This is a genomic window from Hydrogenophaga palleronii NBRC 102513 (genome assembly GCF_001571225.1).
Lineage (GTDB): Bacteria > Pseudomonadota > Gammaproteobacteria > Burkholderiales > Burkholderiaceae_C > Hydrogenophaga > Hydrogenophaga palleronii.
In genome coordinates this window covers 1-54,780 of sequence record NZ_BCTJ01000009.1, presented here as the reverse complement: position 1 = coordinate 54,780, position 54,780 = coordinate 1, and the positions used below count along the sequence as shown (strand labels likewise).

Here is a 54,780-nt window from a genome sequence, read left to right as displayed (position 1 = left end):
CGTAGGCGTCTTCCTCCATCGGGCAGCCCGGGTACCAGGTGTAGAAGGTCAGCGTCTTGTCGACCTTGTTCACCACCGGCAGGCCGATGCGGCGGTGCCGCTGCTGGCCCTGAGCGTCTTCCTCCAGCCCGGCCTCCTGCCAGCGGAACAGCGCCGGCAGCGGATCGAACTCGCCCTTGATCGGCCAGTAGGCGCCGATGATGGTGTCGGGCCGTTCGATCAGCCAGACGCGCATGACACGCTGCAGCAGGTCGTTGCGCCAGGCCCGGTCGGCCAGTCCCTGGCGCTTTTCGATCAGCGCCTTGCGCCATTCGGCCTTCAGCGCTGCCGCCGGTCCTTCCGCAGGCGCGGCGTGGGGTTTGTGGGGGCTCTGACCATCTTTGTTGTCCATAATCGAGACATGAATCTGGTTGTTGAGAAACAGGGGGCCGCAGCCCGTGTGCAACGGCATCTGCACAAGCGCGGTCTGCGGCTCATTATGGCGGTGCTCCTGTTGCCCTCGGCGGTGCTGGCCCAAAGCGTGGCCGGCGACGCCGCGCTGCTGGAGATGCGCTCGGCCTACTCACGCGGCAACAGCTTTGCGCTGGCCAACCTGCTGCCCAGCGTGCGCGGCCACACGCTGGAGCCGCTGGCGATCTACTGGGACATGCGCGCGCGGCTGGACCGCGCCACGCCGGCCGAGATCCGCGGCGCACTCGACAGCATGCCCGGCACCTACTGGGAAGACCGCCTGCGCAACGACTGGCTGCTGCAACTGGCCAAGGCCGGCGACTGGGACAACTTCGACACCGAGCTGCCGCGCTTTCGCATGAACGACGACCGCCAGGTGCGTTGTTACGCCCTGATGCGCGACGTCGCCACCGGCCGCACGCCGGGCGACGCCGCCGCCCCGCTGGTGCAGGCCAACTGGCTGGCGCAGCGCGACGCCGACGACGGCTGCGCCAGCGCCGCCCGCGCCTTGTTCGCCAGCGGCCACCTCAAGCCGGCCGCCGTGTGGCAGCGCGCGCGCCTGGCCATGGACAGCAACCGCCCGCGCGTGGCGATGCAGGCCGTGTCCCTGGTCGATCCCGACATCGTGCCCACGGTGGACAGCATCGCCGCCAACCCGGCCAAGTACCTCGACGACAAGATCACCGCCATCCGCCCGCGCACCAAGGAGCTGGTGACGCTGGCCATCATCCGCCTCGCCGCCAGCGACCCGGCGGTGGCCGCGCAGGAGCTTGAACGCACGCGCTGGCAGGCCCAGCTCACCAAGGAAGAACGCAGCTGGACCTGGGGCGTGATCGGCCGGCGCGCCGCACAACGCCTGCAGCCCGACGCCCTCGGTTACTTTGCCAAGGGCGAGGCGCGCGACATGCACGACGAGCAACTGGCCTGGATGGCCCGCGCCGGTCTGCGCGCCGGCGCCTGGGCCGCAGTGCACACGGCCATCGGCGCCATGGGCGAAGCGCAGCAAAGCGAAGCGGTCTGGGTCTACTGGGACGCGCGCGCCCTGCAGGCACTGCAACTGCCTGACGCGGCCAGCGCCCAGGCACGCGCCCGCGCGCTGTTCGAGAGCATCGCCTCCACGCGCGACTTCTACGAACAGCTGGCGCTGGAAGAACTCGGCCGGCCCATCACCGTGCCACCCGCCCCGGCCCCGCTCACCGCCGACGAACTGTCCGCAGCGCAGAACGACCCCGGCCTGCGCCGTGCGCTGGCGGCGATCCGCCTGGGCCTGCGCAGCGAAGGCGTGCGCGAGTGGAACTACACCGCCAACCTGCACAGCCCCGGCGGCCTGCCCGAGCGCGAGCTGCTAGCCGCCGCCGCCGTGGCCTGCCAGAACGCGCTGTGGGACCGCTGCATCAACACCAGCCTGCGCACGCCCGAGCTGATCGACCACACGCAACGTTTCCCCACGCCGCACCGGGCACAGGTGGTGAGCCGCGCAACCGAGATCGGCCTCGACCCGGCCTATGTCTATGGCCTGATCCGGCAGGAAAGCCGCTTCGTCACCGACGCGCGCTCCGGCGTCGGCGCCTCCGGCCTGATGCAGGTGATGCCGGCCACCGCGAGCTGGACAGCGCGCAAGATCGGCATGACCGACTTCAAGCCCGCCCAGATCACCGACCGCGACACCAACATCCGCATCGGCACCGCTTACCTGAAGCTTGCGCTCGACGACTTCCAGGGTTCGCTGCCGCTGGCCGCCGCCGCCTACAACGCCGGCCCTGGGCGCCCGCGCCAGTGGCGCAACGGCCCGGTGCTGCCGGGTGAGGTCTGGACCGAGAACATCCCGTTCGAGGAAACGCGCGATTACGTCAAGCGCGTGCTCGCCAACACCACCAACTACGCTGCCCTCATCACCGGCCAGCCGCAGTCGCTGCGCGCACGCCTGGGCTCGGTGGGTCCGGCCCCGACCAACCTGCCGCCCGCCAACCCCGACCTGCCCTGAGCCCCCATGAAAAACGTCCTCGTCCTCGGCGGCACCGGCTTCATCGGACGCCACGTCTGCGAAAAACTGCACCGCCAAGGTTGGGGCATCACGGTGCCCACGCGCCGCGCCATCAACGCCGCGCGCGTGCAGCACCTGCCACGCGTGACGGTGCTGGAAGCCGACGTCCACGACCCGGGCCAGCTGCTGTCGCTGCTGGACGGCCACGACGCGGTGGTCAACCTGGTGGCCATCCTGCACGGCAGTGAAGACGATTTCGAACGCGTGCACGTGGAGCTGCCGCTGTCGCTGGCCGAAGCCTGCGCCGCCGACGGCGTGCGCCGCGTGGTGCACGTGAGCGCACTCGGCGTGGGCCTGGACGGTGCTTCCCGTTACCAGCGCAGCAAGGCGCGCGGTGAAGAAGTGCTGCGTGGTGCAGGCCTGGACCTGACCATCCTGCGCCCGGGCGTGGTGTTCGGCAGCGGCGACCGTTTCCTCAACCTGTTCGCGCGCCTGCAGGCCGTCCTGCCGCTGCTGCCGCTGGCCGGCGCACACACGCGCCTGCAACCGGTGTGGGTGGAAGACGTGGCCAACGCGGTGGTGGCCAGCCTGCGCGACCGCGGTCTGCCGGCCAGCAGCGTGGGCCAGACCTTCGAATGCACCGGCCCCGACGTGCTGACCCTGGCCGAACTGGCGCGCATCGCCGGGCGCTACGGCAGCCAGCAGCGCCCGGTGTGGGCCCTGCCCGCGGCCCTGGCCCGCCTGCAGGCCGGTGTGATGGAGTGGCTGCCCGGCGAACCGCTGATGAGCCGCGACAACCTGGACTCCCTGGCCAGCGACAACCTGGCCACGCAACAGTGGCCCGGCCTGACCGCACTCGGCATCCAGCCGACCAGCGTGCACAGCGTGGCCCCCACCTACCTGGGCCAGCGCGGCGGGCGCAGCCAGTTGTTGGATTACCGGCACGGCGCCGGGCGCTAATCCCCCGCTAGTCCCCTTTTCTTCCGGCGGTATCCCCTGTAGGGGTATTTTTTTGGCACACTCGCCCGGTTGCCAGAATTGAATACCTTTCAACTACAAGCCACCCATGCCAGCCTCAGCCCGCAAGTCCCCGAACCGCAAGCCCGTCTCGAACACATCGGGCTCTGCCTACCACTCGGAACACCAGCGCGATGTGGTCAATCGGCTCAAGCGCATCGAGGGCCAGGTGCGTGGCCTGATCGACATGGTGGAGAGTGGCAGAGGCTGTGAAGACGTGGCCCAGCAGATGGCCGCAGCACGCAAGGCCATGGACCGCGCCTTCTACCGCATGATGGCCTGCGAGATGATGGAAGCGGTGTCGGTGTCGGACGCCGAACTGAGCATTTTTCGCGAGGTCGAGCGCTCGACCCGCATTCTCGAAAAATACGCCTAAATAGCTAGCACCCCGGGGCCACGGCGCGGGCCCGGCACGGCGAATGAATCGCGCGGTGTTTTGGCATCAATCAGCGGCCGACAACGCCCTACCATGGCGGCTTCTTCAGCGGAGGTTTTCCATGGCATTGCAGCTCTACATCGGCAACAAGAACTACTCATCCTGGTCCATGCGGCCCTGGGTGCTGCTGAAGCAGGCCGGCATCCCGTTTGAGGAAGTGATGGTGCGCTTCGACTCCTTCGACACCAACTCGGTCTTCAAGAAAAAGCTGCGCACCGTGAACCCGTTGGGCAAGGTGCCGGTGCTGGTGGACGACGGCCTGGCGGTCTGGGACACCCTGGCCATTGCCGAGTACCTCGCCGAACGTTTCCCTGAGCACCGGTTGTGGCCGCAGGACGTGAAGGCACGCGCCCGCGCCCGCAGCGTCTGCGCCGAGATACACAGCGGTTTCTCCGCCCTGCGCAACCACTGCCCGATGAACATCGAAGCCTCGCTGCCCGAGATCGGCCGCCTGGTCTGGCGCGACAAGGCCGAGGTGCGCGCCGACGTGGCGCGCCTGTGCGGCCTGTGGAGCGAGCTGCTGGCCGCACAACCCGCCGGCGCCCTGCTGTTCGGTGAGTTCAGCATCGCCGACGCCTACTTCGCGCCGGTCTGCTCGCGCCTGGTCACCTACGAACTGCCGGTGCCGGCCGACCTCGCCGCCTACGTGGCGCGGGTGCTGGCCCTGCCGGGCGTGAAGGCCTGGATCGACGAGGCCCGGGCAGAACACGACTTCATCGACTTCGACGAACCCTACCGCCTGGGCCGCTGAAGCCCCGCCGGCCTGGCGCCGGCGCAAGGCCTAAACTGGCGCCATGAAAATCTATCTCGTGGGCGGCGCCGTGCGCGACGCGCTGATGGCGCGTGCCGCCGCCACACCGCCCGCCGCACACACGGACCGCGACTGGGTGGTGGTGGGCGCCACGCCCGAGGCCATGGCCGATGCGGGTTTCCTGCCAGTCGGACGCGACTTCCCGGTCTTCCTGCACCCGCAGACGCGCGAGGAATACGCGCTTGCGCGCACCGAACGCAAGACCGCGCCGGGGTACCACGGCTTTGCCTTCCACACCGCGCCCGGCGTCACGCTGGAAGACGACCTCTCGCGGCGCGACCTCACCATCAACGCCATGGCGGTGGCCACTGAACACGCGGACGACCCTGCCCAGGCACCCGTGATCGACCCGCACCACGGCCAGCAGGACCTGCAGGCGCGCGTGCTGCGCCACGTCACCGGCGCCTTTGCCGAAGACCCGGTGCGCATCCTGCGGCTGGCGCGTTTTGCCGCGCGCTTCCCCGATTTTTCGGTGGCGCCCGACACCCTGGCGCTGATGCGGCGCATGGTGGACGACGGTGAGGTGGACCACCTGGTGGCCGAGCGTGTCTGGCAGGAACTCGCACGTGGCCTGATGGAGCAGCGCCCGAGCCGCATGCTGGAGGTGCTGCGCGATTGCGGTGCGCTCGAACGCCTGTTGCCCGAGGTGGACCGCCTCTGGGGCGTGCCGCAGCGCGCCGACTACCACCCCGAGATCGACACCGGCATTCACCTGATGATGGTGCTGGACATGAGCGCGCGCCTGGATGCACCACTCACCGTGCGCTTCGCCTGCCTGTGCCACGACCTCGGCAAGGGCACGACGCCCGCCGACGTGTTGCCGCGCCACATCGGCCACGAGGAGCGCAGCGCGCGCCTGCTCAAGGGCGTGTGCGAACGCCTGCGGGTGCCGACCGACTGCCGCGAGCTGGCCGACGTGGTGGCGCGCGAGCACGGCAACATCCACCGCAGCGGCGACCTGTCGGCCGCCGCGCTGGTGCGCCTGCTGGAACGCTGCGACGCGCTGCGCAAGCCACACCGCTTTCAAGAGGTGCTGCTGGCCTGCGAGTGCGACGCGCGCGGCCGCCTCGGCCTGCACGAGCAGCCCTACCCGCAGCGCGCGCGGCTGGCGCAGGCACTGCAGTGGGCGCAGGCCGTCGACACCGCCGCGGTGGCCGCGCTGGCGCAGGCCGAGGGCCTGGCCGGTGCGGCCGTGGGTGGGCGCATCCACCAGGCGCGCGTGGCCGCGGTGCACGATGGCCTGAGCGCCGCCACAGGCCGCGCCGACGCTGGCGATTGAGCATGTGCCCTGGCCGTCAAGTGGCGCCGCAGTCTCTCACCCGCAGGGTCGGTTAAACGATTTATCACCCCATGCGGGTCCGAGGGCTGTTACGGTAGGGGCTGATGAGCACCCTCCTTCCTAGACTGTTGAGCGACCGGTCCGCGCTGTTTCTGGACTTCGATGGCACGCTCGCCGATCTGGCCCCACGGCCCGACGCCGTGGCGATAGACCCCCAACTGGTGCCCCTGCTGCACCGGCTGCACGAGCACCTGGGCGGCGCGCTGGCGCTGATCACCGGGCGCGCGCTGGACGACCTCGAGTCGATGCTGGTCTCGCCCTGGCCCTGGCCCGGCGCCTTCGAGCACGGCGCCGTGCGCCTGTCCCTGCAGGGCGGCGCGGCCGCCATGCGCCCCAACGGGCTGGCGCGCGCCATCGCCGCCGCCGAGCACCTGGTGTCGCGCCATGGTGGCCTGCTGCTGGAACGCAAACAGACCTCCATCGCCCTGCACTACCGGCTGGCGCCCACGCTGGAAACGTTGTGCGTGGACACGCTGTCGCGCGCCATCGCCAACCAGCCCGGCCTGCAGCTGCTGCGTGGCAAGGCGGTGGTGGAGGTGAAGTCCATCGGCATCAGCAAAGGCACCGCCATCGAAGCCTTCATGCGCGAAGCCCCGTTCGCCGGACGCGTGCCGGTGTTTGCCGGCGACGACGTGACCGACGAGGCCGGCTTCGACGTGGTGCAGCGCCTGGGTGGCCAGGGCATCAAGGTTGGCGAGGGCGCCAGCCGCGCGCGCCACCGCTGTCCCAACCCCGCCGCCTTGCGCCACTGGTTGGGCGACGCTTTTGCCATCCCCAGCACCACACCATGAGCAACCCCGGTTTCGCCCCGCCCGCCCCGGCCTCCCTGTCGCTCGGCATGGTCGGCAACTGTTCCTTCAGTGCCTTGATCGATCCGCACGGCCGCGTGGTCTGGAGCTGCCTGCCACGCTTCGACGGCGACCCGGTGTTCCACGCCCTGCTCGGCGGTGACGACGCCGAACAGGGCGCCTTCGCCATCGAGATCGAAGGCCTGGCAGAAGCCACCCAGCGTTACGAGCCCAACACCGCGGTGCTGATCACCGAGCTCTGGGACCACGACGGCAACGGCCTGTCCATCACCGACTTCGCGCCGCGTTTCCTCTCGCGCGGGCGTTACTTCAGGCCCACGCAACTGGTGCGCCGCGTGCGCCCGCTCAAAGGCGCGCCACGCATCCGCGTGAGCCTGCTGCCGCGTTTCGACTGGGGCCGGTCGGCGCCCACCATCACCTCGGGCAGCAACCACATCCGTTACGTCGGCGACGGGCAGACGCTGCGCCTGCACACCGATGCGTCCATCAGCCACGTGCTCTCGCGCGCGCCCTTCCTGCTGATGCGCGAGCACAACTTCATCTTCGGCCCGGACGAAACGCTGGACAGCGGCATCGGCGACACGGCGCGCCACTTCGAGCAGGAGACCATCGCCTACTGGCGCAACTGGAGCCGGCGCCTGGCGATTCCGCTGGAGTGGCAGGAGGCGGTGATCCGCGCGGCCATCACGCTCAAGCTCTCGCTCTACGAAGACACCGGCGCCATCATCGCGGCGATGACCACCAGCATCCCCGAGTCGCCGGGCAGCCAGCGCAACTGGGACTATCGCTACTGCTGGTTGCGCGACGCCTTCTTCGTGGTGCGCGCGCTCAACAGCCTGTCCGAGGTCGGCACCATGGAGGACTACCTGCGCTGGCTGTCCAACGTGGTGGTGGGCGCGGGCGGTGGCCACATCCAGCCGCTGCACGGCATCGGCCTCGAACGCGAACTGCCCGAGCGCATCTGCGACACCCTGTCCGGCTATCGCGGCATGGGGCCGGTGCGCGTGGGCAACCAGGCGCAGGAACACTTCCAGCACGACGTGTACGGCAACATCGTGCTGGCCGCCGCCCAGGCCTTCCACGACAAGCGCCTGCTGCGCCAGGCCGGCCTGGCCGAGTTCGAAAAACTCGAAGCGGTGGGCGAACGCGCCATGCTCATCCACGACCAGCCCGACGCCGGCATGTGGGAGCTGCGCACCCGGGCGCGTGTGCACACCAGCTCGGTGCTGATGTGCTGGGCCGCCTGCGACCGCCTGGCCAAGATCGCGCGTACGCTGGAGCTGCCGGGGCGCGCCGAGCTGTGGGCCGACCGCGCCGATACCATGCGCGAGCGCATCCTGCGCGAATCCTGGAGCGAGAAGCGCCAGGCCTTCGCCGAGAGCTTCGGTGGCCACGACCTGGACGCCAGCGTGCTGCTGATGGCCGAGGTCGGCCTGATCGACCCGAAAGACCCACGCTTCATCGCCACGCTCGATGCGCTGGAGAAACACCTCTGCGACGGCCCCTTCATGCGGCGCTACGAAGCGGCCGACGATTTCGGCAAGCCCGAGGTGGCGTTCAACATCTGCACCTTCTGGCGCATCGACGCGCTCGCGCGCATCGGCCGCGTGGACGAGGCACGCGCCATCTTCGAGACCATGCTGGCCGCACGCAACCCGCTGGGCATGCTGTCGGAAGACACGCACGCCACCACCGGCGAGATGTGGGGCAACTTCCCGCAGACCTATTCGATGGTGGGCATCATCAACGCGGCCGTGCGGCTCTCGGCCAGTTGGGACAGCGTGATATGACCCACTCCGCAGCGCCGTTGGCGCTTCCCCCTCAAGGGGCGACACCAACGGCCCGGCAAAGCCGGTTCCACGGTGTCCCTGGATCGGCGCCCGGCAGGCCAACGCAGGTAGCCGCTGGCGGGAGCGAGAGCGCATGAGCCGCCTGGTCGTCGTCTCCAATCGCATCGCCGACCCGCGCAAGCCGGCCTCGGGCGGGCTGGCGGTGGCGCTGGGCCAGGCGCTTGAGGCCTCCGGCGGACTGTGGTTCGGCTGGAGCGGCAAGGTGGTGGAAGACGGCACGCCGGGCGAAAGCGATCTGCACCTGCAGACCGCCGGCGGTGTGCGCCTGGCCACGGTGGACCTGAGCCGCGAGGACCACGACAGCTACTACCTGGGCTACAGCAACGGCGTGTTGTGGCCGGTGTTCCACTACCGGCTCGACCTGGCCGATTTCGACGCCGGCTACATCGGCGGCTACCGGCGCGTGAACCAGATGTTCGCGCACAAGCTCAAAGCCCTGCTGCGGCCCGACGACATCATCTGGGTGCACGACTACCACCTGATCCCGCTGGCCGCCGAGCTGCGCGCCATGGGCTGCCAGCAGCGCATGGGTTTCTTCCTGCACATCCCGCTGCCGCCTCCGCTGATGCTGGCCGCCGTGCCGGAGCACGACTGGCTGATGCGCTCGTTGTTCGCCTACGACCTGGTGGGCTTCCAGAGCGAGGCCGACGTGTCGCACTTCGCGCGTTACGTCAACACCGAGACCCCGGCCGACATCCTGGGCGAACACGAGTTCCGCGCTTTCGGCAAGACGCTGCAGGTGCAGAGTTTCCCGATCGGCATCGACGTCGACGAGTTCGCCGCGCTCGGCCAGGGCCGCGACGCGTTGGACATGCACGAGCAGATGCGGCGCGAGTACTCGCGCCGCCGCCTGCTGCTGGGCGTGGAGCGCATGGACTACTCCAAGGGCCTGCCGCAGCGGCTCAAGAGCTTTCGCCAGCTGCTGCGCGCCTACCCGGAGAACCTGGGCAGCGCCACCCTGATCCAGATCGCCGCGCCCAGCCGCGAATCGGTGGATGCCTATGCCTCGCTGCGCCAGGAACTGGAGAGCCTGTGCGGCTCCATCAATGGCGACTTCGGCGAGCTCGACTGGATGCCGGTGCGCTACATCCACCGCAACGTGGCGCGCAGGCGCCTGCCCGGCCTGTACCGTGCGGCCAGCGTCGCGCTGGTGACGCCCTTGCGCGACGGCATGAACCTGGTGGCCAAGGAGTTCATCGCCGCGCAAGACCCGGAAGACCCGGGCGTGCTGGTGCTCTCGCGTTTTGCTGGCGCGGCCGAGCAGATGAAGGAAGCGCTGCTGGTCAACCCCTACGACACCACACGCACCGCCGAGACCTTGCAGCGCGCGCTGCAGATGCCGCTGGCCGAACGGCAGCGCCGCCACCAGGCGCTGCTGCAGGGCATCCGCGAGCAGGACGTGCACTGGTGGCGCGAACGTTTCCTGGCCGCCCTCAAGGCCATTCCCACCGCCTGACCCCCATCCACAGCGGGCGCCGGCCGCCAGGCCGGCGCCCGCCTTGCATTTTTTCTTTCACGTTCCGGAGGACAGACACCCATGACCGACAACTTCATCGACATCGCCAGCCGCTGGTGGATCAGCCTGGGCGGCGCGGCCACCGCCATGCTGCGCATCGTGGTCATCATCGCGCTGGCCTGGCTGGTGGTGGGCGTGACGCGGCGCGCAATGCGCACCCTGCGCACACGCATCTCCGACCGCATGGACGACCGCGAAGCCGCCAAGCGCGCCCAGACGCTGGACCAGGTGTTCCGTTACCTCATCACGGTGGTGGTGAGCCTGGTGGCGGGCATGCTGGTGCTGGCCGAGATCGGGGTGTCGGTGGCGCCCATCCTGGGTGCGGCCGGTGTCGTCGGCCTGGCGGTCGGCTTTGGTGCACAGAGTCTGGTGAAGGACTACGTGACCGGCTTCTTCCTGCTGCTGGAGAACCAGATCCGCCAGGGTGACGTGGTCAAGCTCAGCGAGCACTCGGGTGTGGTGGAACAGGTCACGCTCCGCTACGTGCAGCTGCGCGACTACGACGGCAACGTGCACTACGTGCCCAACGGCTACATCAGCACCGTGATCAACATGACGCGAGACTTCAGCAACGCGGTGGTGGACGTGCGCGTGGCGCTGCGCGAGAACGTCGAAGAAGTGATGGAAGTGATGCGCGACGTCGCCGCACAACTGCGCAGCGACCCGGCGTTTGCGCCGCGCATCCTGGGCGACCTGGAGATCGCCGGTGTGGACAGCTGGGCCGAGTCGGCCGTCATCATCCGCTGCCGCCTGCGCACCCTGCCGATCGAGCAGTGGGGCATCAAGCGCGAATACCTGCGCCGCCTGAAGTCGGCCTTCGATGCCAAGGGCATCCAGATCCCGGTGCCGCACCTCATGGTGTACGCCGGGCAGGACCGCGAGGGCAAGGCGGCACCGTTCACCATCACCCAGCAGCAGGCCACGGCGCCGGCCGCACAGGCCGACTGAGGACTCAGGGGCGCGTGTCGAGCGCGCAGGCCGCGCCCAGCAGCGCCGGCGATTGCGGCGCGGTGATCACCCAGACCGGGATGCTGCTCTGGTATCCCTCGAAGCGGCCCTTGGCGTCGAAACGCTCGCGGAAGGGCGAACGGTCGAACCAGGTGCCCAGGCGCGGCACCACGCCACCACCGACGTACACACCACCGCGCGCACCGAGCGTGAGCGCCAGGTTGCCGGCCACCGAGCCCAGCACGCCGCAGAAGATCTGCAAGGCCTCCACCGCCTGAGCGTGCGTGCCGGCCAGTGCGGCCTCGGTCACGGTGGCGGCGCTGGTGAAGGCGCTGTCGTCCACACCGTCGGCCAGGCACAGGATCTGGCAGGTCTCCAGCAGGCCCATGCCGCTGGTCACGCGCTCGGCCGAGGCGTGGCCATGGCGCTGCACCAGCACGTCCATCAGCATGCGTTCGCGCGGATTGGCAGCGGGCAGCGTCACGTGGCCACCTTCGCCGGCAATCGGCACCCAGCCGCCCGCGCCATCGGGCAGCAGGCCCGACACGCCCAGGCCGGTGCCGGCCCCGAGCAGGCCCAGCGCCGCACCCGCCACGGCCGCACCACCGCCCACCTGCCGCAGGTCTTCTGCCGGCAGATGCGGCAGCGCCAGCGCCAGCGCGGTGAAGTCGTTGAGCACGCGCAGCGTGCGCAGGCCGAGTTCGTCGCGCAGGGCGGCCTGCGAGAACGTCCAGTTGTGGTTGGTCATGGTGACCCGGTCACCGGTGACCGGGTTGGCCATGGCGATGGCCGCCAGCGCCGGCTGGCGGCCCAGGCCGTCCAGGTACACGCGGATCGCCGCCTGCAGGCTGGGGTGGTCGGCCACCGGCAGCACCTGGATGTGTTCGATGGCGGCACCGGGCCCGGCTTGCCAGGCCAGCCGCGCATTGGTGCCACCGACATCGGCCAACAGACGGCCTGTGTTCGAAGATGAAGACATGCTGAAAAGAGGAAGGCCCGAGGAGCCTCAACGATAGCGCCTATTGCGGTGAAATCTTCGACCGCCAACGGGCCGAAGCCAACGGGCCGAACTCAGGCCCGCGGCAGGTGCGCGCGCGCCCAGCGCACGATGTCGGCCGCGCCCATGGCGCCGGGCTGGCGCGCCACCTCGCGGCCCCCCACGAACAGCGCCAGCGTGGGAATGCTGCGGATCTGCAGCCGCGCCGCCAGCGCCTGGGCTTCTTCGGTGTTCAGCTTGGCCAGCCGCATCTGCGGCTCCAGCTCACGTGCTGCCGCCTCGAACTGCGGCGCCATGCTGCGGCAGGGCCCGCACCACGGCGCCCAGAAATCCACCAGCACCGGGATCTGCGAACGGGCCACGTGTTTTTCGAACGCATCCGCGTCGAGCGCGGCCGGGTGGCCGTCGAAGAGGGGGCGGTGGCATTTGCCGCAATCGGGCGCCTGGCCCAGGGCATCGCGCGCCACGCGGTTGGTGGTGTGGCAGTGCGGGCAGACGATGTGCAGGGGATCGGTGGTCATTTCAGCAAGATGCCTGCGCTGCGGCCGATTTCAAGCCGGCTCAGACCAGGTAACCGATCAGGCTGGCCAGCATGCTCAGCACGACGGTGGTGGCGAAGGGCAGGAACCACTCGCGGCCGAAGGCGGTGAAGCGGAAATCGCCCGGCAGCTTGCCGAAGCCCAGCTTGCGCAGCAGCGGCGTGAACCAGCTGATGAGCAGCAGGGCCAGGAAGATGACGATCATCCAGCGGATCATGGTCAGAGCCTGTGCGTGCGGTCGCCCGCGGCAAAACCCAGCGGCAGCCAGGCCGCGCCGGTGCCGGCGGGCGCGAGCGCGATGACCTTGAACAACTCGCCCATCTCGTGCTCGTTCACCAGCTTCTGCATCATCGCGTTCTGCCGCACATCGGCGTGTTGCGCCACGTCGAGCAGGCCGCAGTTGATGAGGAAGCGGCCCTGGCTGGTGTAGCCCAGCACGTCCAGGCCGGCGTCCTGCGCGGCCAGGGCGATGCCGGTGAAGTTCACGTGGGCGGTGATGTCCTTCTCGCCCAGGTCGCTCAGCGGATCGCTGTCGCTGCGGTGCTGGCGGTGGCAGATCAGCGTGCCCATGGCGCGCTGCGGGTGGTAGTACTCGGCCTCAGGGAAGCCGTAATCGAGCAGGAAGGCGGCGCCGCGTTGCAGGCGGTCGGCCAGGGTGCGCACGAAGGCCTCGCCCTGCGGGTGAATTTCGGTGACGTAGTCGTGCTCGCCATCCACCTCGAGCGGCGGCCGTGCCTCGGTGGCGCGGTCGGCCCAGGCCAGGGCGCCCGCCGCGTCCAGCGCCACGCCGCGCTCGTGCCACACACCGCCCACGCGCGCCAGCAGGCGCACCGGCATCGCGTCGAGCACCTCGTTGCCGAGTACCACGCCATGCAGCGTATCCGGCAGGGCATCGGCCCAGTGCACACGCTCGGCGTGGGCGCCCAGTGTGGCGCGCTGGCGCTCGCGCAGGCTGCCCGACAAATCAACGATGGTGTAGCGGCGCAGCGGCTGGCCGAGCGCGTCCAGCGCCTCGATCACCTGCAGCGCGAGCGCGCCGGTGCCGGCACCGAACTCCCACACCTCGTCGGTGCCGCTGGCGGCGAGGGCCTGCGCCACCTGGCGCGCCAGCGTCTGGCCAAACAGCGGTGTGAGTTCGGGTGCGGTGACGAAATCGCTGCCGTCTTTCGCCAGCTGGCCGAACTTGGCGCGTGCGTTGGCGTAGTAACCCAGGCCGGGTTCGTAGAGCGCGATCGCCATGAAGCGGTCAAACGGCAACCAGCCGCCGTGCTGCGCGATGTGGTGTCGGATAATCCCGGGCAGGTCATCCACCGCTGGGTCTGAAAGGGAAACTGGCACCATGAGTGAAGAAGGTTTGCGGACGTCCAGCGACCTCATTCGCTGGCTGAAAATGCTGGCGCTGCCAGGATGGGCCAAGCTGGGCCTCGCGGCCATTATGCTGCTCACCCTGGCCAACGCACTGGGCCTGCTGGTGAGTGGCATGCTGGCGCGCGACAAGGAGGCCATCGCCGCGGCCGTGTCGATCCTGACCGTGGGGCTTCCGCTGGGCCTGATCGTGATTGCCCTGGTGTTCGGGGACGGCGGCTCGCGCAAGCTGCGCCAGCTCACCTCCCTGCTGCTGGAGAAGGAAGTGCCCAAGGCACTGCAGGAAAACCTGGCACCGCTGGCGGGGCCGGGTGCGCTGGCGAACGCGCGCATCGAACACCAGTCCCGAGGCTTCATCACCGACTACACGGTGTCCATGCCGTCCGACGCGCCACCACCGGCCACCTTGCACTTCCGGCTCGAACTCAATGTGCGCAAGGTCAACCTCGTGTTCTGGGCGCCCACACCGCCGGCTGACAACAATGCAAGAGCCGTGTTCGAGAACCATCCCGGACTTCACTCCTGCCTGGTGGGCGCCGAGCGGGAGGGTTATGTGCTCAACCCCCTGATCCAGACCGAGGCCGGCACCGGCCGCAAAGGCTGCGTGTTCATCAAGGTCCTGCACGAGGATTTTCTGCTGAGCCCCGCCCATCGCCTTTACTTTGCGCAGGATCTGTCGTTCTTCGTTCGCGGTTTGCTGGAGGCGGCGTCCCCCCATGGCTGACCGGGTACTTGTGACGGGTGGCGCGCAGCGCCTGGGCGCCGAACTGGTGCGGGCCTTCGCGCACGCGGGCTGGGAGGTTTGGTGCCACTACCACCACTCCAGCGATCATGCCGAGCGCCTGCGTGCGGAATTGCGACAGGCAGGCCTGTCTGTCGAAACCGTGCAGGCGGATCTGGCGCAGCAGGACGAGGTGCTGGCGATGATGGACGAGGTCGAGCGCCGAAGCGGCCCGCTGCGTGCGGTGCTCAACAACGCCTCCCAGTTCGAACCCGACACCGGCGCCGCATTCGACCCCGAGCGCGCCAGGGCGCTGCTGGAGGTCAACCTCATCGCACCGCTGTTGCTCGGGCGCGAACTCGCCCGGCAGCACGCGGCTGGCAGCAGCACCGACGCCTGCGTGGTCCATGTGCTCGACCAGAAGGTCTACAACCTGAACCCGGACTATTTTTCCTACACCACCTCCAAGCTGGCGCTGGAGCGCGTCGTGGCCCTGCAGGCGCAGGCGCTGGCGCCCCGGGTCCGCGTGTGCGGCGTCGCACCCGGCCTCATGTACCTGAGCGGCCCGCAGGACCCGGAGAACTTCGAACGCGCCAGCCGGATCAACCTGCTGCGCAAGCCGATCCGCCCGGCCGACGTCGCGCAGGCCTGCCTGTTCCTGGCGGGCAATCCCTCCGTGACCGGCACCACCCTCTGTGTCGACAATGGCCAGCACCTCGTGCCGCTGGAGCGCGATGTGATGTTTGTCGTCGATGAACTGTTCAAGGAGTCCGAGCGTGACCACCGCCCCCGCTGACATGCAAGACCTGATGCGCACCTGCCGCAAGCTGTTCCTGCGCCGGCACGAGGTGTGGGTGCAGATCGGCGTGCACGATTTCGAGAAGACCGGCGCGCAACGCATCTGGATCGACGTGGAGCTCTATGTGCCTTACGCCCGATCGACGCCGAGCACGGACCGCCTGGACGAAGTGGTGGACTACGACTTCGTCCGCGCCGTGGTGGCCGAGCGCATCGGCCAGGGCCCCATCGGCCTGCAGGAAACGCTGTGCGACGACCTGGTGCAGCGGCTGCTGCAGCACCCGGATGTCCAGGCGGTGCGCCTGTCCACCAGCAAACCCGATGTCTACCCTGATTGCGAGGCCGTCGGGGTCGAAGTGTTCCGGTTCCGGTCCGACACCCCGGGTACAAAACAATGACCAATACCTCCGACACCGCCCCGCAGCAAGGCCAGCAGATCCTCACCCTTACGGGCCTGCGTTTCGACGCCAACCTCGGCATCCTCGATCACGAGAAATCGAGCCCGCAGCCGATCCAGGTTGACGCCGAACTCAACCAGGGCACCCAGCCGCTGCTGCCACACGACGACGACATCGGCCACGTGCTCGACTACCGCAAAGTGCGCCAGATCATCATCGACGAGTGCACCGCCGAACACGTGAACCTGCTGGAGAGCCTGATCGGCAAACTCACGCGCCGCCTGATGCAACTGCCCGGCGTGATCGGCGTGCGCGTGAAGATTGCCAAGCTGGAGATCTTCGACGACTGCGAGGTGGCGATCCGGATGGAGAGTGGGCAGTGGTGAGCACCCTGCCCGCGCTTCTCAGGCCACCTTGCCCAGCGCGCGCAGCAGCTTCTCCGGCGTGATCGGCTGAGAATGCACGTGGGCGCCGAAAGGCGCGATCGCGTCGTTGATGGCGTTCATCACCGCCGCGGGTGCGCCCGCGGTGCCCGCCTCGCCCGCGCCCTTGGCACCCAGCTTGGAGCTGCGCGTGGGCGTCATGATGTGGGCCACCTCGATGTCGGGCATTTCGGCCGACATGGGCACCAGGTAGTCGGCCATGTTGGCGTTGAGCATCAGGCCGGCGTCGTCGTACAGGCACTCCTCGAACAGCGCACCGCCGATGCCCTGCACGATGGCACCACGCATCTGCTCGTCCACCAGCATGGGATTGAGCACGCGGCCGCAATCCTCCACCGCCCAGTGCTTGAGCAGGCGCACGAAGCCGGTCTCGGGGTCGACCTCCACGTAGGAGGCTTGCACGCCGTTGGTGAAGATGAAGGGGTAGTCGCGCTGCGCGTAGTGGCGCGTCACCATCAGCTCGGGCGTGAAGTCGGGCGGCAGGGTGTCGGAGCGGAAGTAGGCGATGCGGCCCAGCTCGGCCAGCGGCAGCAGTTCCGCGCCGCCGTCGGCGTCCACCACGCGGTCGCGGCGCAGTGCCAGCGTGTCCACCTCGCGCTGGAGAATCACGGCCGCCAGCTTGAGGATGCTCTCGCGCAGCGCCTGACCCGCGAGCAGCACCGCTTCGCCGCCGATGCCCGCACCGCGCGAGGCCCAGGTGCCGCCGCCGTAGGGCGTCATGTCGGTGTCGCCAGTGATGACCTTCACCTTGCTGATGTCCACACCCACCGCGTCGGCCGCGATCTGGCGGTAGATGCCTTCGGTGCCCTGGCCTTGTTCGCCCACGCTCACCAGCACGGTGATGTCGCCCTCCGGGTCCAGCCGCACGGTGGCACCATCCTGTGAGGCAATGCGCGCGCCGCCCACGCCGTAGAAAGCGGCGCTGGGGTTGGTGAGCTCGATCACCGTGGCGAAGCCGATGCCGCGGTGGATCCCCTGCTTGCGCAGCGCAGACTGTTCGGCGCGCAGCGCGTCGTAGTGCATCAGCTCGCGCAGCTTCTTCAGGCTGGCCTCGTGCGACAGCACCTCAAGCTTGATGCCCGAGGCGCCAGTGGCCGGGTAAGCATCGTCGGGGATCACGTTCCTGGCGCGGATTTCCAGCGGGTCCATGCCGATCTTCTGCGCCGCGAGGTCCACCAGGCCCTCCGTCACCGCGCAGGCAATAGGGTGACCCACGCCGCGGTACTGGCAGGTGGGGGTCTTGTTCTGGAACACCACGTCGAGCTTGGCACGGTAGTGCTTGTGCTTGTATGGCCCGCCCACCAGGTTGACGACCTGGTTGCCCTCGATCGCGCTGGTGCGCGGGAACATCGAGTACGGGCCGATGCCGGTGAGGTCGTGCATGTCGAAGCCCAGGATCTCGCCGTCGTTGTTGACGGCGATGCGGGCCTGGACGCGGTGGTGGCGCGCGTGGATGTCGCTGGTGAAGCTCTCCAGGCGGTCGGCCACGAACTTAACCGGTCGGCCCAGTAGGATGGACAGGGCCACGGTGGCGAAGTCGTCCGGGTAGGCGTGCACCTTGAGGCCGAAGGAGCCACCCACGTCCTTGCAGAGCACGCGGATGGCGCTGGCGGGCAGATCGAACTGGCGGCCGTACAGGTCCTGCATCATGTGCGGCGCCTGGCACGAGTGGTAGACCGTCAGGCGCTGCTCAGCCGGGTTCCAGTGCGCGATCTGTCCGCGTGGCTCCAGCGTCACGCCGGTGTGGCGGCCAAACTCGAAAGTGGTTTCGGCCACCACGTCGGCTTCGGCGAAGACCTTGTCCACATCGCCCACGTCCAGGCTGCGCGTGAAGCACAGGTTGTCGCCCAGTGTGTCGTGAATCGGCGCGGCGCCTTCGTCAAGTGCGCGCTCCATGTCGGTGGCCAGAGGCAGCTCTTCCCAGTCCACCATGATGTGCTGCAGCGCATCTTCGGCTTGCGCACGTGTCTCGGCCACCACCGCCACCACCGGCTCGCCCTGCCAGCAGGCGCGGTCCACGGCGAGTGCGTTTTGCGGTGCGGATTTCATGCCCGCGAGGTGCCCCAGCACCGCCACCCAGGGCTTGCAGACCTTGGCCAGGTCCTGGCCGTCGGCCACCATGAGCACACCGGGCATGGTGCGCGCCGCGTCGCCGTGCACGGCCTTGATGCGCATGTGGGCCACCGGGCTGCGCCAGTACACCACGTGCGCCAGGCGCGGCAGCTCGATGTCGTCGATGTACTGGCCCAGGCCCTGCGTGAGACGCTCGATGCCGCTGCGCGGCACGGGCACACCGATGTAGCGCTGGTCTTCGGTGACGGGCGCGATCGGCGTGGGTTGTTCGGTGCCGGGTTCGAGGTTGACGATGTCGCGTTTCATGTCAGCTCTCCTTGCGCTGGCGCAGCACGTCGCAGATCGCATCGACGATGGCGTGGTAGCCGGTGCAGCGGCAGTAGTTGCCAGAGATCCAGTCACGCACCTCGGTGCGGGTGGCCTCGGGGCGCGTCTCGATCAGCTCCTTGGCGGCCATCAGCATGCCCGAGGTGCAGAAGCCGCATTGCAGCGCATTGCGCGCGATGAAGGCCTGCTGCAGGTCGCGGACCGTGCCGCTCTGGCTCAGGCCCTCGATGGTCTGCACGGTGCCGCCATCGGCCTGCACCGCCAGGGTGAGGCAACCGCGCACGATCTGGCCGTTGAGCTCGACGGTGCAGGCGCCGCACACGCCGTGTTCACAGCCGAGGTGGCTGCCCTTGAGGCCGATGTCCTCGCGCAGGAAATCCACCAGGTGGGTGCGCGGCTCGACGGAGCAGCGGCGCGTCTGGCCGTTGATGGTGACTTGGAGGGGAAACAGGTCGGGCATGGGGATTCTTCTCGCTCTTCTTCTCTTGTCAGGTGCGGGCCGAAGCCAGCAGGCGCTGCAGCAACACGCCGGCCAGGTGGCGCTTGGTGTCAGGGGTGTTGGTGAGGTCGGGCAAGGGCTCGATCTCCTCACGCAAGGCGGCCACGGCGCGGGTCAGGGTGGCGTCGTCGAGGGTTTTGCCATCCAGCACCGCCTCGGTTTCGCGCGCCCGCCAGGGTGTGATGCCCACGCCCATGAACGCCAGGCGCGGCGCGCGCAGCACACCCCCCTGCCGCTGCGCCGAGGCCGCCAGGCCCACGATGGCGTAGTCGCCGTGGCGCCGCGCGAGCTGCAACATGCCTTGCCACTGGTGCTCGGTCGCAATGGGCAACTCGCTCGCGATGATGATTTCTTCCGGCTGCAGTGCGGTCGCGTACAGGCCGGTGAAGAAGTCATCGGCCGCGATGCGGCGCTCGCCGGCCGGTCCCTGCGCGACCACCGTGCCACCCAAAGCCAGCAGGCAGGCGGGCCACTCCGCGGCCGGGTCGGCATAGGCGAGGGAGCCGCCCCAGGTGCCGCTGTTGCGAATGGCGCGGTGAGCGATGTGCGGCGCCGCTTCGGTGAGCAGCGGTGCCAGCCGCGCGACCAGGGCGCTCTGCTCGATTTGCGTGTGTGTGGCAAGCGCACCGATGCGCAGCACGTCGCCGCGTTGCTCGATGCCGCGCAGCGCCGCAAGCCCGGTGATGTCGATCACCAGCGCCGGCTCTGAAAGCCGCATGTTGAGCGTGGCCATGAGCGTCTGGCCACCGGCTAGCACGCGCGCGTCGTCGCCGTGGGTCTGGAGCAGATCGAACACCTGGGTGATCGAATGCGCCTTGATGTAGTCGAATGCAGCGGCCTTCAAGGCGGTCTCCTCAGACGAACAGAACGGAAGCGATCCACACGCCGAAGCCGGTGGACAGCGCACCCAAGGCGAACCAGAGCACGCGAACGCCTTCACTGCCCGCGGCGGGGGCAACAGGAGCCGCCGCGCCGCGCACGGTCACGGGTGCCGTGCGGGCAGGCGCCGCCGCTGGTGCCGCCTCGCCGTGGCCCGAGGCCGCAGGCGGTGCATCGCCCGCCGGCGTTTCGGGCGGCGCGGCTGGCGCTTCTTCGCGCGGCGCGAGCTCGGATTGCAGCGCGACAAAGAACTGGTCGGCCATCTGCTTGGCCGCCGCATCGATCATGCGGCCGCCCACCTGGCCGAGCTTGCCGCCCACCGACGCCTGGGCCGTGTAACGCAGTCGCGTGCCATCTCCTTCGTCGCTGAGCGACACGCTGGACTGGCCCTTGGCCATGCCCGCGGCACCGCCCGAGCCTTCGAACTGCAGCGTGCAGCCCTCACCCGGCCGCACGTCCTGCATGCGGATGTGGCCGGTAAAGCGGGCTCGCACCGGACCGATCTTCACCGCGACGCGCGCCGTGCGCTCGGTATCGCTGGTGGCGTCCATGCTTTCGCAGCCAGGGATGCAGCGCGCCAGCACCGCGGGATTGTTGATGGCAGCCCAGACCTCGTTGCGAGGTGCCGCCATCAGGATGTCTCCGTTGAGTTCCATGTGTGTTTTCTTTTGGCCCCCGGGTTTTCACGGGTGCGCTTGTTTACCAACCGTTCAACAATACTATGTCTCATTGACCTTTTGGTAAATAGAGTGCGCATACAGAAAAACCCTGATCAACAGCAGAAACTCGCCACCACCACTGTCGAGGGAGCACCCGCGCGCCGGCGGCTCAGCGTGAACGAGCGCGAGCGCCAGATCGTCGATGGCGCGATCCAGTTTTTTGCATCCCACGGCTTTGGTGCCCAGCTGCGCGATCTGGCCAAGAGCATCGGCGTGACACACGCGCTGCTCTACCACTACTTCCCCACCAAGCAGGCCTTGATCGACCGCGTCTACCTCGACGTGTTCGAAGGCCGCTGGCGCGACAGTTGGGATGCACTGCTCGACAACCCGAAGATCGATGTCGAGGACAAGTTCACCGCCTTCTATGCGGACTACGTGAACAACGCGCTTTCGCGCGAGTTCGTTCGCATCCTCATGTTTTCGGGTCTGATGGACCACGCCATCTCCGACCGCTTCTTCGCGATGCTGCGCGAGCGCCTGTTCCCGCGCCTCGTCCGCGAGACGCGGCGTTTTCGCGGTTCCACCTCGCGCGCCAAGCCCAGCGAGCGCGAGCTGGAACTGCTCATGGGTCTGCACGGCGGCATGTTCTACATCTCGATCCGCCGCTGGATCTATGGCCAGGACGTGCACAGCGATGCCATGCACGAGACCTGTGACGAAGCCTTGGTGCGTGACCGCGTGCGCGGCTACCTGCAGTCCAGCCGCGATCTGCTTGAGCCGGCCAAGACCCCCCCGGCTCGCTGAGCCATTCCACCCATACAAAAGAAGGAGACAACGCCCATGAAATTCGCCACCCTCACCGCTGCGGGCCTGCTGGCCCTGGGTGCCGCGCTGCCAGCCGCCGCGCAGCAACGCATCACCGTCAACATCGGCTCCAGCCACCCCACGACCAACATCTGGGCCTACGCCATGAAGGAGGCATTCCAGCCAGAGGTGGACCGCATCCTCAAGGCCGGCGGCGGGAAGTACGAGGTGCGCTGGCGCGAGAACTATGGCGGCACGCTCTACAAGTTCACCGACACGCGCGCCGCGGTGCGCGACGGCATCGTGGACGTCGGGATGGTGGGCACGGTCTGGGAAAACTCGGCCATGCCGCTGCAGAACGTCACCTACTTCACGCCCTTCGCCACCACCAACCACGAGCTGATGATCGAGATTTTCGACAAGCTCAACGTGACCGTGCCCGCGCTGCGCAACAGCTGGGCCACGCAGAACATGGTGCCGCTGTCCTCGCTGATCACCGACACCTATGACATCTACGCCAACTTCCCGATCCGCACCATGGCCGATCTTCAGAACAAGAAGATCAACGCACCAGGCACGTCGGCCAACTGGCTGCGCGAAACCGGCTCCACGCCGGTGGATGGCGCACTCACCACCTACTACACCAACATCCAGACCGGCGTGACGCAGGGCGCCCTGTCGTTCGCCAGCGGCATCGGCCCGGCGCGGGTGTACGAAGTTGCGAAGCACCTCACGCGGGTTGACATTGGCGCGATGTACTTCGGCAGCGTGGCCGCCAACAAGCGCTTCTTCGACAACCTGCCCAAGGATGTGCAGGACGCCTTCGTCCAGGCCGGCAAGGCTGCTTCCAAGGCGCACGGCGCGCACGTCACCAAGACCGCCAACGCGGCCCTGGAAACCATGAAGGCCGCCGGCCTGCAGATCAGCGACCTGCCCCCGGCCGAGAAGGCCAAGTGGGTCAACGGCCTGCCCAACATCGTGCAGCCCTGGTTGCAAGCCACGGGCGAGAACGGCAAGGCCGTGCTCAAGGCCTACTTCGACGAACTGCGTGCGCGTGGCGTGAAGCCCCTGCGCGACTGGGACGGCCAGAACCGCTGAGAGCGCCCTCTCCCGCCCCGCGCCAGTCCGGCGCGGGGCGCCTTCCCCCAGAGGTGATCCGTGCAAAACGAACCTGAGCTCGCCGCCGACGGCGCGGCCGCCGCGCCCGCGGCAACCCATCCCCTGCAAGGCATTGCGCGCGTGCTCGCCGCAGTCGGCACGGTGTGGATCTTTCTCATGATGTTGCTGGTGGTGGCCGACGTGGCCGGCCGCAACTTCTTTGACCATCCCATCACCGGCGTGGCCGAATTCGCGGCACGTTCGGTGGCGTCCATCGTCTTCCTGCAGCTCGCGGCAGCGATCTGCGCGGGCCGCATGACGCGCAGCGACTTCCTGCTGCGCGTGATCGGCAAACGCTCGCGCACCACCCTGCGCCTGCTCGAAGTGGGCAACGCCCTGCTCGGTGCGGCACTGTTCGTCGCCCTGGCCTTCATCGCCTGGCCCGAGTTCACGCAAGCCTGGAGCACCAGCGAGTTCTTCGGTGTGCAGGGCGTGTACACCGTGCCCACCTGGCCGTTTCGCGCACTCATCGTGGGTGGCTCGGTGATGGCCGCAGGCGCGTACCTGCTTCAAATTCCCTCGCTCTGGCGCCACGCCGGCGAGTCCGGAGAACCCACATGACAGAACTTGAATTCGGCGGCGTTCTGATCGGCGCGCTGGTCGTGCTGGTGCTGATGGGCGTGCACATCGCCATCGCCCTCATCGGCATCGGCTTCGCCGGTATCTGGCTGATGCGCGAAGACGTGCAGATGGCCATGCGGCTGTTCTACCTCTCGGCCTACAACGGTGTGGCCGACTACATCTTTGCCACCATCCCGCTGTTCGTGCTGATGGGGCTGCTGGTCTCGGTATCGAACGTGGGCAAGGACACCTTCGATGTGGCCGATGCGCTATTGCGGCGTGTGCGCGGTGGCCTGGGTGTGGCCACGGTCGCGGCCAACACGGTGTTCGCCGCCGTCACCGGCGTGTCGATTGCGTCGGCCGCCGTGTTCACGCGCGTGGCCGTGCCGGAGATGGTGAACCACGGCTATCGCACCGCCTTCGCCGCCGGCACGGTGGCGGGCAGCTCGGTGCTGGGCATGATGATCCCGCCCAGTCTGCTGTTCATCATCTACGGCGTGCTGGCGGAACAATCCATCGGCACCCTGTTCATCGCCGGCATCATCCCGGGCTTCATGCTGGCCGTGGTGTTCGTGGTGATGATCGTGCTCATGGCCACGTACGCGCCCGGCATGGTCTACGACCTCAAGCGCCAGCGCGACGCCTCGCTGCAGCGCAGCGCCGGCGCCGTGCTCACCAGCGCGCAGATGGCCGGCAAGCTGGTGCCCATCGTGCTGCTGGTGGTGCTCGTGCTCGGCGGTCTCTACAGCGGCCTGTTCACACCCACCGAGGCCGGCGGCATTGGCGCCTTCGGCGCTTTCCTGGTCGCCCTGTCGCGACGCAGCCTGGGCCAGGGCAAGCTCTGGCGCGTGCTGCACGAAACCGGCAGCATCTCGGTGACCATCCTGATCCTGCTCATCGCTGCCGGGTTCTACAGCCGCATGCTCTCGGTGGCGGGCGTTCCGATGGCCATCAGCGACATGGTGCAGAGCGCCGGGCTCGGCCCCACCGGTTTCCTGCTGATCTACATCTTCATCGTGCTGACGCTCGGCATGATCCTGGACTCCAGCTCCATGCTGCTGATCATGACGCCCGTGGCCGTTCCCATCGCCACCGAGTTGGGCTTCAACCTGATCCACTTCGGTGTCATCACGGTGCTTGCGGTGGAGATCGGCCTGCTCACGCCGCCCTTCGGCATCTCGGTGTTCACCGTGAAGTCCACCCTCAACGACCCCAAGGTCTCTGTGGAGTCGATCTTCGCGGGCTCGCTGCCATACGTGGGCGCCATGCTGTTCGTCCTGCTGCTGGTGGCCGTATTTCCAGCGCTGTCGCTGGCACTGACCTGAAGGAGATGGCCCGGGCGATCCGCTGTCGCCCTGGCCCGGCAGCGGCTTGATAAGGGGTATTTACCTCAGATCAAGTGATATTCGGCAAATTACTGGAATTCAGTAATTTATCGAACTTCGGTAGAATCGCGGCCATGAACCCGATTCGCAACCCCTTCGCCCCCGGTGCCGGCACGCCGCCGCCCGAGCTGGCTGGCCGCGATGCGTTGCGTGAGTCGCTGCGCGTGGCGCTGGAGCGCGCGCGCATCGGTCGCCCGGCCAAGAGCGCCATGCTGGTGGGCCTGCGTGGTGTCGGCAAGACGGTGCTGCTGGACCGCGTGCGCGACGATGCCGAGATGGCCGGCATCCAGACCGTGCGGCTGGAAGCGCCCGAAGGCCGCTCTCTGCCCGCGCTGCTGGCGCCGCAGCTGCGCCAGGCCCTCCTGCGCCTGAGCCAGAAAGAGGCCGCACGCGACCTCGCCATTCGCGGCCTGCGCGCGCTGGCCGGCTTCGCCAGCCGCCTGAAAGTCACCTACAACGACATCGAGGTCGGCCTGGACTACGAGGCCGAACCCGGCCTGGCCGACAACGGCGACCTGGAGCACGACCTGCAGGCCCTGATGGAGCAGGTGGGCCTGGCGGCCAAGGCGGCCGACACCGCGCTGGCGATGTTCATCGACGAGCTGCAGTACGTGCCGGAGGCACAGCTGGCGGCCCTCATCACCGCCCTGCACCGCACCTCGCAGCGCCAGTTGCCGGTGGTGCTGGTGGGCGCCGGCCTGCCGCAGCTGCGTGGTCAGCTCGGCAACGCCAAGTCGTATGCCGAGCGCCTGTTCGACTTCCCGGTCATCGGTGCCCTGCCCCCCGAGGCCGCGATGCAGGCGATCGAAATCCCCCTGCGCGACGAAGGTGTGGCCATCACCGCACCGGCGCTGCACGAGATCCTGCGCCTGAGCCAGGGTTATGCCTATTTCCTGCAGACCTGGGGCAGCCACACCTGGCTGGCGGCGGACAACAGCCCGATCGGGATCGACGTGGTGCGCAAGGCCAGCATCACCGCCGTGGCCGCGCTGGACGAAGGCTTCTTCCGCGTGCGCTTCGACCGCTGCACGCCGAAGGAAAAACGCTACCTGCGCGCCATGGCCGAACTCGGCGACGGCCCGCACCGCTCGGGAGACGTGGCGGCCTGCCTGGATGAAAAAGTGTCCTCGCTGGCACCCACCCGAAGTACCCTGATCGGCAAGGGCATGGTCTGGAGCCCCACCCACGGCGACACGGCATTCACCGTGCCCATGTTCGCCGCCTTCATGCAGCGCATCATGCCGGGGAACGCCTGGCGCGAGCCCGAGTCACTTACCCGAAGAGAACCGCGATGAACATCGAATTCGAAAACCACAAACTCGAAAAACGCCTGTGCCGCGAGGTCGGCCGCGCGATCGTGGACTACAACATGATCGAAGAAGGCGACCGCGTCATGGTCTGCCTCTCGGGCGGCAAGGACAGCTACGGCATGCTCGACATCCTGCAGAAGCTGCAGGCGCGCGCACCGGTGCGCTTCGAGCTGATCGTGGTCAACCTCGACCAGAAGCAGCCCGGCTTCCCGGCCGACATCCTGCCCGCCTACCTGACCAAGCTGGGCGTGAAGTTCCACATCGAGAACCAGGACACGTACTCCATCGTCAAGCGCGTGATCCCCGAAGGCAAGACCATGTGCAGCCTGTGCAGCCGGCTGCGCCGCGGCATCCTGTACCGCGTGGCGGACGAGCTGGGCGCGACCAAGATCGCGCTCGGTCACCACCGCGACGACATCCTGCAGACGCTGCTGCTCAACATGTTCTTCGGCGCCAAACTCAAGGGCATGCCGCCCAAGCTGGTGAGCGACGACGGCAAGCACGTGGTGATCCGCCCGATGGCCTATGTGCCCGAGAAGGACCTGATCCGCTGGGCCGAGATCCGCGAGTTCCCCATCATTCCCTGCACGCTGTGCGGCAGCCAGGAAAACCTGCAGCGCAAGCAGGTCGGCCTGATGCTCAAGGACTGGGAGCAGCGCTTCCCGGGCCGGGTCGAGAACATGTTCACCGCCTTGCAGAACATCGTGCCCAGCCACCTGATGGACCGCGCGCTGTTTCCTTTTGAAACCATCAAGGCCACCGGCGAGGCCGACGAGAACGGCGACAAGGCCTTTGACGACGAGCCCCTGCCGAAAGCGGGCGCCGGCGAAGCGGCAGCGGCCACGGACTGGCCGGCCCCGGTGGGGAACGCTTCGGCGCCCAAGGCAGTCATACCGATTGCCGCGGCCCACTGAGCACCCCAGCGTCAGCGCGCCGCACACCCCGACAACAGGAGGCAGCATGACCACCCGCGTGACCATCCGAGCAAACGTGTTTCGAATCTTCAAGGGCCTGGGCCTGGCGGCCGCGTTCGCGGCGCTGAGCGGCTGCGCCTCGGTGTACCTGGTGGACAACCAGGTGCAAAGCTACGCCCGCTGGGCCGACCGCGCCAGCGCCCCCGGCGTGCCTGTGGTGATCCCGCAGGCGCCGCAGGTGTACCGCTTCGACCGCCTGCCCTCGCAGCGCGAAGGCAAGGTTGCCACCGGGCAGGACGAACTGGAGAAGCTCACCGAACTGGCGCTGGCCAAGGTGGGCTGGACACGTGCCGCGGCCGGCACCGCCACGCAATGGACGGTGCATGTGGACGGCGGCACGCAGCGCCTGCCACGCGCCCCCTGGGAGAGCCCCTACGACGGCTTCTGGGGCGGCGGTTACTGGGGTGGTGGCTTCGGCCCCGGCTTTGGTTACGGCATGCCGGGGCGCGACTACATCGTGACCGGGCGCGGCCAGATCATCTGGATGCCGATGTACCCGCGCATCGAATCGCCTTACTACAAGCGCGAGGTCTCGCTGATCATCCGCCACGCCGCCAGCGGCAAGGTGGTGTACGAAACCCGGGCCGCTCACGACGGGCGCTGGAACAGCACGAACGGCCTCTGGTCGGCCATGCTGGACGCGGCACTGCGCGACTTCCCGGCCCCGCCCGAAGGCCTGCGCCAGGTCAACATCGAAGTGCCGCGCTGAAGCGGCGCCGGCCGCCGCGCTGGCGGCCTCAGGGCGTGGTGCGGCGCTCCAGCAGTTCGCGGATGGCTTCGCCCAGGGCGTCCATGCTGTCCTGCTTGCCCATCACGTCGCACACACCGGCCTCGGTGGCATCGGCGATCAGCTGGTCGTTCACATGGCCCGAGACGATCGCCACCGGCAGCCCCGGGCGCAGCGTACGCACCGCCTGCGCCACCTCAACGCCCGAGATGCCCGGCATGTTCTGGTCGCTCACCACCAGGTCCACCGGTTCGTCCGGGTGGGCACCCAGCCATTCCAGCGCCGACTCGCCAGACTCGAAGGTGCTGACCCGGTAGCCCTGTTTGCGCAGCAGTCGCCCGACCAGGAAGATCAGCGCCTCGTAGTCGTCGATGTAGATCACGTGTTTGCCCACCGGCGCAGCGACGGCCACCGCCTGGGCCGCGCCCGCGTCCGCCGGCACCGCCGCCTCGTCGGCTCCGGCGGCCAGCGGCAGGTAAACGTCGAAGCGCGCGCCCTCGCCCGGCCGGCTGTGCACCGCGATGGCACCGCGGTGCGCCTTGACGATGCCGTGCACCACCGCCAGCCCCAGGCCCGTGCCCGCGCCCGGCGCCTTGGTGGTGAAGAAGGGTTCGAAGATGCGCTGCTGCGTGGCCTCGCCCATGCCGGGGCCGTTGTCGGCCACGCTCAGGCAGGCGTAGGTGCCACCCGCCAGGCCGCCGAGCTGCAGGCCCTGCGACGCGTCCAGCACCTGCTCGCGCAGCGCCACCGTGATGTCGCCCGAGCCATCTTCCATCGCCTGCCAGGCGTTGGTGCACAGGTTCATCAACACCTGCTGCATCTGCGTCGCGTCGGCCAGCACATACAGGCAGCCCGAGGGCAGGCGCGTCACCAGCCGGATGCCGGCCGGCAGCAGGGAGCGCATCAGGCCCAGCGCATCCTCCACCAGCGGCGTGAGCGGCTGGCGCACCATCTCCTGCGTCTGGCGCCGGCTGAAGGTGAGGATCTGCTGCACCAGCTGGCGCGCGCGGATGGCGGCGCGGTTGATCTCGGCCAGGCTCTCCTGCGCCGGGTGGTTCTCGCCCACGTCCTCGCGCGCCAGCACCAGGTTGCCCAGGATGGCGGCCAGCAGGTTGTTGAAGTCGTGCGCCACACCGCCGGCCAGGGTGCCGATGGCCTCCATCTTCTGCGACTCGCGCAACTGCCCCTCCAGCGCCCGGTGCTGCGCCTCGGCGTGCTTGTGCTCGGTGATGTCGGTGTGCGTGCCCACCATGCGCGTCGGCTTGCCGGCCTCGTCGCGCGCCAGCACCACGCCGCGCGACAGCACCCACTTCCAGTTGCCGTCCTTGCACTGGATGCGGCGCTCGTTGCGGTACGCCGGAGCGCGCCCCTCAAAGTGGACCAGCCGGTCGGCGCGCATCTGGGCCACGTCCTCGGGGTGGGTGCGGGCGTCGAGCGCCACCGAGAGGTTGATCTCGTCGGCCTCGTCGTAGCCGAACATCGCCCTCACGCTGTCGGAGAAGAACTCTTCGTCGGTCACCAGGTCCCAGTCCCACACACCGTCGCCCGCGCTCTCCAGCGCCAGCTTCCAGAGCGCCTCGCTGGCATGCAGCGCGGCCTCGGCGTTCTTGCGGTCGGTGATGTCGAGCAGCATGCCCACCCGCAGGAAACCGCGCTCGTCGGACGACACCGCGCTGGAGCGGTTGCTCACCCACTTGATGGTGCCGTCGGGCAGCACGACACGGAACTCGGTCTCCAGCTGTGCCTGCCCGGCCAGGATGGCGCGCCGGTCGCGCTCCAGCAAGGCCTGGTCTTCGGGGTGGAAATAGCGGGCAATCATCGACGGGTTGCGCATCAGCTCTTCCGCCTCGAAGCCGTAGATGTCGCGGATGCCGGCACTCAGAAAGCGGTACTCGCGGCTGCCGTCGCGCCCCACGTACACAGAGAACACGGCACCGGGCACCTGGGAGGTGATCAGGCGCAGCTGCTCCTCGCTGTCGTGCAGGGCCTTCTGGTTGCGCATGCGCTCGGTGATGTCCTCCACCGTGCCCTCGTAATAGAGCAAGGTGCCGTCATGGTCGCGCACGGTGTGTGCGTTCTCGCTGATCCAGACGCGCTCGCGTGTCTTGTGGCGGTGGATCTCGGAGACGAAACCACGCACGAAGCCATCGCGTTCGAGCAGCGCCCGGAAGACGCTTCGACGCCCCGGATCGACGTACCACTCGCGGGCAATGTCGTTGACCGAGCTCAGCAGGGTGGCCTCGGTGTCGTAACCGTTGAGCGCCACCAGCGCCTGGTTGGCGCGCACCATGCGCCCTTCGGGAGAGCTGCGGTAGGCGCCAATCGGCAGGAAATTGAAGAGCGAGGAAAAATCCCCGTCCGGGCGTGATGGCGGCGGCGTCATGCCTCGGATTGTCTCGCAACCACCGCACCAGACGACCGCAATACGTGCGCCGGCGTGGCGCTGCCGGTACAGTGGTGCACCTTCGTCCGTCTTCAAGGATTTCCTTTGCAAGTCACCCGCATCCTGGCCGTGCGCCATGGTGAAACCGCCTGGAACCGCGACACCCGCATCCAGGGCCACACCGACATCGCCCTCAATGAAACCGGCCGCTGGCAGGCCGCCCAGCTGGCGCAGGCCTTGCGCGACGAGCCGATTGCCGCCGTCTACGCCAGCGACCTGGGGCGCGCCTTTGAAACCGCGCAGGCGGTGGCGCGCACCCGGGATCTGCCGGTGACACCGCACCAGGGCCTGCGCGAACGCCATTTCGGCCGCTTTGAAGGACAAACCTGGTCGGAAATCGAGCAGCGCTGGCCCACCGAAGCCCTGGCCTGGCGCAAGCGCATGCCCGATTTCGCGCCCGCCGGCGGCGAATCGCTGGAACAGCTGCAGCGCCGCGTGATCCCGACCGTGCTGGAACTGGCCTCGCGCCACCCCGGCGAGCAGGTGTTGATGGTGGCGCACGGCGGCGTGATGGACATGCTGTACCGCGCCGCCACCCGCCTGGAACTGAACGCACCACGCAGTTGGGAGCTGCCCAACACCGCCGTCAACCGGCTGCTGTGGTCGCCCGAGGGCCTGAGCCTGGTTGGCTGGGCCGACGTCACCCATCTGCAAGCAGGAAACCCACTCGATGAACGCACCGTCTGACACCCCGCAGGCCGTCCGCTGGCAACGCGCGCAGGCGCTGGTCGGCCAGGGCGTGGCCGCCATCGACACGCCGTCGCTGGTGATCGACCTCGACGCCATGGAGCGCAACCTCAACCACATGGCCGCCTACGCGCGCACGCACGGCCTGCGCCTGCGCCCGCACGCCAAGATGCACAAGAGCGCCGAGATCGCCCGCATGCAGATGGCGCGCGGCGCGGTCGGTGTGTGCGTGCAGAAGACCGACGAAGCGCTGGCGCTGGCCGCGGCCGGTGTGAACGACATCTACATCAGCAACGAGGTGATCGCCTTCCCCAAGCTGCAGCGCCTGGCCGAGGCGGTGCGCGACCTGCCCACGCGCTTCGGCATCGCGGTTGACAGCGCGGCCGGCGTGCTGCGCCTGGCCAGCGCGCTGGTGGACGCGCAGGTGAGTGGCGAAGCGCGCATCGACGTGTTCGTGGAAATCGACGTCGGCCAGGGCCGCTGCGGCGTGCCGCCGGGCGAGCCGGCAGTAGACCTGGCGCGCCTGATCGCCGAACACCCGGTGCTGCGTTTCGCCGGCCTGCAGGCCTACCACGGCGGCGCCCAGCACCGGCGCGACCCGGGCGAACGCGCACAGGCCATTGCCGAGGCCGCCTGGGCCGCCGCGCTCACCCGCGAGCGGCTGCAGGCCGCCGGCTTCGAGGTGCCGCTGATCACCGGCGCCGGCACCGGCACCTTTGCACTGGAAACCGCCAGCCACGTCTGGGGCGAACTGCAGGTCGGCTCCTACCTGTTCATGGACGCGGACTACGCGCGCAACGAAAGCGCGCCGCAGGCCCCGGTGTTCGAGCACGCGCTGTTCGTCAAGGCCCAGGTGATCAGCCGCGCCGCGCACCACGCGGTGTGCGACGCCGGCCACAAGAGCCACGCGGTGGACAGTGGCCTGCCCGCGGTGTGGAGCCCGCCCGGCCTGTCGTTTGCCAACGGCGGCGACGAACACGGCTTGCTGCACGCCAGCCCGGCCGGCAGCCCGCTGCCCTCGCTGGGCGACACGGTGTGGCTGGTGCCGGGCCACTGCGACCCGACGGTGAACCTGCACGACTACCTGGTGGGTGTGCGCGGCGGGCTGGTGACGGGTGAGATCGAGCGCCTGATCCGCATCGACGCGCGCGGCGCCGTCGGTTAAGGCCTAACCGCCACCGGGCGCAAAGATCTGCGCCTCCAGCCCCATGGCGCGAATGCGCTCGGCCGCCTGCTCGGCCTGCGCGCGGCTGGCCAGCGGACCCACCCGCACCCGCGTGAGCGGCGTGCCCTTGGCCGATTCGGTGCTTTGCAGGATGGCGGGCAAACCGGCTTCCACCAGGCGCGCCTGCGCCTTTTCGGCATTGGCGCGCTCGGCGAACAGCCCGACGTTGATGCCATGCGCCTGCGGCAGATCGTCCGCCGGTGCGGCGCTTGGTGCTGCAGACCGGGGGGGGGCGGCCACGGGTTTGGAGGTGGCTGGCGGTGGCGTCTGCTTGGGTGCAGCCATGGCAGGGGTGGCAGGGGTGGCAGGGGTGGCAGACACGGCCACCGCCGGTACCTCGGGTGCAGGTGCAGGTGCAGCGCTCTCCGGCTCGGTCTGCGACGGAGCCACGCTGGCCAGGTTGACCTCGACCTCCCTCGCAGGTTCGGCCACGGGCGATTCGGCTGCCACGGCGGGTTCTGTTTCAACGGCGTGGTCTGGCACGGCCACGAACGCAGCCGGCGTCGCCTCGGGCGCGGACTGCTGTGTCGGCGGCATCACCATCGCGTCACCCCCCCGCGTGCCCGGTGCGCCGGGCCGCAGCCACAACACCGCCGCCAGCACGGCCAGCGCCAGCAGGCCGTTGAGTGCCGCCAGGCCCCACAGACGGCGCCGCGTGCTGGCCTGTGTTTCCAGCATGGCGCAAGCCTCGCGCACCGTGCGGGCCTCGCGCACCGCGCGCGTGATGCGCCGGCGCGTGTCCGCGTGCAGCAAGGCCGGGCCCCACACGCCCGGCACCGCGATGCTCAACAACAGCAACGCGCCAAAGGCGCCCCACTGCACACCCGGCGGCCACTGCGGCCACAGCCACCAATCGCGCAACGGGCCCAGCACCAGCAACAGCACACCACCGGCGCAGGCCAGGTAAACCAGCGCCGCGCCCCAGAGCTGGCGGAACAGCATCCAGTTCAGGGTGAGCAGCCCGGCGGCCCAGTTCCACACCGGGCTGGCGCGCCCGGCGGCGTCGAAGCGCTCGAACGCGGGCAGGTGCTGCGCCGTGTTCACCGGGCCAAGGGCGGCGCGGTACAGCGCGGTGGTGGCACTCTCCGGGGCAATCGGTGGGGTGACAGGCATGGGCGCGATTCTGGCATGGCGATGCGGGTTGATGCCACTGCGAAAACCAGCACTTGCGCCCATCCGCCCGGGCCGCCCGCGCCACCACCCGGGCGCGCCTTCATGCCCGAGGGCTCATTCGGCTTTGAGGGAGATGTTGGTTTCCTTGACCATCGTCGCCCACTTCTTCGACTCGTCGATCAGGTACTGGCGATAGCCCTCGGGTGAGATGGGCGGCGGCACGGTCACCGAGAGCTCGGCAAAGCGCTTCTGCACCGGCGCGCTGGCGGTGACGGCGGCCAGGTCGGTGTTGATCGTTTTCAGGATCTCGGCCGGCGTACCGGCCGGTGCCACCAGGCCAAACCAGAGCGGCAGCGCCACCTTGATGCCATCTTCCTGCAGGGTCTTGACCCCAGGCAGGGCGGGATTGCGCTCGGCCGACGTGACCGCGATCGCCTTGAGCTTGCCTGACTGCACATGCGGCAGGGCCGAACCCGCCACCATCATGGCCACGGACACGCGGCCGGCCAGCAACTCGGGAATGAACTGCGCCTCGCCACGGAACGGCACGTGCAACAGGTCGGCACCGAGCGATACGTTGACGTATTCCATGCCGATGTGCGGCACGGCGCCGGCACCGGCGGTGGCGTAGCTCATCTTGCCCGGATTGGCCTTGGCGTAGGCGGCCATGCCACGCAGGTCGGTATAGGGCTCGTTCGCGCCAGCCACCACGATCATGCCGGACGAGGACACTGGTCCGATGGCGGCGTAGGCCGTCGCCGGGTCGTAGGCCTTGCCGTGCATGAGGGGGTTCATGGCCACCGGCCCGGTGGCCGTCTGCATCAGCGTATGGCCGTCGGGCGCAGCATGCATCAGGGCCTGCGTGGCCACCAGACCGTTGGCGCCGGACCGGTTCTCCACCACCACGGGCTGGCTCCACTTCGCCTGCAGCCCGTCGGCGACCAGGCGGGCGTAGATGTCTGCGGCGCCACCAGCCGGCGCATGCACGATCAGCTTGACGGGTCGTGTGGGCCACTTGCCCTGGGCGGACGCTCCGGTCAGGGTCAAGGCCCCGAGAACGAGCGCACCGAGGGCGAACATGGGTCGGAAAAGCATGGTTTTTGTCTCCTGTTGGAACGGCGGTCACCGGGTCTCGGGTCGCTCTGGAGAAAACTATACGAAGCCCCAACCATAAAGAAAAGCCAAATAATTTTTCAAAGCATTCATTAAAAATTGATAATCGGCAGCCATGCACTTTTCCTTCAAGCAACTGCGCGTCTTTGCAACGGTGGCGCACACCTCGAGCTTCGTCGAGGCGGCCCAGGTGCTGCACGTGACCAGCGCGGCTTTGAGCGTGACCATCAAGTCGCTGGAGGAAGCCACCGGCTTCCCGGTGTTCGAGCGCACCACGCGCTCGGTGCGCCTCACGCCCCAGGGCGCCACCATGCTGCCGCTGGTCGAGCAGCTGCTGGCCGAACACCAGCAACTGCACGAGGCGGTTCGCCACATCGCACAGAACAAGTCAGGCGTCGTGCGTGTGGGAGCGAGCCAGTTGCTCAGCTGCTCCATCCTGCCGCCGGCCATCACCGATTTCCAGGCGCAATGGCCCGACATCGACGTCACCCTGGTGCCCGCGCCTTACGACAACGTGCAGGAGATGCTGCAGCGCAAAGTCGTGGACATCGGCATCGGCCCGGAGCGCATCTGCGAGCCGGGCATGTCGTCCGACCTGTTGTTCTCGTCCGGGCTGTCCCTGGTGTGTTCGACACGCCACCGCCTGGCCAGGTCAAAGTCCGTTCGCTGGTCTTCGTTGAAGGACGAGCAGGTGCTGTTGGCCGATCGTCGGGCGGCCACGCTGCTGGCGCGCGACTCCCGTCACGTTGTGGATTTCGAGAACGCGCGCGAGGTGGGGCATTTCTCCACGGCGCTGGCCATGACCTCGGAGAACGAGGGCGTCATGTTTGCACCCGAATTCACCACGCCCCTGCTCAGGCCCTACGACCTGGTGATGATGCCCATGACCACGCCGCGGGTGAAGCGCCAGTTCATGATCTTCCGCAACGAGCGCGCCGGCCTGAGCGCAGCGGCGCGCCTGCTCACCGAGTTTTTTGCGCAGCGTTTCAGGTCGTGAAGCCAAACAGGCGGGCCGCGTTGTCGTGCATCACCTTGCGGCGGTCCGAGGCATCGGGCAGCAGCTCCTCCGCCAGCGCGAGCACCGTGCCGTAGTCGATGCGTGAGGCCGCGCGCAAGAAAGGCCAGTCCGAACCCCAGATGCAGGCGTCGGGAGAAAACGCCTCCAGCAAACGCCGGGCATAGGCTTGGGCATCGGCGTGCGGATACGCCTGCTCAGAGAACTTGGCCTGGCCCGAGAGCTTGATCACCGCCCGGCGACTGCGGCCCAGTTCGAGCAGGGCCTGAAAGCCGGGCTGGTCCAGCCCCGTGCCGGGCACCGGCCGGCCGCAGTGGTCCACCAGCACACGCACGCCCGAGCCCTGCAGCAACGGCATCAGGCCGGGCAGTTGATCACCATGCACCTGGATCTGCAGGAACATGTCGAGCGCCTCCAAAGTGCGCACCAGCGGCGCGCAATCCTTGTAGTGCTCGACGCCGTTGAGGCTGGCATTGAACGCCACCCCGACCACGCCCTGCTGCCGCAGCGCCTCGAGCGCATCGCGCGACATGTCGTTGGGCACCACGGCAATGCCCTTGTAGCGGCCCTCGCTGTGCGCGATGGCGTCCAGCATGCAACGGTTGTCCACGCCGTAGCCCGAGTTGGGCCCCACCAGCAGCGCGCGTTCGACGCCGTACGTGCGGTATACGCTGGCCAGATAAGGCGCGGTGCCGATCTCACTGCCCGAGGGCGCATAGGCCGTGCCGGGCGCGTAGGGAAAACGCACGGGGTCGAACACGTGCGCGTGGCAATCGATCTTGGGCTCGGTGAACAGGCTCATGTGGGTTCCTGAGAGGGGCGGCGTGTGCCGGGCGTGATGCCGCTTCGGCCTCCGTCGACGGGCAGCACAACCCCATTGATGTACGAGGACGTCTCGGACGCCAGAAAGCAGACCGCGGCGGCCAGTTCGTCGGGGTAGGCGGGCCGCCCCATCGGTGTCTGCGCCACCAGCGGTGCAAACCGCGCGTGCGGCGCTGCGTCGCGCTCCACCATCATGGCGCGCGCCACGCAGTTGACACGGATGCCATGCACGGCGAACTCGTCCGCCATCACGTGGGTGAGGGGCACCAGACCGCCTTTGGCCGCCGAATACGCCGGGATCTGGGGGTTGCCCAGACTCCCGTCGATCGAGCCGATGTGCACGATGCTTGCACCACCCTCTGTAGCCCCCGCGCGCTTGAGCAAAGGCAGAAAGGCCTGCGTGGCATGCACCGGACCCAGCAGGTTGACCGTGACCGCTCGCAGCCACTCGGCTGGCGACGAGCCTTCCACCGTGCCCATCACCGACTCGAAATGGCTGTTGATCAGCGCGTGCACCGGCCCCAGCGCCTCCCCCGCGCGCGCCACGGCAGCGGCCAGTGCGGATGCATCACAGGGGTCGGCCATCAGCACATCGACCCGGCCTCCCGGTGCACGGATTTCTGCCACCAGCGCCTCCAGCGCGGGCACGTCATCGTCCACCAGCCAGACATGGGCGCCAGCCTGCGCGAATGCACGCGCGCACACCGCGCCCACATGCAGGTTGCGTGCGCCGCCGGCCACACCAAACGCGCCGCCACCCTGGTTCGAGATCGAGACGACGACGACCGTCCGGTTGTCAAAGCGATGCTGCATGCCGTTCCTACAGATTCCAGAAAAGATCAGGCCCCGGCACGCAGCCCCTCGCGGAACGCCGCCACCGAGTTCTTGGCGGCTTGCGTCAGCATGAAGATGTCGCCGCCCACCGAGACGAAGCGGAAGCCCTGCTCGACGCGCTTGAGCGCTGCCTGCGGCCCCGAGCAGAGGATACCCGCCACCTTGCCGGCGGCCCGCGTGCGCTCACAGATGGAGGCGATCGCGTCGCGAACCTCGGCGTGGTCCGACTCGCTCACCGGCGGGCAGCCAAAGGCGATCGCCAGGTCGTTCGGTCCGATGAAGATGCCGTCCAGCCCTTCAACCTCCAGGATTTCATCCAGCGCGTCAAAACCGGCGCGCGTCTCCACCATCGCGAGTTTCACGATCTCGTCGTTGGCCTTGGGGAAATAGTCTGGCCCGCCATAGATCTGCCCCCGCACCGGGGCATAGGAGCGCACGCCGTGCGGATAGTAGCGGCAGGCGCTGACGAAGGCCTGAGCCTCTTTCGCGCTGTTGATCATGGGACAGATGACGCTGTACGCGCCGGCATCGAGCACGCGGCCGATGTGCGTGGGGTCGTTGGCAGCCAGGCGCGCCATCGGCATGGCGGGGGTGGACGACAGCGCCTGGAACATGTGCAGCATCTGCTCGAAACTGATCATGCCGTGCTGCAAATCCAGCGTGACGACGTCATAACCCTGGTGTCCCAACACCTCGGCCGTAAATGGCGAGGGGATGGACAGCCAGCCGCTCACCACCACGCCATCACGTGCCCAAATGGATTTCATGGAATTGGCCCGCATTCAAGTCTCCTGTGTCTGTGCAGTTGACCGGTGTCAACCTGGGCGCAAATGTAGGGGTTGCCGTCAGAAAAAATAAGCTAAACAAATTTCTCTTCTATTAGAAAAAATTTGACAGTGACCACCATCGGCCAGGACCCGACAGCCGACAGCCGACCGGCAAAGGTCTAGGGGTTGATGCCAGCCTTCCCATCGCTTGGTTCGGCCCACAATGCGCGCATGCGCCGCAGCCCCCTCCCCTGCCTCCCGTGAGCCCGAGCCAGATCATCGTGCTGGCCGCGCCGGTGTTCTTCGTGCTGATCGCGCTCGAATACACCATCGGCCGGCGGCGCCAGCGCAATACCTACCGGCTCGACGACGCCATCACCAGCATCGGCCTGGGCATGCTGAGCCAGATCAGTGCGGTGTTCACGCGGCTGCTGCGCGTGGGCCTGTACACCGCCGTGTACTCGGCGGTGGCGATCTGGCCCGACCACCCGTTCTGGACCAGCTGGGCCGGCTGGCTCGTCGCGCTGGTGTTCTACGACTTCTGCTACTACTGGCTGCACCGCACCGGGCATGAGAGCGCCGTGTTCTGGGCCGCGCACGTGGTGCACCACCAGAGCCAGGACTACAACCTCTCCACCGCGCTGCGCCAGACCAGTTCGGGTGCACTGCTCGGCTGGGTGTTCTACCTGCCCATGGCCGTGGCCGGTGTGCCGCCGCTGGTGTTCGGCGTGGTCGCGCTGATCGACCTGCTCTACCAGTTCTGGGTGCACACCGAACAGGTGGGCAAGCTCGGTTGGTTCGACCGCTGGTTCTGCAGCCCTTCCAACCACCGCGTGCACCACGCGGTGAACGACCGTTACCTGGACCGCAACTACGGCGGCATCCTGATCGTCTGGGACCGGCTGTTCGGCAGCTTCCAGGAAGAAGACGAAAAGTGCGTCTACGGCACGCGCAAGCCGCTGCAGAGCTGGGACCCGCTGTGGGCCAACGGCGAGGTGTACTGGGGCCTGTTGAAAGATGCGTGGCACACGCGACGCTGGGCCGACAAGCTGCGCGTGTGGCTCAAGCCCCCGGGCTGGCGGCCGGCCGACGTGGCGGAGCGCTTCCCTTCACCGGCCTTCAACATCCACACCGTGCAGGCCTACGCACCACCGATGACGCGCACGATGCAGGTGTTTGCCGGCCTGCAGTTCCTGCTGATGCTGGCCGGCGTGGCGGCGTTCCTGTGGGTCGCCGACGGTTGGCCACTGGCGCGCAGCGCGGTGGTGTTCACAGTGCTGCTGGTGGCGCTGTGGAGCATCGGCGCTGTGATGCAGGGCCGCATCTCGATTGGCGAGGCGTTGATGATCGAAAGCGGCGCGCTGTCCATGGCCAGCGCTGCACTGGGCGCGATCGAGCTGCACCGCGTCTTCAAACCGCTGACCATGCTGATCGCCCTGGCCGTGGTGGTTGCGCATGCGCGGAACCGGGGCGGACTGCGGCGCGCCCACTGGCTGCTGCTGGGCGCGCTGGTGGCCTCGCTCGCGGGTGATGCCTTCCTGATGTTCCCGGGCTTCTTCATCCCGGGCCTGGCGTCTTTCCTCATCGCCCACCTGGCCTACATCGCCCTGTTCCGACAAGACGCGCCCTGGTTCGCCAACCGGCGCGTGCTCGCGGCCACCGTGGGCATGGGCGTGGTGATGTACGCCTTTCTCTGGCTAGGTGGCCTGCCGGCGGCACTGCGCGGGCCGGTGGCGGCCTATGTGCTGGTGATCGCGCTGATGGCCGCGCAGGCCATGGGCCGCGCGCTGCACTTGCGCAACCACGCGGCGGTGGCGGTGGCCATCAGCACCGTCTTCTTCATGTTGAGCGATGCGCTGCTGGCCACGAACCGCTTCGTGTCGCCGCTGCCGATGTCGCAGGTGTGGGTGCTCGGCACTTACTACGCGGCGCAGGTGCTGATCGTGGTCGGGATGCTGCGCGGCCTGGCGGGCATCGGCGCCGTGCCTGAAGCGCCCAGCTCGGTCACGAACTCAGCGGCGGGGCGGTGACGCGGGCTTGAGCCCGTAGTAGAAGACCCAGGCCACGCCGATGTACACCAGCGGATAGGCCGCCATGTAGGCCAGCAGCGTCCAGTAGGCAGACAGGCGATCCTCCGCCACCAGCAGGGCCCGAGCCAGCGCAACGCCCAGCGCCAGGGTGCAGACCAACAACACCAGGTAGGCCGCGATGGTGGCGGCGTGCAGGAGGCGGTTCCTTGCGCCGGGCAGTTGCAACTCGCCCGACCACAGCCGGCGCGGAACCTGGTACAGCCGATAGAGGGCGAGGCCAAAGACCAGCGGAATGATGAGCGCGGGTAAAACGAACACGGGATGCCTGGCGGGACGCGCCTGTCTCGTGGCCGTCAGGCCACCCAGGAGAAACGAAAGGCGTTGTGCTCCCCCGGCAGGACACGCTGCGCGATGGACGCCGCCAGCGGCATGCCTGCATCGCTGTTGGTGAACACCACGAAGCCGTCTCGCGATGAGGCAGATGCCATCGCAAACGCGCGAAACCCGGGGTTGTTGCCCCATTGCCAGAGACAGGGCCCGCCCTCTGTCCGCTCGATCCCCCAGCCGAGACCCCACTGCAGGCCAAGCGGTCCGTCCACGTCAATCGGCTTGCTCAGGGTCAGCGACAGGAGCGGCTCGTTGGCCAGCAGCGCCGACATGAAGCGTGCATAGTCGGCCGCCGTGGTGAGCATCGAGGCGGCCGCCAATGCGCTGGGGAAGCGCACCCGCTGCCGAAAGCCCAACGCCGAGAAGCCGTGCACGGCGCGGGCTTCAAGATCGTCGCGCCACACCAGGCTCGAATCGGCCATGCCCAGCGGCTGGAACACCTGCTGCTCGACATGGGCCGCCAGGTCCATCTGGCCGATGGACTCGATCACGCTCTGCAGCAGAACGAAGCCCTCGCCGGAGTAGCCCCAGCGTTGGCCAGGGTCAAACTCAAAAGCGAGGGGCTTGCCGGACCAGTTCGGAAAGCCGGCGCTGTGGTTGAGCAACTGGGCCACCGAGACACGCCGGAGCACGCTGCCGGGCACCTGATCGTGTGCGTCGCCGGGGCCCCGCTTCAACGGGCTCTGAAAGTGCTTGTAGCCATTGGGAAGGTATCGGGACACCGGCGCGTCGAGATCGAGCTGGCCGGCGAGTGCCAGGCGCAGCGCCGCATAAGCCACCACGGGTTTGGTCAGGGACGCGGCCTGGAAGACGGCGTCTGCCTGCGCCGTGGCATCGGCGCAGCCGGAGACAAGCACCGGGCTGCCCGGTATGCCCGCGCGCAAGACGACATACGCGGCGGAGCAGACCTTCAAGTCCGTGGCCAGAACCTCGGGCGGCTTGTCGCGCAGCAGGGTGATGTCGCTGGCGCAGGACGCCACGAACGGCAGGCCGGCACCTGCCAGCAAAAGCTTTCTTCGGTCGATGGACATGAGGGTGCTGAAAGTTCGGACTGGAGAAATCACAAGGCTCGGCATCGACAATCGGGCGCGCCAGGCTTTACTCCCGATCCCCCTCCGCGCGCAGCCGCGCCCTGATCGGATCGAGCCGCGCCGCCAGTTCGTTCAGCCGCGCACGCGTTTGTGCGGACGGCGCGGTGCTGCGGTACTGAGCCACCTCCAGCGTCATGATCTCCAGCATGGTGGCGTGGAACTCGGCGAGGTCGGTGAGCATGGGTGTGAACTGGCGGCTGTCCAGGGCCTTGAAGGCAGCGTCCACCTCGGTGTAGGCCGGAATGTGGCGCTGCTCCAGCGCCTCGATGAAGCCGTCTTCGCTCAGGCGCCTGGCCCTTTGTGCGTCGACGTCGGCCTGCAGCGCTTTCTCTGCCGCCTGCAACTGCGGCAACACACCGTCCAGCGCGCTCTGCGTGGCGAAGAGCTCGCCGTGGTCTGCACCCGGCCGCGCCGTCGTCACCAGTCCGCCGACCACCAGCAGCACCGCCAGCACGGACACGGCCTGGCGCCCCAGCCGCCGCGCCGCGCCGGCCTGCTCGTCGATCTGCTCGACCAGCAGCCAGGCCATCAAGGCGCCGGCCAGCAGGCCACCCACGTGGGCGGCGTTGTCGATGCCCGAGCGCGCAAATCCCTGCGCCAGCATGAGCGCCACGAACACGCCCTGGCTGGTCATCAGCTGTGTCGCCATCGCCTTGGGCACGCTGGCACGGTGCTGGTACACGCCCACCAGCAGCGCACCCAGCACGCCGAACACCGCGCCCGAGGCGCCCACCGACACCGCCTGCTGCGACGAAAAATGCAGGCTGAGCGCGCTGCCCGCCAGGCCCGCGCCGAGGTAGATGAGCAGGAACTGGCCATTGCCATACCAACGGCAGACGCGCCGGCCGGCGTCCCACAGCGCGAACATGTTCAGCCCCAGGTGCAACACGCCGCCGTGCAACACGGTGGCCGTGAACAGCCGCCAGTACTCGCCGTCGCGCACCACGGCGGTGGTGGAGTTCGCGCCCCAGGCAAACAGCTCGGCCGGGGTCGGCTTCATCGGGCTCATGCCGTCCAGCAGGTTGAACAGCCACACCGCAACGTTGACGGCGATCACCAGGTACACCGCCCAGGGCACCGGCGTGAGGCTGCGCAGCCGCGCCTCAAAAGCCTCGTGCGCCTGCAGCGCTTCCATGCGCCCATTCAGCACCGTCTGCGCCTGGTGCGAGGCATGCTGGCGAAACGCTTGCAGCGCCGCCTGCGCCGCGATGGCGCGCTCGCTGCGGCGCAACGGGCCGAGCACGATGGCGCGCTTGAGACCGCGGTGGAACAGGCTCGCCGTGGCGGCCCGCGACACGGCGCCTTCGTGCAACACGATCTGCAGCTGGTCCAGGTTCTGCACCTGCAGGTGCTGCAGATCGTCCATGTCGCTCCAGGGAATGGTCTGGCCCTTGAGCAGGAAACCCCCGATGCCGTCGGCGCCAACGCTGAGGATGGGGTGCGCGCTGAGGAAGGGCTTGAGCAGCAGCCAGGCCATCAGGCCCAGAAACACGCCCAGGGCGGCGAACATCCAGCCGCCACGCGAGCCGGCCGCGACCGCGCCCACCACACAGCCCGCCGCCAGCAAGGCCATGAACGCCGCCAGCCAGACCGTGCTGCTGGTCCACGACGCTCGAAATACCTGCTGGCCATCGCCCGTTGCCAGCCGCATGCGCTCATCCATGTCGCCCCTCCCCTGAACGGTTTTCCAACGGCTTTCAACCGCTTGCTGTTTGGGTGTGGTCAGTCGGCAAACAGCTCGTTCGGCGACGCCGGTGGCGCCACGCCGAGGTGCCGGTACGCCGCCAGCGTGGCGATGCGCCCGCGCGGCGTGCGCTGCAGAAAACCTTGCTGGATCAGATAGGGCTCGATCACGTCCTCGATCGTGTCGCGCTCTTCACCGATGCTGGCGGCGATGTTGTCCAGTCCCACCGGGCCACCGTCGAAGCGGTGGATCACGGCCTCCAGCAGCTTGCGGTCCATCAGGTCGAAGCCCTGCGGATCCACGTCGAGCATGGCGAGCGCGCGGTTGGCAATGTCCTGCGTGATGGTGCCGCTGCCCTTCACCTCCGCGTAGTCGCGCACGCGGCGCAGCAGGCGGTTGGCAATGCGGGGCGTGCCGCGCGAACGGCGCGCGATCTCGAAGCCGCCGTCGTCGTCCATCGGCGCGTTCAGCAGGCCGGCGCTGCGCTTGACGATGCGCGCCAGCTCTTCCGAGGTGTAGAACTCCAGCCGCGCCACGATGCCGAAACGGTCGCGCAGCGGGTTGGTGAGCATGCCGGCGCGCGTGGTGGCGCCGACCAGGGTGAAGGGCTGCAGATCGAGCTTGATGCTGCGCGCCGCGGGTCCCTCGCCGATCATGATGTCGATCTGGTAGTCCTCCAGCGCGGGGTAGAGGATTTCTTCGACGACCGGGCTGAGCCGGTGGATCTCGTCGATGAACAGCACGTCATTGGCTTCGAGGTTGGTCAGCAGCGCCGCCAGGTCCTTCGGCTTCTCCAGCACCGGCCCGCTGGTCTGGCGCAGGTTCACGCCGAGTTCCTGCGCAATGATGTGGCTCAGCGTGGTCTTGCCCAGGCCGGGCGGGCCGAACAGCAGCACGTGATCGAGCGCCTCGTGGCGCTTCTTCGCCGCGCCGATGAAGATTTCCAGTTGCTCGCGCACCTTGGCCTGGCCCACGTACTCGTCGAGCAACTTGGGCCGCAGCGCACGCTCGATCGCCTCTTCTTTCGGCGACGCCGGGGCCGCGGACACCACGCGCGGCGCGGGGGCGAAATCGTCGGTCTGGATGCTCATTTATTTCGCCAGTGCTTTCAGCGCGAGCTTGATGCCTTCGCTCACACCCACGTCCTTCGGCAGCGCCTTCAGCGCCGCGGCGGCGTCCTTCTCGCTGTAGCCCAGGGCCATCAGCGCCTGCTGGATATCGCTCTGCACATCGCTCTGCGCCGGGCCGGCGCCGGGGGCGAGGTTCAGGTCGGCGCCGAGCTTGCCCTTGAGTTCGAGCAACAGGCGTTCGGCGGTCTTCTTGCCGATGCCGGGCACCTTGACGATACGCCCGCTCTCCTGCGCACTCACCGCCTGCGCCAGGTCGGCCACGCTCATGCCCGAGAGCACCGAGAGTGCGGTGCGCGGGCCGACGCCGCTGATCTTGATCAGCTGGCGAAAAGCCTCACGTTCGGACGCGGTGCCGAAGCCATAGAGGATCTGCGCGTCCTCGCGCACCACGAAGTGCGTGAGCAGCGCCACCTTCTCGCCCGTGGCGGGCAGGTTGTAGAAGGTGCTCATGGGCACGTCCACCTCATAACCCACGCCGTGGCAGTCCATCAGGATCTGGGGCGGGTTTTTCTCCAGCAGGGTACCGGTCAACTTGCCTATCATCGGGAAATTCCTTGGTTCACTGGATTATCGGTTTGATTCTCAGACACACCTTCTCCCCGCCCGACAACACGCGCATGGCGCACCTCTGCGGTCCCATGGACAGCCACATCCGCAGCATCGAGGCGGCGCTGCAGGTCAAGGTGGCGCACCGGTTCGAGCAGTTCCGCATCGAAGGCCCCAAGGCCCGGGCCAACCAGGCGCTCGAAACCCTGCAGGCACTCTACGAGATGGCGAAGAAGCCGATTCCGCCCGAGCAGGTGCAGCTCATGCTCAGCGGCGACACCGCCCTGGCCGAACCCGGCGACGGCGCGCTGGCGATGCAGACGCGGCGCGGCGAGGTGCGCGGGCGCACGCCCAACCAGGCGCGTTACCTGGAAAACATGGCCACGCACGACATCACCTTCGGTATCGGCCCGGCCGGCACCGGCAAGACCTACCTGGCGGTGGCCTGCGCGGTGGACGCGCTGGAGCGCAGTGCGGTGCAGCGCATCGTGCTCACGCGCCCGGCGGTGGAGGCGGGCGAGAAGCTCGGTTTCCTGCCCGGCGACCTGGGCCAGAAGGTAGACCCCTACCTGCGCCCGCTGTACGACGCACTCTACGACCTGATGGGCGCCGACAAGGTGGCGAAAGCCTTCGAGCGCCAGCAGATCGAGATCGCGCCGCTGGCCTTCATGCGCGGGCGCACGCTCAACCACGCCTTCGTCATCCTGGACGAGGCGCAGAACACCACGGTGGAGCAGATGAAGATGTTCCTCACCCGCATCGGCTTCGGCGCCAAAGCCGTGGTGACGGGCGACGTGAGCCAGATCGACCTGCCGCGCACCCAGCTCAGCGGCCTGATCGACGCCGAGCGCGTGTTGAAGCGCGTGCAGGGCATCGCCTTCAACCGCCTCACCAGCGCCGACGTGGTGCGCCACCCGCTGGTGGCGCGCATCGTGGACGCCTACGACGCACGCACGCCGCGCGCCGACCACGAAGAGCCCGCCGCGCCGGCCAAGCGCGCGCGCCGCAAAGCCGTTTGAGACCCCGTTTGAGACCCCGTTTGAATTTCCGCACCATGTTTTCAGCAGCTTCCTTCCTGCGTGGCCTGGGCACCCTGTGCCTGGCCACCCTCGCGCTGGGCACCGCCCAGGCCCAGACCAGCCCCACCGACAAACCGGCTGCCGAGGCCGCTGCGGTGCAGCAACCCTCGCTGGTGTTCAGCAGCCAGGCCGTGCGTTACCGCTGCGACGGCGGTGCCGAAACCGAACTGGCCTACCTGAACCTGAGCAACGGCACCGCCTTCGCTGCCCTGCACCACGGCGGCCGCACCCTGATGCTGCAGGGCCGGCGCGCCACCACCGGCGTGCGCTTCGTCGCGCTCGATCCGCAGCACCACCTGCGCTGGTACACCCAGGGCATGAAGGGCGAACTCAGCACGCTCGACGCCAACGGCCAGGAACAGGTTCTGATGTCCAACTGCTTCGCCCAACCGGCGAACCCACGCTGATGGCCGCGCCCCTGCCCACGCTCAGCCTGTCGCTGCAATTCGGCGCGCTGGCCGACGCTGCCACCCACCGCGCCGCGCTGCCGCGCCACTGGGTGACACGCTGCATCCGCCATGCGCTCGACGGCGACGCCGAAATCACCGTGCGCATCGTCGATGCCGAAGAAGGCCAGGCGCTCAACCGCGACTACCGCCAGCGCGACTACGCCACCAACGTGCTGACCTTCGACTACGCCATCGAACCCGTGGTGATGGCCGACCTCGTGCTGTGCGCGCCCGTGGTGGCGCGCGAAGCCGCCGAGCTGAAGAAACCGCTGACCGAGCACTACGCCCACCTGCTGGTGCACGGCACCCTGCACGCGCAGGGCTGGGACCACGAGACCGGCGAAGAAGACGCGGAAGAGATGGAAGCGCGCGAAACCGAAATCCTGGCCGGGCTCGGCCAGCCCGATCCGTACAAGTAGATCCCCCCGCCCCCCAGGGGGCGCGCGCGACGGCCCGGCCAGGCCGGTTCCGTGCGAGCACTGGACCGTGGCGACCTGCGGTGTCAGCCCGTGATGCGCAACGGAATCGTCACCGGCCCGTCGTTGACCAGGTGCACCTGCATGTCGGCGCCGAAGCGGCCGGTGGCCACCTCGGGGTGGGCCGCGCGTGCCGCCTTCACGAATGCGTCGTAGAGCGCCTCGCCCTGCGCCGGCGGTGCCGCGCCGGTGAAGCCCGGGCGGTTGCCGCTGCGGGTGTCGGCCGCCAGGGTGAACTGGCTCACGATCAGCAGGCCGCCGCCGATGTCCTGCACGCTGCGGTTCATCTTGCCGGCCTCGTCGCCAAAGATGCGCAGCTTGAGCACCTTGGCCAGCAGCTTCTCGCCCACCGCCTCGGTGTCTTCGGGTTCGGCGCACACCAGCACCAGCAGGCCGGGGCCGATGGCCCCCACGGTCTGGCCGGCGATGTCCACACGGGCCTGGCTCACACGTTGCAGCAGCGAAATCATGTTGTTGGATCGTCCTGGTTCAGAGAAAGGGTTTCCACGTCGCTCGGCAGCAGCTGGATGCTGGCGCGCAGCCCCGGCACGGCGGCCATCAGCGCGCGCTCGACCTCGCCGCGCACCGCCGCCGCGCGGCCCAGCGTCCAGCCGGCGGGCACGTGCATGTGCAGGTCCACGAAGCGGCGCTGCGCCGCGCGGCGCGTGCTCAGGTGGTCGAAGCGGATGACGGTGGTGTCGCCCTGCCTGAGGGCAAAACCGGCCAGCGTGTCGTCGATGACCGCCTGCACCTCGGGCTCCACCGCCTCGTCCATCAGGCCCTGCGACGAGCGCCACACCAGCTTGCCGCCCTCCTTCAGGATGTTGAGCGCCACCAGCAGGGCCACCACCGGGTCGAGCCAGAGCCAGCCGGTGAGCGCCACCAGCACGATGCCGATCACCACGCCACCCGAGGTCCAGACATCGGACAGCAGATGTTTGGCGTCGGCCTCCAGCGCAATCGAGCGGTGTTGTTTCGAGGCCTGCAGCAGCGCCCAGGCCAGCAGGCCGTTGAGCAGCGAGCTCAGCAGCGACAGCGCCAGGCCCCAGCCCACCTGCTCGATCGGCTGCGGCGCCAGCAGGCGGCTGCTCGCGGCCCAGACGATGCCGAGGGCGGCAGCGATGATGAGCACGCCCTCGAAGCCGGACGAAAAATACTCCGCCTTGTGGTGGCCATAGGGGTGGTCTTCGTCGGCCGGGCGCGCCGCGATGGTCACCATCACCAGGCCGAACACCGCGCTGGCCAGGTTCACCAGCGACTCCATCGCATCGGACAACAGGCCCACCGAACCCGTCATCGCCCAGGCCGCGGTCTTCAGCACGATGGTGAGCAGCGCCACGCCGATCGACACCATCAGCAACTGGCGCGGCGTGAGGCGGCGAAGGGCGGCAAAGCTCATGCCGCCATTGTGCCGGCGGACGGCGTGCCAGAATCCGGCGCATGCGACAGTCATGGCAAGGCTTGAAATGGTGGGTGCTCGGCGGGCTGGTGCTGTCCCTGGCCGGCGCCGGCTTGCTGGCGCGCCAGTCGCTCGACACCCAGCGCGCGCTGTTCGAAACCGACGCGCGCATCGTGCACCGGCTGCTGAGCCAGCAGGTGGTGCAGCACGACGCCATGCTGGCCACGCTGGCCCTGCTGCAGCCCGCCGCCGAGAGCAGCGTCGGCGCATCCTTCCCCGAACAACGCCTGCCGGTGCTGTACTCGCAGATCCTGAGCGTGCAACGGCGCGAACCCGAGCAGCGCTGGCAAGACCCGCGGCTGACCCAGGCCGAAACCCGCTCGCGCCAGACCCGCCGCGCGGCGCTCGGCGCGCTCGACCTGGCCGCCGGGCGCTACCAGCTGGTGCTGGCCGCCAACCCCACCAGCTACGCACTCACCATCGACGTGCACGCCATGGTGCCCTGGTCCGAATGGCCGATGCAGCCCGACAGCAGCCCGGTGCGCGTGACGCTGGAGCACGATGGCCAGCGCTACGTGGTCCAGCCCGGCCGCGCCGGGGACGAGCAGGCCACGCGCGGCTGGCGCTTCCAGGCCCACAAGGCGCTGGCCGCCGAGAGCCAGCCGTTCGACGTCGCCGCCAGCCTCACGGTGGGCTGGGCCCAGCTGCCCTGGGGCGGCATGCTGGCCTGGGTGCTGGCGGTCGGTGCCGTGCTGGCTGCACTGCGCCACCTGCAGGCCCAGCGCAGCGCACGCCGCCGCGCCGAAGAGCTGCTGCGCCTGGGCCAGGTGGCGCGCCTGAACACCTTGGGTGAGCTCGCGGCCGGCATGGCGCACGAGCTGAACCAGCCGCTCACCGCCGTCATCGCCAACGCGCAGGCCGCGCAGCGGCTGCTCAACGACGACCCGCCCGACCTGTCCACCGCTCGCAATGCCATGCTGCAGGCCGCCGCCCAGGGACGCCGCGCCGCCGAGGTGGTGGGCCGCCTGCGCCAGGCGGTGGAACACCCCGACCGCAACGGCCAGCACCAGCCGGTGGCGTCGGTGGAAGCGGTGCGGCGCGCGCTCTACCTGCTGGAACCCGAATGCCAGCGGCGCAACGTGGAGCCGGAGCTGGACGCCGCACACGCGGTGACGGTGCAGGCCGACCCGGTGGCGCTGGACCAGATCGTGCACAACCTGATCCTCAACGCGCTGCAGGCGCTGGAACAGCGGCCCGCGGGCGAGCGCCGCCTCACCCTCACCGTGCGGGCCCAGGGTGGCAACGGCGAGATCAGCGTGGCCGACAACGGCCCCGGCATCCCGCCCGAAGTGCTGCCGCGCCTGTTCGAGCCCTTCTTCTCCACCCGCGACGGCGGCCTGGGCCTGGGCCTGAGCCTGTGCGAAACCCTGGCCCAGGGCATGGGCGGCGCGCTGAGCGCGGCCAACGCGCCGCACGGTGGCGCGGTGTTCAGGCTGCAGCTGCCGCTGGCCGAAGGAGGCCTGCCATGAACACCCCCGATAGCACGACGGCCAGCCCCGGCGACACCTTGTCGCCCACGGTGCACCTGATCGACGACGACCAGGCGGTGCGCGACAGCCTGGCCCTGCTGATCGGCACCGTCGGCCTGCGCGTCATGCCCTGGAGCGACCCGCAGGCCTTTCTGCGCGACTTCGACCGCGACGCCATCGGCGCCATCGTGCTCGACGTGCGCATGCCCGGCATCAGCGGCCTGAGCGTGCTCGACACCCTGGTGGCGCAAGGCGTGGACCAGCCGGTGATCATGCTCACCGGCCACGGCACGGTGGACATGTGCCGCCGCGCCTTCAAGGCCGGTGCGGCCGAGTTCCTGGAAAAACCGGTGAACGACGAGGCCTTGCTCGAAGCCCTGCAGCACGCGGTGCGCCAGCACGTACGCTCGCGCCAGCACCACGAAGCCGACCGCGCGGCGCGCGAGCGTTACGCGCAACTCTCCGAACGCGAGCGCGAGGTGCTGGGCCTGATCGTCGAAGGCCTGACCAACAAGGAGATCGGCCGCGCGCTCGGCCTGTCGCCGCGCACGGTCGAGACCCACCGCGCGAACCTGTTCGGCAAGCTGCAGGCGCCGTCGCTGGCGCAGTTGATCCGGCACTACGCCGCGCTGGTGGACGCCGACGATGCGGCCGGCAGCGGAGGCGTTGGCGGTGGCAGTTCGGCTGCGTAGTTCTACGGAGGGCCGCGCGTAGCCGCCCGAATGGCCGCGGCGGGCGCCATTTTTTACAGTTCTCCCACGGTTGATCGAACCGCTTCACACCACCGGAGAACACCACCATGCAAGCCTTCACCAAAGCCTCCATCCTGGCCCTGACCCTGAGCGCCGCCTCCCTGGCCGGCGCCCAAAGCGTGCGCACGGAAAAGAACATGTCGCTCGACCTCGCCAACCGCATCGCCAGCGCCACCGTGGCGGCCTGCAGCGCGGCCGGCCACAACGTGGCGGTGACCGTGGTCGACCGCGCCGGTGGCGTGCGTGCGGTGCAACGCGCCGACAACGCCGGCCCGCACACCCTGGAAGCCAGCCGCCTGAAGGCCTACACCTCGGCCTCGGCCAAGAACACCACGCTGGCCATGATGGAAGCCGCGCAAAAGAACCCGGCGGCCGCCAACCTGGTGAACATCCCCGGTTACCTGCTGCTCGGCGGCGGCGTGCCGGTGAAGGTGGGCAATGAGGTGATCGGCGCGGTCGGTGTCGGTGGCGCCCCCGGCGGCCACCTGGACGAACAGTGCGCCGTGGCCGCACTCGACACGGTCAAGGAGCTGCTGAAATGAAACGCCGCACCCTGATCACCGCCCTGCTGGCCGCGGTGGCCTCGGTGCCGGCCTGGGCACAGGTGGGCCCAAGCGCGGGCGAGGCCGCTGCCTACAGCGGCCTGCATGCCGCCGCGCACAGCGGCGACAGCGCGAAGATCACCCGCCTGGCCGCCGCCGGCGCGGCGCTCAACGCCACCGACGCAAACGGTCGCACGCCGCTGCACGTGGCCACGTTCGCGCGCCAGCGCGAGGCGGTGCGGGCCCTGGTGAAAGCCGGTGCCGACATCAACCGGCTGGAGAACGACCGCTACGACGCGGTGACGATTGCATCCGTGGCGGACGATGAAGAGACGCTGCGCGTGCTGTTGCAACTGGGCGCCAGCGCGAAGCAAACCACCAGCCGTTACGACGGCACGGCACTGATCGCCGCCGCCCACCTCGGCCACGACGGCGTGGTGCGGCAGCTGATCGCCGCCGGTGCGCCGCTGGACCACGTGAACAACCTGCACTGGACAGCCGCCATCGAAGCGGTGGTGCTGGGCGACGGTGGTGCACGCCATCAGGCCACGCTCAAGGCGCTGATCGATGCGGGGGCGAATCTGCAACTGACCGACCGCGGCGGGCAGACCCCGCTGGCGCTGGCAAAGTCGCGCGGGTATTCGGCGATGGTGGCGATGCTGGAGAAGGCCGGGGCGCGTTGAGCTCTTAGGCCCTTGGGCCTGTTGGCCGGCAGACATTTCACGCCTGCGGGTCTTCGTGGCCCGAGCGCCAGCGGCGACGGGCTCCGCGACTGCCCCCCGGGGTCGGCTGCGGTGGCACACCCACCATCGCCTGGCCCGGGGCGACCGGGCGCTCTGCGCAGCGGAGTCAAGGAGGAGAACCGGCTCAGCCGGTTCGGGGGACATCCGCGGAGCGGAGCGGTGCGCGCGGGCCCGCGAAGTCACACCCCCAAAAACTTCAGCTCACCGTCACGCGCGCAAACTTGCGCTTGCCCACCTGCACCACGAAAGTTCCGGCTGGCAGCTTCAGGCCCTTGTCGCTGATCACCGTGCCATCGACGCGCACACCACCGCCGTCGATCAAACGGTTGGCCTCGCTGCTCGACGGCGCCAGGCCAGCCGACTTCAGCAGTTGCGCAATGCCCAGCGGCGCACCCGAGAGCGCCACCTCGGGGATCTCGTCCGGCACACCACCCTTACTGCGGTTGATGAAGTCCTGCTCCGCCGCATCGGCTGCTGCCGCGCTGTGGAAACGCGTGGTGAGCTCCTTGGCCAGCGCCACCTTCGCGTCCTTCGGGTTCGCCCCCTGGGCAATCGCCTGCTTGAGCGCCTCGATGTGCGCCAGCGACTGGAACGACACCAGCGTGTACCAGCGCCACATCAGCGTGTCCGAAATGCTCAGCACCTTGGCGAACATCGAGTTCGCGTCTTCCGTGATGCCGATGTAGTTGTTCTTGCTCTTGGACATCTTCTCCACGCCGTCCAGCCCTTCGAGCAACGGCATGGTCAGGATGCACTGCGGCTCCTGGCCGTACTCGGCCTGCAGGTGGCGGCCCATCAGCAGGTTGAACTTCTGGTCGGTGCCGCCCAGCTCCAGGTCGCTCTTGAGCGCCACCGAGTCGTAGCCCTGCAGCAGCGGGTACAGGAACTCGTGCACGCTGATCGAGGTGCCGGCGGTGAAGCGCTGGTGGAAATCGTTGCGCTCCATCATGCGCGCCACGGTGTACTTGGCGGCCAGCTGGATCATGCCCATCGAGCCCAGCGGCAGGCACCACTCGCTGTTGTAGCGGATCTCGGTGCGTGCCGGGTCCAGCACCAGGCTGGCCTGCTTGTAGTAGGTCTCGGCGTTGGCCTTGATCTGCTCCGAGGTCAGTGGCGGGCGCGTGCTGTTGCGGCCCGAGGGGTCACCGATCAAGGTGGTGAAGTCGCCGATCAGGAAAATCACCTGGTGTCCCAGATCCTGCAGCTGGCGCATCTTGTTGAGCACCACCGTGTGGCCGATGTGGATGTCGGGCGCCGTCGGGTCCAGCCCCAACTTGATGCGCAGCGGCTGGCCGGTGGTTTCCGCTTGTGACAATTTTTTGACCCAGTCGGCCTGGGGAATCAATTCTTCGCAGCCCCGCAGGGTCACGTTCAGCGCCTCTCTCACACCGTCTGTCATGGGGGGTGAATTTTGAGAACTTTCAGTTTCGTTTTTGGCGGTGGTCATCGGGGTTCTTCGGGTGCTGTGGACGTTGGCGCTGGCTATACTGCCAAACGCTGTTGACGGATTTTAGTTGGCGCATTTTTTGCACGATAACAACACTGTTCGTCGCCGCCCGGGCGCTTGAGTGAACTTGTTCCGCCTCAACCGCTCTTTTTTTGTGTGCGTTGCCCCGCTGCCCGGCGCAACCCTTTCTGGAAACACCGATTTTGATCCGCCCGTCACTCTCCACGCTGGCTCAACTTTTTGAAGCCGCGACCCAAAGCCTTGCCCGTCACCCCCGCCGCATCATGGGCGGCGTTGGTGTGCTGCTGCTGGGCACCGGCGTCACCGCCTTCGGCATCGCGCCGCTGGCCCCCGACGCCGCCGACCTGCCCGTGCGCCAGGTCGTCGAAGCCCTCGCCGCCCCGACACAGCAAGACATCCACAGCCTGCTGGCCACGCAACCGATCAGCCCCATGGTGCTGTTCCGCAGCGACACGACCCGCCGCGACGACACCGCCCAGAGCCTGCTGCAGCGCCTGGGCGTGTCCGATACGCAAGCCCAGGCCTTCCTGCGCAACGACCCGGTGGCGCGCCAGCTGCTGGCCGCCGGCCGCGCCGGCCGCACGGTGCACGCAGAAGCCAGCGACCAGCAAGAGCTGCTGCGTTTGACCGCGCGCTGGCTGTCCAGCGACGAACGCGGCTTCACCCGCCTGGTGGTGGAAAAGTCCGAACAGGGCGAGCTGACCTCGCGCCTGGAGCAAGGCACGCTCACCGCCACCTCGCGGCTGGCCAGTGGCGTGATCCGCAGTTCCCTGTTCGCCGCCACCGATGCCGCCGGCATCCCCGACCCGGTGGCGATCCAGCTGGCCGAAATGTTCTCCAGCGACATCGACTTCCGCCGCGACCTGCGCCAGGGTGACCGCTTCAGCGTGGTCTACGAAAGCCTGGAAGCCGACGGCGAAAGCCTGCGTACCGGCCGTGTGCTGAGCGCCGAGTTCGCCAACGACGGCCGCGAACGCGAAGCCGTGTGGTTCGAAGAGCCCGGCCACAAGGGCGGCTACTACGGCTTCGACGGCCAGAGCTCGCGCCGTTACTACCTGGCTTCGCCGCTGGAGTTCTCGCGCGTCAGCAGCGGCTACGGCATGCGCTTCCACCCCATCACCGGCGGCCGCAAGGCCCACATGGGCGTGGACTACGCAGCCCCCACCGGCACCCCGGTGCGCACCATTGGTGATGGCGTGGTCGAGTTCGCCGGTGTGCAGCGTGGTTACGGCAACGTCATCTACATCCGCCACCGCAACAACCAGACCACCGTCTACGCCCACCTGAGCCGCATCGGCGTCACCAAGGGCCAACGCGTGGGCCAGGGCGACTTCATCGGCGCGGTCGGCACCACCGGCGCCTCAACCGGCCCGCACCTGCACCTGGAATTCCGCGACAACGGCGTGCACGTGGACCCGCTGGCCATTGCGCGCCAGAGCGAATCCGTGCCGGTGGCACCCGCTTTCCGTGCGCGTTTCGACGCCGTCGCCAAGCTGCAGCGCATGCAGCTCGACGCAGCCGCCAGCATCCAGCAGGCCAGCGCCGAATAAGCGGCATCGCCTGCTTTCCATCCATGAAAAAGGGCGCCTGGTAGGCGCCCTTTTTTTGTGTCACGGAGGCAGCGCATGGCCGCCCCCGTTGATTGGGCGACCCGCCGAAGCGGGCCGCTGGCTGTG

At 68.4% G+C, this 54,780-nt stretch carries 55 protein-coding genes (1 of these 55 only partly in view); 32 read left to right on the top strand and 23 right to left on the bottom strand.

Going from position 1 to position 54,780, the window contains the following annotated elements; translation table 11 throughout:
• Nucleotides 1–391: the 5' portion of a 5-formyltetrahydrofolate cyclo-ligase gene (locus HPA01S_RS08675; RefSeq protein ID WP_084360573.1), read on the bottom strand. It extends 260 nt beyond the left edge of the window; the window shows 391 of its 651 coding nt (coding positions 1–391); its start codon is at nt 389–391; the stop codon falls past the left edge of the window.
• Nucleotides 392–478: 87 nt separating this feature from the next.
• Between HPA01S_RS08675 and HPA01S_RS08670 the strand changes: the two genes are divergently transcribed.
• From HPA01S_RS08670 to HPA01S_RS08630, 9 genes are all read left to right on the top strand, one after another.
• A complete protein-coding gene (locus HPA01S_RS08670; RefSeq protein WP_066268894.1) occupies nt 479–2,434 on the top strand; it encodes a lytic transglycosylase domain-containing protein in 1,956 nt (651 codons plus the stop codon).
• Nucleotides 2,435–2,440: 6 nt separating this feature from the next.
• The gene (locus HPA01S_RS08665) at nt 2,441–3,394 is read left to right on the top strand and encodes a complex I NDUFA9 subunit family protein (RefSeq protein ID WP_066268891.1); all 954 of its coding nucleotides are present in this window, start codon (nt 2,441–2,443) and stop codon (nt 3,392–3,394) included.
• Nucleotides 3,395–3,500: 106 nt separating this feature from the next.
• A complete protein-coding gene (locus tag HPA01S_RS08660; RefSeq protein ID WP_066268890.1) occupies nt 3,501–3,827 on the top strand; it encodes a metal-sensitive transcriptional regulator in 327 nt (108 codons plus the stop codon).
• Nucleotides 3,828–3,948: 121 nt separating this feature from the next.
• A complete protein-coding gene (locus tag HPA01S_RS08655; protein ID WP_066268887.1) occupies nt 3,949–4,638 on the top strand; it encodes a glutathione S-transferase family protein in 690 nt (229 codons plus the stop codon).
• A gap of 43 nt (nt 4,639–4,681) precedes the next feature.
• Nucleotides 4,682–5,977 carry a multifunctional CCA addition/repair protein gene (locus HPA01S_RS08650; RefSeq protein ID WP_066268884.1) on the top strand — a complete coding sequence of 432 codons (1,296 nt, stop codon included), beginning with the start codon at nt 4,682–4,684 and terminating at the stop codon, nt 5,975–5,977.
• 104 nt (nt 5,978–6,081) lie between these two features.
• Entirely contained in the window at nt 6,082–6,828 is a 747-nt protein-coding gene (gene otsB, locus HPA01S_RS08645) for a trehalose-phosphatase (RefSeq protein ID WP_066268882.1), read from the top strand.
• Nucleotides 6,825–8,636: a glycoside hydrolase family 15 protein gene (locus HPA01S_RS08640; RefSeq protein WP_066268880.1), complete on the top strand. Its 1,812-nt coding sequence runs from the start codon at nt 6,825–6,827 to the stop codon at nt 8,634–8,636. The genes otsB and HPA01S_RS08640 overlap by 4 nt, the downstream gene beginning before the upstream one ends.
• A gap of 133 nt (nt 8,637–8,769) precedes the next feature.
• The gene (gene otsA / locus HPA01S_RS08635) at nt 8,770–10,152 is read left to right on the top strand and encodes an alpha,alpha-trehalose-phosphate synthase (UDP-forming) (RefSeq protein WP_066268878.1); all 1,383 of its coding nucleotides are present in this window, start codon (nt 8,770–8,772) and stop codon (nt 10,150–10,152) included.
• An 81-nt stretch (nt 10,153–10,233) separates the two neighbouring features.
• On the top strand, nt 10,234–11,160 hold the full coding sequence (locus HPA01S_RS08630) for a mechanosensitive ion channel family protein (protein WP_066268874.1): 927 nt from the start codon (nt 10,234–10,236) through the stop codon (nt 11,158–11,160).
• A gap of 4 nt (nt 11,161–11,164) precedes the next feature.
• Here the strand turns inward: HPA01S_RS08630 and HPA01S_RS08625 are convergent, their stop codons facing one another.
• The 4 genes from HPA01S_RS08625 to HPA01S_RS08610 form a co-directional block, all read right to left on the bottom strand.
• Nucleotides 11,165–12,139, bottom strand: a complete 975-nt coding sequence (locus HPA01S_RS08625) for a glucokinase (protein WP_066268871.1) — start codon at nt 12,137–12,139, stop codon at nt 11,165–11,167.
• 92 nt (nt 12,140–12,231) lie between these two features.
• Nucleotides 12,232–12,678, bottom strand: coding sequence for a thioredoxin TrxC (gene trxC, locus HPA01S_RS08620; RefSeq protein WP_066268868.1), 447 nt, complete (start codon nt 12,676–12,678; stop codon nt 12,232–12,234).
• Nucleotides 12,679–12,718: 40 nt separating this feature from the next.
• On the bottom strand, nt 12,719–12,913 hold the full coding sequence (locus HPA01S_RS08615; protein WP_066268866.1) for a DUF2905 domain-containing protein: 195 nt from the start codon (nt 12,911–12,913) through the stop codon (nt 12,719–12,721).
• A gap of 2 nt (nt 12,914–12,915) precedes the next feature.
• Complete coding sequence (locus HPA01S_RS08610) at nt 12,916–14,037, bottom strand: class I SAM-dependent methyltransferase (protein ID WP_066268864.1); 1,122 nt, start codon at nt 14,035–14,037, stop codon at nt 12,916–12,918.
• Between HPA01S_RS08610 and HPA01S_RS08605 the strand changes: the two genes are divergently transcribed.
• Genes HPA01S_RS08605 through HPA01S_RS08590 form a run of 4 tightly spaced genes read left to right on the top strand, consistent with a single transcriptional unit; the run spans nt 14,036 to nt 16,364 of the window.
• Nucleotides 14,036–14,785 (top strand): hypothetical protein, encoded by a 750-nt coding sequence (locus HPA01S_RS08605; RefSeq protein ID WP_066268861.1) that lies wholly within the window; start codon nt 14,036–14,038, stop codon nt 14,783–14,785. The two genes, HPA01S_RS08610 and HPA01S_RS08605, sit on opposite strands and share 2 nt — an antisense overlap.
• Complete coding sequence (locus HPA01S_RS08600; protein WP_066268857.1) at nt 14,778–15,578, top strand: SDR family oxidoreductase; 801 nt, start codon at nt 14,778–14,780, stop codon at nt 15,576–15,578. The genes HPA01S_RS08605 and HPA01S_RS08600 overlap by 8 nt, the downstream gene beginning before the upstream one ends.
• Before the next feature lies 1 nt (nt 15,579).
• A complete protein-coding gene (locus HPA01S_RS08595; protein WP_066269109.1) occupies nt 15,580–15,978 on the top strand; it encodes a dihydroneopterin aldolase in 399 nt (132 codons plus the stop codon).
• Nucleotides 15,975–16,364 (top strand): dihydroneopterin aldolase, encoded by a 390-nt coding sequence (locus HPA01S_RS08590; protein WP_066268855.1) that lies wholly within the window; start codon nt 15,975–15,977, stop codon nt 16,362–16,364. The genes HPA01S_RS08595 and HPA01S_RS08590 overlap by 4 nt, the downstream gene beginning before the upstream one ends.
• A gap of 18 nt (nt 16,365–16,382) precedes the next feature.
• On the opposite strand, the gene HPA01S_RS08585 is transcribed toward HPA01S_RS08590, so the two are convergent.
• Genes HPA01S_RS08585 through HPA01S_RS08570 form a run of 4 tightly spaced genes read right to left on the bottom strand, consistent with a single transcriptional unit; the run spans nt 16,383 to nt 20,855 of the window.
• A complete protein-coding gene (locus HPA01S_RS08585; protein WP_066268854.1) occupies nt 16,383–18,800 on the bottom strand; it encodes a xanthine dehydrogenase family protein molybdopterin-binding subunit in 2,418 nt (805 codons plus the stop codon).
• A gap of 1 nt (nt 18,801) precedes the next feature.
• On the bottom strand, nt 18,802–19,281 hold the full coding sequence (locus HPA01S_RS08580; protein ID WP_066268853.1) for a (2Fe-2S)-binding protein: 480 nt from the start codon (nt 19,279–19,281) through the stop codon (nt 18,802–18,804).
• Nucleotides 19,282–19,309: 28 nt separating this feature from the next.
• A complete protein-coding gene (locus HPA01S_RS08575) occupies nt 19,310–20,164 on the bottom strand; it encodes an FAD binding domain-containing protein (protein ID WP_066268847.1) in 855 nt (284 codons plus the stop codon).
• 10 nt (nt 20,165–20,174) lie between these two features.
• A complete protein-coding gene (locus tag HPA01S_RS08570; protein ID WP_066268845.1) occupies nt 20,175–20,855 on the bottom strand; it encodes an SRPBCC family protein in 681 nt (226 codons plus the stop codon).
• Nucleotides 20,856–20,948: 93 nt separating this feature from the next.
• Here HPA01S_RS08570 and HPA01S_RS08565 point away from each other — a divergent pair, with 93 nt between their 5' ends.
• The 7 genes from HPA01S_RS08565 to HPA01S_RS08535 all read left to right on the top strand — a co-directional run bounded on the left by HPA01S_RS08565 (nt 20,949) and on the right by HPA01S_RS08535 (nt 27,762).
• Nucleotides 20,949–21,665, top strand: coding sequence for a TetR/AcrR family transcriptional regulator (locus HPA01S_RS08565; protein ID WP_245638601.1), 717 nt, complete (start codon nt 20,949–20,951; stop codon nt 21,663–21,665).
• Between the two features lie 36 nt (nt 21,666–21,701).
• Entirely contained in the window at nt 21,702–22,763 is a 1,062-nt protein-coding gene (locus tag HPA01S_RS08560; RefSeq protein WP_066268840.1) for a C4-dicarboxylate TRAP transporter substrate-binding protein, read from the top strand.
• A gap of 60 nt (nt 22,764–22,823) precedes the next feature.
• Nucleotides 22,824–23,384, top strand: coding sequence for a TRAP transporter small permease subunit (locus HPA01S_RS08555; protein WP_066268837.1), 561 nt, complete (start codon nt 22,824–22,826; stop codon nt 23,382–23,384).
• Entirely contained in the window at nt 23,381–24,709 is a 1,329-nt protein-coding gene (locus HPA01S_RS08550; RefSeq protein ID WP_066268835.1) for a TRAP transporter large permease, read from the top strand. The genes HPA01S_RS08555 and HPA01S_RS08550 overlap by 4 nt, the downstream gene beginning before the upstream one ends.
• A gap of 134 nt (nt 24,710–24,843) precedes the next feature.
• The gene (locus HPA01S_RS08545) at nt 24,844–26,064 is read left to right on the top strand and encodes an ATP-binding protein (RefSeq protein ID WP_066268833.1); all 1,221 of its coding nucleotides are present in this window, start codon (nt 24,844–24,846) and stop codon (nt 26,062–26,064) included.
• Nucleotides 26,061–26,993: a tRNA 2-thiocytidine(32) synthetase TtcA gene (gene ttcA, locus HPA01S_RS08540; RefSeq protein ID WP_066268831.1), complete on the top strand. Its 933-nt coding sequence runs from the start codon at nt 26,061–26,063 to the stop codon at nt 26,991–26,993. Before HPA01S_RS08545 ends, ttcA begins: the two co-directional genes overlap by 4 nt.
• A gap of 46 nt (nt 26,994–27,039) precedes the next feature.
• Nucleotides 27,040–27,762: a hypothetical protein gene (locus HPA01S_RS08535; RefSeq protein ID WP_066268829.1), complete on the top strand. Its 723-nt coding sequence runs from the start codon at nt 27,040–27,042 to the stop codon at nt 27,760–27,762.
• A 28-nt stretch (nt 27,763–27,790) separates the two neighbouring features.
• Here the strand turns inward: HPA01S_RS08535 and HPA01S_RS08530 are convergent, their stop codons facing one another.
• Entirely contained in the window at nt 27,791–30,163 is a 2,373-nt protein-coding gene (locus HPA01S_RS08530) for a hybrid sensor histidine kinase/response regulator (RefSeq protein ID WP_066268826.1), read from the bottom strand.
• A 105-nt stretch (nt 30,164–30,268) separates the two neighbouring features.
• Here HPA01S_RS08530 and HPA01S_RS08525 point away from each other — a divergent pair, with 105 nt between their 5' ends.
• Nucleotides 30,269–30,910, top strand: coding sequence for a histidine phosphatase family protein (locus HPA01S_RS08525; RefSeq protein WP_066268824.1), 642 nt, complete (start codon nt 30,269–30,271; stop codon nt 30,908–30,910).
• A complete protein-coding gene (locus HPA01S_RS08520) occupies nt 30,894–32,075 on the top strand; it encodes a DSD1 family PLP-dependent enzyme (protein ID WP_066268822.1) in 1,182 nt (393 codons plus the stop codon). Before HPA01S_RS08525 ends, HPA01S_RS08520 begins: the two co-directional genes overlap by 17 nt.
• A gap of 3 nt (nt 32,076–32,078) precedes the next feature.
• Here the strand turns inward: HPA01S_RS08520 and HPA01S_RS08515 are convergent, their stop codons facing one another.
• Complete coding sequence (locus HPA01S_RS08515; RefSeq protein WP_066268819.1) at nt 32,079–33,248, bottom strand: SPOR domain-containing protein; 1,170 nt, start codon at nt 33,246–33,248, stop codon at nt 32,079–32,081.
• A gap of 114 nt (nt 33,249–33,362) precedes the next feature.
• Complete coding sequence (locus tag HPA01S_RS08510) at nt 33,363–34,343, bottom strand: Bug family tripartite tricarboxylate transporter substrate binding protein (RefSeq protein WP_084360559.1); 981 nt, start codon at nt 34,341–34,343, stop codon at nt 33,363–33,365.
• Between the two features lie 133 nt (nt 34,344–34,476).
• On the opposite strand from HPA01S_RS08510, the gene HPA01S_RS08505 reads away from it, so the two are divergent.
• Complete coding sequence (locus tag HPA01S_RS08505) at nt 34,477–35,358, top strand: LysR family transcriptional regulator (protein ID WP_066268813.1); 882 nt, start codon at nt 34,477–34,479, stop codon at nt 35,356–35,358.
• On the opposite strand, the gene HPA01S_RS08500 is transcribed toward HPA01S_RS08505, so the two are convergent.
• From HPA01S_RS08500 to HPA01S_RS08490, 3 genes are read right to left on the bottom strand one after another with little or no spacing between them, the layout of a single operon-like run.
• Nucleotides 35,348–36,178, bottom strand: a complete 831-nt coding sequence (locus HPA01S_RS08500; RefSeq protein ID WP_066268809.1) for an amidohydrolase family protein — start codon at nt 36,176–36,178, stop codon at nt 35,348–35,350. The genes HPA01S_RS08505 and HPA01S_RS08500 overlap by 11 nt on opposite strands.
• Nucleotides 36,175–37,011 (bottom strand): SDR family NAD(P)-dependent oxidoreductase, encoded by an 837-nt coding sequence (locus HPA01S_RS08495; RefSeq protein WP_066268807.1) that lies wholly within the window; start codon nt 37,009–37,011, stop codon nt 36,175–36,177. Before HPA01S_RS08495 ends, HPA01S_RS08500 begins: the two co-directional genes overlap by 4 nt.
• Before the next feature lie 26 nt (nt 37,012–37,037).
• On the bottom strand, nt 37,038–37,799 hold the full coding sequence (locus HPA01S_RS08490) for an HpcH/HpaI aldolase family protein (protein WP_218005331.1): 762 nt from the start codon (nt 37,797–37,799) through the stop codon (nt 37,038–37,040).
• A 260-nt stretch (nt 37,800–38,059) separates the two neighbouring features.
• On the opposite strand from HPA01S_RS08490, the gene HPA01S_RS08485 reads away from it, so the two are divergent.
• Nucleotides 38,060–39,829, top strand: coding sequence for a lysoplasmalogenase family protein (locus HPA01S_RS08485; RefSeq protein ID WP_066268803.1), 1,770 nt, complete (start codon nt 38,060–38,062; stop codon nt 39,827–39,829).
• Here HPA01S_RS08485 and HPA01S_RS08480 read toward each other — a convergent pair.
• From HPA01S_RS08480 to ruvA, 5 genes are read right to left on the bottom strand one after another with little or no spacing between them, the layout of a single operon-like run.
• Nucleotides 39,812–40,147, bottom strand: a complete 336-nt coding sequence (locus tag HPA01S_RS08480; RefSeq protein ID WP_066268798.1) for a hypothetical protein — start codon at nt 40,145–40,147, stop codon at nt 39,812–39,814. The two genes, HPA01S_RS08485 and HPA01S_RS08480, sit on opposite strands and share 18 nt — an antisense overlap.
• A gap of 35 nt (nt 40,148–40,182) precedes the next feature.
• Nucleotides 40,183–41,292 (bottom strand): serine hydrolase domain-containing protein, encoded by a 1,110-nt coding sequence (locus HPA01S_RS08475; protein WP_084360558.1) that lies wholly within the window; start codon nt 41,290–41,292, stop codon nt 40,183–40,185.
• A 22-nt stretch (nt 41,293–41,314) separates the two neighbouring features.
• Nucleotides 41,315–42,970, bottom strand: a complete 1,656-nt coding sequence (locus tag HPA01S_RS08470; protein WP_066268794.1) for a rhomboid family intramembrane serine protease — start codon at nt 42,968–42,970, stop codon at nt 41,315–41,317.
• Nucleotides 42,971–43,029: 59 nt separating this feature from the next.
• Nucleotides 43,030–44,082 carry a Holliday junction branch migration DNA helicase RuvB gene (ruvB, locus tag HPA01S_RS08465; protein WP_066268792.1) on the bottom strand — a complete coding sequence of 351 codons (1,053 nt, stop codon included), beginning with the start codon at nt 44,080–44,082 and terminating at the stop codon, nt 43,030–43,032.
• Nucleotides 44,083–44,664, bottom strand: a complete 582-nt coding sequence (gene ruvA, locus HPA01S_RS08460) for a Holliday junction branch migration protein RuvA (RefSeq protein WP_066268791.1) — start codon at nt 44,662–44,664, stop codon at nt 44,083–44,085.
• A 32-nt stretch (nt 44,665–44,696) separates the two neighbouring features.
• On the opposite strand from ruvA, the gene HPA01S_RS08455 reads away from it, so the two are divergent.
• From HPA01S_RS08455 to ybeY, 3 genes are read left to right on the top strand one after another with little or no spacing between them, the layout of a single operon-like run.
• The gene (locus tag HPA01S_RS08455; RefSeq protein ID WP_066268790.1) at nt 44,697–45,686 is read left to right on the top strand and encodes a PhoH family protein; all 990 of its coding nucleotides are present in this window, start codon (nt 44,697–44,699) and stop codon (nt 45,684–45,686) included.
• A gap of 35 nt (nt 45,687–45,721) precedes the next feature.
• Complete coding sequence (locus HPA01S_RS22655) at nt 45,722–46,153, top strand: MliC family protein (RefSeq protein WP_157084934.1); 432 nt, start codon at nt 45,722–45,724, stop codon at nt 46,151–46,153.
• Nucleotides 46,153–46,614: an rRNA maturation RNase YbeY gene (gene ybeY, locus HPA01S_RS08450; RefSeq protein ID WP_174525287.1), complete on the top strand. Its 462-nt coding sequence runs from the start codon at nt 46,153–46,155 to the stop codon at nt 46,612–46,614. The genes HPA01S_RS22655 and ybeY overlap by 1 nt, the downstream gene beginning before the upstream one ends.
• Nucleotides 46,615–46,697: 83 nt before the next feature.
• On the opposite strand, the gene dtd is transcribed toward ybeY, so the two are convergent.
• Both dtd and HPA01S_RS08440 read right to left on the bottom strand, forming a co-directional pair.
• The gene (gene dtd / locus HPA01S_RS08445; protein WP_066268789.1) at nt 46,698–47,141 is read right to left on the bottom strand and encodes a D-aminoacyl-tRNA deacylase; all 444 of its coding nucleotides are present in this window, start codon (nt 47,139–47,141) and stop codon (nt 46,698–46,700) included.
• Complete coding sequence (locus tag HPA01S_RS08440) at nt 47,138–48,070, bottom strand: cation diffusion facilitator family transporter (protein WP_066268787.1); 933 nt, start codon at nt 48,068–48,070, stop codon at nt 47,138–47,140. The genes dtd and HPA01S_RS08440 overlap by 4 nt, the downstream gene beginning before the upstream one ends.
• 41 nt (nt 48,071–48,111) lie before the next feature.
• On the opposite strand from HPA01S_RS08440, the gene HPA01S_RS08435 reads away from it, so the two are divergent.
• The 4 genes from HPA01S_RS08435 (at nt 48,112) to HPA01S_RS08420 (ending at nt 51,576) form a co-directional block, all read left to right on the top strand.
• On the top strand, nt 48,112–49,599 hold the full coding sequence (locus HPA01S_RS08435; protein ID WP_066268786.1) for a sensor histidine kinase: 1,488 nt from the start codon (nt 48,112–48,114) through the stop codon (nt 49,597–49,599).
• On the top strand, nt 49,596–50,291 hold the full coding sequence (locus tag HPA01S_RS08430) for a response regulator transcription factor (protein ID WP_066268784.1): 696 nt from the start codon (nt 49,596–49,598) through the stop codon (nt 50,289–50,291). Before HPA01S_RS08435 ends, HPA01S_RS08430 begins: the two co-directional genes overlap by 4 nt.
• A 107-nt stretch (nt 50,292–50,398) precedes the next feature.
• The gene (locus HPA01S_RS08425) at nt 50,399–50,893 is read left to right on the top strand and encodes a GlcG/HbpS family heme-binding protein (RefSeq protein WP_066268782.1); all 495 of its coding nucleotides are present in this window, start codon (nt 50,399–50,401) and stop codon (nt 50,891–50,893) included.
• Nucleotides 50,890–51,576 (top strand): ankyrin repeat domain-containing protein, encoded by a 687-nt coding sequence (locus HPA01S_RS08420; RefSeq protein WP_066268780.1) that lies wholly within the window; start codon nt 50,890–50,892, stop codon nt 51,574–51,576. The genes HPA01S_RS08425 and HPA01S_RS08420 overlap by 4 nt, the downstream gene beginning before the upstream one ends.
• A gap of 256 nt (nt 51,577–51,832) precedes the next feature.
• Here the strand turns inward: HPA01S_RS08420 and tyrS are convergent, their stop codons facing one another.
• Nucleotides 51,833–53,035, bottom strand: a complete 1,203-nt coding sequence (gene tyrS / locus HPA01S_RS08415) for a tyrosine--tRNA ligase (protein ID WP_370670986.1) — start codon at nt 53,033–53,035, stop codon at nt 51,833–51,835.
• Between the two features lie 332 nt (nt 53,036–53,367).
• Here tyrS and HPA01S_RS08410 point away from each other — a divergent pair, with 332 nt between their 5' ends.
• Nucleotides 53,368–54,654: a M23 family metallopeptidase gene (locus HPA01S_RS08410; protein ID WP_084360556.1), complete on the top strand. Its 1,287-nt coding sequence runs from the start codon at nt 53,368–53,370 to the stop codon at nt 54,652–54,654.
• Nucleotides 54,655–54,780: the final 126 nt, after the last annotated feature.

Coding starts and splice junctions, on each gene's coding strand:
- otsB (WP_066268882.1), top strand. CDS start 6,082: ATGAGCACCCTCCTTCCTAGACTGTTGAGCGACCGGTCCGCGCTGTTT.
- HPA01S_RS08650 (WP_066268884.1), top strand. CDS start 4,682: ATGAAAATCTATCTCGTGGGCGGCGCCGTGCGCGACGCGCTGATGGCG.
- HPA01S_RS08430 (WP_066268784.1), top strand. CDS start 49,596: ATGAACACCCCCGATAGCACGACGGCCAGCCCCGGCGACACCTTGTCG.
- HPA01S_RS08580 (WP_066268853.1), bottom strand. CDS start 19,281: ATGCCCGACCTGTTTCCCCTCCAAGTCACCATCAACGGCCAGACGCGC.
- HPA01S_RS08510 (WP_084360559.1), bottom strand. CDS start 34,343: ATGCTTTTCCGACCCATGTTCGCCCTCGGTGCGCTCGTTCTCGGGGCC.
- HPA01S_RS08535 (WP_066268829.1), top strand. CDS start 27,040: ATGACCACCCGCGTGACCATCCGAGCAAACGTGTTTCGAATCTTCAAG.
- HPA01S_RS08570 (WP_066268845.1), bottom strand. CDS start 20,855: ATGGAACTCAACGGAGACATCCTGATGGCGGCACCTCGCAACGAGGTC.
- HPA01S_RS08505 (WP_066268813.1), top strand. CDS start 34,477: ATGCACTTTTCCTTCAAGCAACTGCGCGTCTTTGCAACGGTGGCGCAC.
- HPA01S_RS08550 (WP_066268835.1), top strand. CDS start 23,381: ATGACAGAACTTGAATTCGGCGGCGTTCTGATCGGCGCGCTGGTCGTG.
- HPA01S_RS08660 (WP_066268890.1), top strand. CDS start 3,501: ATGCCAGCCTCAGCCCGCAAGTCCCCGAACCGCAAGCCCGTCTCGAAC.
- otsA (WP_066268878.1), top strand. CDS start 8,770: ATGAGCCGCCTGGTCGTCGTCTCCAATCGCATCGCCGACCCGCGCAAG.
- HPA01S_RS08610 (WP_066268864.1), bottom strand. CDS start 14,037: ATGGTGCCAGTTTCCCTTTCAGACCCAGCGGTGGATGACCTGCCCGGG.
- HPA01S_RS08630 (WP_066268874.1), top strand. CDS start 10,234: ATGACCGACAACTTCATCGACATCGCCAGCCGCTGGTGGATCAGCCTG.
- HPA01S_RS08435 (WP_066268786.1), top strand. CDS start 48,112: ATGCGACAGTCATGGCAAGGCTTGAAATGGTGGGTGCTCGGCGGGCTG.
- HPA01S_RS08665 (WP_066268891.1), top strand. CDS start 2,441: ATGAAAAACGTCCTCGTCCTCGGCGGCACCGGCTTCATCGGACGCCAC.
- HPA01S_RS08595 (WP_066269109.1), top strand. CDS start 15,580: ATGCAAGACCTGATGCGCACCTGCCGCAAGCTGTTCCTGCGCCGGCAC.
- ttcA (WP_066268831.1), top strand. CDS start 26,061: ATGAACATCGAATTCGAAAACCACAAACTCGAAAAACGCCTGTGCCGC.
- HPA01S_RS22655 (WP_157084934.1), top strand. CDS start 45,722: ATGTTTTCAGCAGCTTCCTTCCTGCGTGGCCTGGGCACCCTGTGCCTG.
- HPA01S_RS08605 (WP_066268861.1), top strand. CDS start 14,036: ATGAGTGAAGAAGGTTTGCGGACGTCCAGCGACCTCATTCGCTGGCTG.
- HPA01S_RS08490 (WP_218005331.1), bottom strand. CDS start 37,799: ATGAAATCCATTTGGGCACGTGATGGCGTGGTGGTGAGCGGCTGGCTG.
- tyrS (WP_370670986.1), bottom strand. CDS start 53,035: ATGACAGACGGTGTGAGAGAGGCGCTGAACGTGACCCTGCGGGGCTGC.
- HPA01S_RS08545 (WP_066268833.1), top strand. CDS start 24,844: ATGAACCCGATTCGCAACCCCTTCGCCCCCGGTGCCGGCACGCCGCCG.
- HPA01S_RS08475 (WP_084360558.1), bottom strand. CDS start 41,292: ATGCCGAGCCTTGTGATTTCTCCAGTCCGAACTTTCAGCACCCTCATG.
- HPA01S_RS08520 (WP_066268822.1), top strand. CDS start 30,894: ATGAACGCACCGTCTGACACCCCGCAGGCCGTCCGCTGGCAACGCGCG.
- HPA01S_RS08440 (WP_066268787.1), bottom strand. CDS start 48,070: ATGAGCTTTGCCGCCCTTCGCCGCCTCACGCCGCGCCAGTTGCTGATG.
- HPA01S_RS08495 (WP_066268807.1), bottom strand. CDS start 37,011: ATGCAGCATCGCTTTGACAACCGGACGGTCGTCGTCGTCTCGATCTCG.
- dtd (WP_066268789.1), bottom strand. CDS start 47,141: ATGATTTCGCTGCTGCAACGTGTGAGCCAGGCCCGTGTGGACATCGCC.
- HPA01S_RS08625 (WP_066268871.1), bottom strand. CDS start 12,139: ATGTCTTCATCTTCGAACACAGGCCGTCTGTTGGCCGATGTCGGTGGC.
- HPA01S_RS08425 (WP_066268782.1), top strand. CDS start 50,399: ATGCAAGCCTTCACCAAAGCCTCCATCCTGGCCCTGACCCTGAGCGCC.
- HPA01S_RS08515 (WP_066268819.1), bottom strand. CDS start 33,248: ATGCCTGTCACCCCACCGATTGCCCCGGAGAGTGCCACCACCGCGCTG.
- ybeY (WP_174525287.1), top strand. CDS start 46,153: ATGGCCGCGCCCCTGCCCACGCTCAGCCTGTCGCTGCAATTCGGCGCG.
- HPA01S_RS08420 (WP_066268780.1), top strand. CDS start 50,890: ATGAAACGCCGCACCCTGATCACCGCCCTGCTGGCCGCGGTGGCCTCG.
- HPA01S_RS08560 (WP_066268840.1), top strand. CDS start 21,702: ATGAAATTCGCCACCCTCACCGCTGCGGGCCTGCTGGCCCTGGGTGCC.
- HPA01S_RS08600 (WP_066268857.1), top strand. CDS start 14,778: ATGGCTGACCGGGTACTTGTGACGGGTGGCGCGCAGCGCCTGGGCGCC.
- HPA01S_RS08410 (WP_084360556.1), top strand. CDS start 53,368: ATGGGCGGCGTTGGTGTGCTGCTGCTGGGCACCGGCGTCACCGCCTTC.
- HPA01S_RS08500 (WP_066268809.1), bottom strand. CDS start 36,178: ATGAGCCTGTTCACCGAGCCCAAGATCGATTGCCACGCGCACGTGTTC.
- HPA01S_RS08590 (WP_066268855.1), top strand. CDS start 15,975: ATGACCAATACCTCCGACACCGCCCCGCAGCAAGGCCAGCAGATCCTC.
- HPA01S_RS08670 (WP_066268894.1), top strand. CDS start 479: ATGGCGGTGCTCCTGTTGCCCTCGGCGGTGCTGGCCCAAAGCGTGGCC.
- ruvB (WP_066268792.1), bottom strand. CDS start 44,082: ATGAGCATCCAGACCGACGATTTCGCCCCCGCGCCGCGCGTGGTGTCC.
- HPA01S_RS08470 (WP_066268794.1), bottom strand. CDS start 42,970: ATGGATGAGCGCATGCGGCTGGCAACGGGCGATGGCCAGCAGGTATTT.
- HPA01S_RS08530 (WP_066268826.1), bottom strand. CDS start 30,163: ATGACGCCGCCGCCATCACGCCCGGACGGGGATTTTTCCTCGCTCTTC.
- trxC (WP_066268868.1), bottom strand. CDS start 12,678: ATGACCACCGATCCCCTGCACATCGTCTGCCCGCACTGCCACACCACC.
- HPA01S_RS08655 (WP_066268887.1), top strand. CDS start 3,949: ATGGCATTGCAGCTCTACATCGGCAACAAGAACTACTCATCCTGGTCC.
- HPA01S_RS08640 (WP_066268880.1), top strand. CDS start 6,825: ATGAGCAACCCCGGTTTCGCCCCGCCCGCCCCGGCCTCCCTGTCGCTC.
- HPA01S_RS08585 (WP_066268854.1), bottom strand. CDS start 18,800: ATGAAACGCGACATCGTCAACCTCGAACCCGGCACCGAACAACCCACG.
- HPA01S_RS08615 (WP_066268866.1), bottom strand. CDS start 12,913: ATGATCCGCTGGATGATCGTCATCTTCCTGGCCCTGCTGCTCATCAGC.
- ruvA (WP_066268791.1), bottom strand. CDS start 44,664: ATGATAGGCAAGTTGACCGGTACCCTGCTGGAGAAAAACCCGCCCCAG.